At 41.6% G+C, this 57,671-nt stretch carries 49 protein-coding genes (2 of these 49 running past the window's edge); 43 read left to right on the top strand and 6 right to left on the bottom strand.

Translation table 11 applies throughout. From position 1 onward, the window contains the following. The 11 genes from F0361_RS03330 to F0361_RS03380 all read left to right on the top strand — a co-directional run. Nucleotides 1–323: the final stretch of an ABC transporter permease gene (locus F0361_RS03330; RefSeq protein WP_154917216.1), read on the top strand. The gene continues 1,084 nt to the left of window position 1, outside the view; only the last 323 of its 1,407 coding nucleotides appear in the window; the start codon falls outside the window, past its left edge; its stop codon occupies nt 321–323. 2 nt (nt 324–325) lie between these two features. Beyond that, nucleotides 326–1,747, top strand: a complete 1,422-nt coding sequence (locus F0361_RS03335) for a DUF3526 domain-containing protein (RefSeq protein WP_154917217.1) — start codon at nt 326–328, stop codon at nt 1,745–1,747. Between the two features lie 254 nt (nt 1,748–2,001). Further along, nucleotides 2,002–3,207, top strand: coding sequence for a GTP-binding protein (locus F0361_RS03340; protein WP_154917218.1), 1,206 nt, complete (start codon nt 2,002–2,004; stop codon nt 3,205–3,207). Nucleotides 3,208–3,213: 6 nt separating this feature from the next. Beyond that, on the top strand, nt 3,214–3,843 hold the full coding sequence (locus F0361_RS03345) for an ABC transporter ATP-binding protein (RefSeq protein ID WP_154917219.1): 630 nt from the start codon (nt 3,214–3,216) through the stop codon (nt 3,841–3,843). Next, complete coding sequence (locus F0361_RS03350; protein WP_154917220.1) at nt 3,840–5,105, top strand: ABC transporter permease; 1,266 nt, start codon at nt 3,840–3,842, stop codon at nt 5,103–5,105. The genes F0361_RS03345 and F0361_RS03350 overlap by 4 nt, the downstream gene beginning before the upstream one ends. Next, nucleotides 5,095–5,532: a hypothetical protein gene (locus F0361_RS03355; protein ID WP_154917221.1), complete on the top strand. Its 438-nt coding sequence runs from the start codon at nt 5,095–5,097 to the stop codon at nt 5,530–5,532. The genes F0361_RS03350 and F0361_RS03355 overlap by 11 nt, the downstream gene beginning before the upstream one ends. A 21-nt stretch (nt 5,533–5,553) precedes the next feature. Beyond that, nucleotides 5,554–6,966 (top strand): alkaline phosphatase, encoded by a 1,413-nt coding sequence (locus F0361_RS03360; RefSeq protein ID WP_154917222.1) that lies wholly within the window; start codon nt 5,554–5,556, stop codon nt 6,964–6,966. Nucleotide 6,967: 1 nt separating this feature from the next. Next, a complete protein-coding gene (locus F0361_RS03365) occupies nt 6,968–9,196 on the top strand; it encodes a DUF5916 domain-containing protein (protein ID WP_154917223.1) in 2,229 nt (742 codons plus the stop codon). Continuing rightward, on the top strand, nt 9,196–10,149 hold the full coding sequence (locus F0361_RS03370) for a DUF5829 family protein (RefSeq protein ID WP_154917224.1): 954 nt from the start codon (nt 9,196–9,198) through the stop codon (nt 10,147–10,149). The genes F0361_RS03365 and F0361_RS03370 overlap by 1 nt, the downstream gene beginning before the upstream one ends. Nucleotides 10,150–10,184: 35 nt before the next feature. Next, nucleotides 10,185–11,003, top strand: a complete 819-nt coding sequence (locus F0361_RS03375; protein ID WP_246160797.1) for a hypothetical protein — start codon at nt 10,185–10,187, stop codon at nt 11,001–11,003. 222 nt (nt 11,004–11,225) lie between these two features. Further along, complete coding sequence (locus F0361_RS03380) at nt 11,226–11,879, top strand: hypothetical protein (RefSeq protein WP_154917225.1); 654 nt, start codon at nt 11,226–11,228, stop codon at nt 11,877–11,879. Nucleotides 11,880–11,953: 74 nt separating this feature from the next. Here the strand turns inward: F0361_RS03380 and F0361_RS03385 are convergent, their stop codons facing one another. Beyond that, the gene (locus tag F0361_RS03385) at nt 11,954–12,328 is read right to left on the bottom strand and encodes a Fur family transcriptional regulator (protein WP_154917226.1); all 375 of its coding nucleotides are present in this window, start codon (nt 12,326–12,328) and stop codon (nt 11,954–11,956) included. A gap of 80 nt (nt 12,329–12,408) precedes the next feature. Between F0361_RS03385 and F0361_RS03390 the strand changes: the two genes are divergently transcribed. Together F0361_RS03390 and F0361_RS03395 are read left to right on the top strand one after the other, a co-directional pair. Further along, entirely contained in the window at nt 12,409–12,747 is a 339-nt protein-coding gene (locus F0361_RS03390) for a MerC domain-containing protein (RefSeq protein ID WP_154917227.1), read from the top strand. Nucleotides 12,748–12,752: 5 nt separating this feature from the next. Beyond that, nucleotides 12,753–13,661, top strand: coding sequence for an NAD(P)/FAD-dependent oxidoreductase (locus F0361_RS03395; RefSeq protein ID WP_154917228.1), 909 nt, complete (start codon nt 12,753–12,755; stop codon nt 13,659–13,661). Between the two features lie 335 nt (nt 13,662–13,996). Here the strand turns inward: F0361_RS03395 and F0361_RS03400 are convergent, their stop codons facing one another. The 4 genes from F0361_RS03400 to F0361_RS18955 form a co-directional block, all read right to left on the bottom strand. Beyond that, complete coding sequence (locus tag F0361_RS03400) at nt 13,997–14,332, bottom strand: hypothetical protein (protein ID WP_154917229.1); 336 nt, start codon at nt 14,330–14,332, stop codon at nt 13,997–13,999. Between the two features lie 326 nt (nt 14,333–14,658). Beyond that, nucleotides 14,659–15,699 carry a succinylglutamate desuccinylase/aspartoacylase family protein gene (locus F0361_RS03405; RefSeq protein ID WP_154917230.1) on the bottom strand — a complete coding sequence of 347 codons (1,041 nt, stop codon included), beginning with the start codon at nt 15,697–15,699 and terminating at the stop codon, nt 14,659–14,661. Between the two features lie 304 nt (nt 15,700–16,003). Next, entirely contained in the window at nt 16,004–18,181 is a 2,178-nt protein-coding gene (locus F0361_RS03410) for a TonB-dependent receptor (RefSeq protein WP_154917231.1), read from the bottom strand. A 66-nt stretch (nt 18,182–18,247) separates the two neighbouring features. Continuing rightward, nucleotides 18,248–18,577: a DUF6660 family protein gene (locus F0361_RS18955; RefSeq protein WP_394349865.1), complete on the bottom strand. Its 330-nt coding sequence runs from the start codon at nt 18,575–18,577 to the stop codon at nt 18,248–18,250. Between the two features lie 789 nt (nt 18,578–19,366). On the opposite strand from F0361_RS18955, the gene F0361_RS03415 reads away from it, so the two are divergent. The 30 genes from F0361_RS03415 (at nt 19,367) to F0361_RS03560 (ending at nt 57,058) form a co-directional block, all read left to right on the top strand. Further along, nucleotides 19,367–20,056, top strand: coding sequence for an ABC transporter ATP-binding protein (locus tag F0361_RS03415; protein ID WP_154917232.1), 690 nt, complete (start codon nt 19,367–19,369; stop codon nt 20,054–20,056). A gap of 15 nt (nt 20,057–20,071) precedes the next feature. Beyond that, complete coding sequence (locus F0361_RS03420) at nt 20,072–22,561, top strand: TonB-dependent receptor (RefSeq protein ID WP_154917233.1); 2,490 nt, start codon at nt 20,072–20,074, stop codon at nt 22,559–22,561. Nucleotides 22,562–22,564: 3 nt separating this feature from the next. Then, nucleotides 22,565–24,004: an ABC transporter permease gene (locus F0361_RS03425; RefSeq protein WP_154917234.1), complete on the top strand. Its 1,440-nt coding sequence runs from the start codon at nt 22,565–22,567 to the stop codon at nt 24,002–24,004. Further along, on the top strand, nt 24,005–25,345 hold the full coding sequence (locus F0361_RS03430) for a DUF3526 domain-containing protein (protein ID WP_154917235.1): 1,341 nt from the start codon (nt 24,005–24,007) through the stop codon (nt 25,343–25,345). 1,020 nt (nt 25,346–26,365) lie between these two features. Further along, complete coding sequence (locus F0361_RS03435) at nt 26,366–27,583, top strand: site-specific integrase (protein WP_149304615.1); 1,218 nt, start codon at nt 26,366–26,368, stop codon at nt 27,581–27,583. A 106-nt stretch (nt 27,584–27,689) separates the two neighbouring features. Further along, complete coding sequence (locus F0361_RS03440) at nt 27,690–28,061, top strand: ArsR/SmtB family transcription factor (RefSeq protein WP_149304614.1); 372 nt, start codon at nt 27,690–27,692, stop codon at nt 28,059–28,061. Nucleotide 28,062: 1 nt separating this feature from the next. Continuing rightward, nucleotides 28,063–28,686 (top strand): mercuric transport protein MerTP, encoded by a 624-nt coding sequence (gene merTP / locus F0361_RS03445; RefSeq protein WP_149304613.1) that lies wholly within the window; start codon nt 28,063–28,065, stop codon nt 28,684–28,686. 1 nt (nt 28,687) lies between these two features. Further along, nucleotides 28,688–28,885 (top strand): GDCCVxC domain-containing (seleno)protein, encoded by a 198-nt coding sequence (locus F0361_RS18870; RefSeq protein WP_149304612.1) that lies wholly within the window; start codon nt 28,688–28,690, stop codon nt 28,883–28,885. Between the two features lie 74 nt (nt 28,886–28,959). Continuing rightward, complete coding sequence (locus tag F0361_RS03455) at nt 28,960–29,379, top strand: HYC_CC_PP family protein (RefSeq protein ID WP_138257795.1); 420 nt, start codon at nt 28,960–28,962, stop codon at nt 29,377–29,379. A gap of 142 nt (nt 29,380–29,521) precedes the next feature. Beyond that, nucleotides 29,522–33,319: an efflux RND transporter permease subunit gene (locus F0361_RS03460; protein ID WP_154917236.1), complete on the top strand. Its 3,798-nt coding sequence runs from the start codon at nt 29,522–29,524 to the stop codon at nt 33,317–33,319. Continuing rightward, nucleotides 33,316–34,533, top strand: coding sequence for a TolC family protein (locus tag F0361_RS03465; RefSeq protein ID WP_119638282.1), 1,218 nt, complete (start codon nt 33,316–33,318; stop codon nt 34,531–34,533). The genes F0361_RS03460 and F0361_RS03465 overlap by 4 nt, the downstream gene beginning before the upstream one ends. A 2-nt stretch (nt 34,534–34,535) precedes the next feature. Further along, a complete protein-coding gene (locus F0361_RS03470) occupies nt 34,536–36,938 on the top strand; it encodes a multicopper oxidase domain-containing protein (RefSeq protein WP_154917237.1) in 2,403 nt (800 codons plus the stop codon). Nucleotides 36,939–36,966: 28 nt separating this feature from the next. Further along, nucleotides 36,967–37,563, top strand: a complete 597-nt coding sequence (locus tag F0361_RS03475; protein WP_138257798.1) for a DUF3347 domain-containing protein — start codon at nt 36,967–36,969, stop codon at nt 37,561–37,563. Beyond that, complete coding sequence (locus F0361_RS03480) at nt 37,564–38,019, top strand: heme-binding domain-containing protein (RefSeq protein ID WP_138257799.1); 456 nt, start codon at nt 37,564–37,566, stop codon at nt 38,017–38,019. It abuts the gene before it with no gap. Between the two features lie 73 nt (nt 38,020–38,092). Then, complete coding sequence (locus tag F0361_RS03485) at nt 38,093–40,636, top strand: heavy metal translocating P-type ATPase (protein WP_138257800.1); 2,544 nt, start codon at nt 38,093–38,095, stop codon at nt 40,634–40,636. A gap of 5 nt (nt 40,637–40,641) precedes the next feature. Then, entirely contained in the window at nt 40,642–41,349 is a 708-nt protein-coding gene (locus F0361_RS03490; protein WP_138257801.1) for a PepSY domain-containing protein, read from the top strand. A gap of 19 nt (nt 41,350–41,368) precedes the next feature. Further along, the gene (locus F0361_RS03495) at nt 41,369–41,848 is read left to right on the top strand and encodes a DUF305 domain-containing protein (protein ID WP_045802073.1); all 480 of its coding nucleotides are present in this window, start codon (nt 41,369–41,371) and stop codon (nt 41,846–41,848) included. A 6-nt stretch (nt 41,849–41,854) separates the two neighbouring features. Beyond that, nucleotides 41,855–43,564, top strand: coding sequence for an efflux RND transporter periplasmic adaptor subunit (locus F0361_RS03500; protein WP_154917238.1), 1,710 nt, complete (start codon nt 41,855–41,857; stop codon nt 43,562–43,564). 44 nt (nt 43,565–43,608) lie between these two features. Next, nucleotides 43,609–43,917 carry a DUF6660 family protein gene (locus F0361_RS03505; protein ID WP_045802071.1) on the top strand — a complete coding sequence of 103 codons (309 nt, stop codon included), beginning with the start codon at nt 43,609–43,611 and terminating at the stop codon, nt 43,915–43,917. 145 nt (nt 43,918–44,062) lie between these two features. Continuing rightward, a complete protein-coding gene (locus tag F0361_RS03510) occupies nt 44,063–48,403 on the top strand; it encodes a CusA/CzcA family heavy metal efflux RND transporter (RefSeq protein ID WP_154917239.1) in 4,341 nt (1,446 codons plus the stop codon). 4 nt (nt 48,404–48,407) lie between these two features. Beyond that, complete coding sequence (locus F0361_RS03515; protein WP_149304610.1) at nt 48,408–49,610, top strand: efflux RND transporter periplasmic adaptor subunit; 1,203 nt, start codon at nt 48,408–48,410, stop codon at nt 49,608–49,610. Nucleotides 49,611–49,626: 16 nt separating this feature from the next. Beyond that, complete coding sequence (locus F0361_RS03520) at nt 49,627–50,043, top strand: Fur family transcriptional regulator (RefSeq protein ID WP_154917240.1); 417 nt, start codon at nt 49,627–49,629, stop codon at nt 50,041–50,043. 59 nt (nt 50,044–50,102) lie between these two features. Continuing rightward, a complete protein-coding gene (locus F0361_RS03525) occupies nt 50,103–50,477 on the top strand; it encodes a DUF3703 domain-containing protein (protein WP_138257808.1) in 375 nt (124 codons plus the stop codon). Further along, the gene (locus F0361_RS03530; RefSeq protein ID WP_154917241.1) at nt 50,474–52,441 is read left to right on the top strand and encodes a heavy metal translocating P-type ATPase; all 1,968 of its coding nucleotides are present in this window, start codon (nt 50,474–50,476) and stop codon (nt 52,439–52,441) included. Before F0361_RS03525 ends, F0361_RS03530 begins: the two co-directional genes overlap by 4 nt. An 87-nt stretch (nt 52,442–52,528) precedes the next feature. Continuing rightward, nucleotides 52,529–53,017, top strand: coding sequence for an asparaginase domain-containing protein (locus F0361_RS03535; RefSeq protein WP_154917242.1), 489 nt, complete (start codon nt 52,529–52,531; stop codon nt 53,015–53,017). Between the two features lie 5 nt (nt 53,018–53,022). Then, nucleotides 53,023–53,937, top strand: a complete 915-nt coding sequence (locus F0361_RS03540) for a helix-turn-helix domain-containing protein (protein ID WP_154917243.1) — start codon at nt 53,023–53,025, stop codon at nt 53,935–53,937. Nucleotides 53,938–54,212: 275 nt separating this feature from the next. Continuing rightward, the gene (locus tag F0361_RS03545) at nt 54,213–55,049 is read left to right on the top strand and encodes an RteC domain-containing protein (protein WP_154917244.1); all 837 of its coding nucleotides are present in this window, start codon (nt 54,213–54,215) and stop codon (nt 55,047–55,049) included. A 321-nt stretch (nt 55,050–55,370) separates the two neighbouring features. Next, on the top strand, nt 55,371–55,655 hold the full coding sequence (locus tag F0361_RS03550) for a helix-turn-helix domain-containing protein (RefSeq protein ID WP_045802062.1): 285 nt from the start codon (nt 55,371–55,373) through the stop codon (nt 55,653–55,655). Nucleotides 55,656–55,659: 4 nt separating this feature from the next. Continuing rightward, complete coding sequence (locus F0361_RS03555; protein WP_154917245.1) at nt 55,660–56,412, top strand: hypothetical protein; 753 nt, start codon at nt 55,660–55,662, stop codon at nt 56,410–56,412. Further along, nucleotides 56,396–57,058 (top strand): ATPase, encoded by a 663-nt coding sequence (locus tag F0361_RS03560; RefSeq protein ID WP_154917246.1) that lies wholly within the window; start codon nt 56,396–56,398, stop codon nt 57,056–57,058. The genes F0361_RS03555 and F0361_RS03560 overlap by 17 nt, the downstream gene beginning before the upstream one ends. A gap of 9 nt (nt 57,059–57,067) precedes the next feature. Here F0361_RS03560 and F0361_RS03565 read toward each other — a convergent pair whose 3' ends face one another. Then, nucleotides 57,068–57,671 carry the 3' end of a nucleotidyltransferase domain-containing protein gene (locus tag F0361_RS03565; RefSeq protein WP_154917247.1) on the bottom strand. Its footprint extends 1,028 nt past the window's final position, so 604 of the gene's 1,632 nt are visible here — the last part of the coding sequence; the start codon falls outside the window, past its right edge; its stop codon occupies nt 57,068–57,070.

Below are 57,671 nucleotides of genomic sequence, written 5' to 3' on the forward strand. Positions count from 1 at the left end.
TTTCTCCTTTTCTCCCTACCCGGTTCCTAAGCATGTCCATTGCCCATACGGACTACGGAACCCATTGGGATTTTAACGACGCTGCGGAAAAATATCGTATTGCTACCCAAAAATTCCTGAACGATCATTTTGCCGAAAACTCGGAATATGGGGACTGGGATTGGCAGGCCGATCCTGATTTTTGGAAACAATTACCCCCATTTGAATACGAGCCTCCCGGTCTGGAGCAAACACTATCACAAAACGGAACTAACCTTACGTTGCTTGGGGGGTGGTTTGCATTGTCTTTTGGAATATTATTTTTCATCGTTAAAATAAACTAGCCATGTTTAAATTCAATTTTAAATACGAATTAAGGCAATTACTGCGCAGTAGATGGATACAGTTATTGAGTTTGCTGCTGCTGCTATTGGTTGGATTTGCTACTTACAATGGTTTGCAAAAAGTTGAGGAACGGAATGAAACCATTGCCAAAGCTTTTGACGAAACTCGGAAAAATGACGAGAGAATGCTAATGCTATTGGACAGTTTGGAAAATGGACAAGAAGTATCCGTTCCTACTTGGAGATATCCAACTAACCCCATGGAGATCGGAAACAACTATCCGCGAGTTGCTGCCATGCCTGCTGAAGATTTTACTTTTATTGCAACCGGACAGAGTGATATGTTCACGCATTTCAAGAAACCGGAAGTGTACGGATTTTCCTTTATCGAAGACTTTACGGAAATGACCAGTCCGGTGCAATTATTATTTGGCAGTTTCGACCTCGCATTTGTCATCGTTTATTTACTACCATTACTGATTATTGCATTTAGCTATAATGTCCTTTCCGCAGAACGGGAAAGCGGTTCGTTACGACTTTTGGCGTCGCAACCCATTCGCATGGAAACCTGGGTGTTGCAAAAGTTGGGATTGCGATTCTTTTGGCTTTCGATTATGGTCATTGCTGCTATGCTCGTTACATTTTTGGCCCTAGGAGTTAATCCATTTTCCCAAATGAATACGTTCTTAAATCTCATAGTATTGACTTTGGCCTATATGCTATTTTGGTTCGCCCTCGTCTTTGTGGTCAACCTTTTCATTGGAAGCTCGGCAAAAAACGCTGTGTCACTTTTAGGGCTTTGGATTGTTTTTGTACTTCTTGTTCCCTCTATACTCAATCAAATGGGTAGTACCTTGTATCCTATGCCATCTAGGGCACTCATGATCAATGAGATGCGCAGTACACAGGCAGACGTGCTTAAACGTGTGGACGACATATTGGACAATTTTCTAAGGGATCACCCAGAGTATGCGGTAAACGACACTACCCTGCAACGCACCTATTGGCATAATTTCATGGTTGCACAAAAAGTGATTCGCGAAGAACTACAGCCCATTTTTGATAATTATGACGCGCAATTAGGTAAACAGCAAGGATGGGTAGGTACGTTTAAATGGCTTTCTCCCGCAGTGGTTACACAAGAAGCCTTGAACCAAATCGCTGGTACGTCGTCCCAAGACTATCTCAATTATCGAGTACAGGTTCTCGATTTTTCACACAAATGGCGAGCGCATTTTATGCCATTTGTTTACAACAACACCAGTTTTAAAAAAGCTGACGTTGCCAATTTGCCCCAGTTTGATTATCAACCACGCGACAAATCATCGTTTGCTTCGGTAATAATTTTAATAATAGCTATAGGGGTGTTTGGTTTGGCGTCACTCATCGCCAGTAAACGGAGAATTACCTATTTAGCTCATTAAATCAATATGAAAAAAACACAATCTGGTTTTTATGTATTTCGTCTCCGGAGCTACCATATGAAAGGACACGGAACTGATGATTTACCTCACTTGGATTCATATGGAACAATTAAGATCTCCAAAAATGGTAACGCAATGACCGCAAGACCCTTGGTTTTGAGACCATCCAGGACGGTATCGCAAGGAGCCTTGCCGAATTACATATGATGATAAATCCGCATAAAATTTAAAAGAGGAACAAGATGACAATGAATATGAAAAAATTACCGGTAACCGTTTTAAGCGGATTTTTAGGAGCAGGAAAAACCACCTTGCTCAACCATATTTTGCACAACAAAGAGGGCATGAAGGTGGCGGTAATCGTAAACGATATGAGCGAGGTCAATATTGACGCCCAATTGGTAGAAAATGAAAACACGCTTTCACGTACCGAAGAAAAATTAGTGGAGATGTCCAACGGTTGTATTTGCTGTACCCTTCGTGAGGACCTTATGGTTGAAGTTGAAAAATTGGCCAAAGATCAAAAATTTGATTATTTGATAATAGAAAGTACGGGTATATCGGAGCCCATTCCTGTGGCGCAGACCTTCAGTTTCGAAAGTGCCGATGGCCAAATTGACCTGAGCCGGTTCAGTTATATAGACACTATGGTCACCGTGGTGGATGCCTTCAATTTCCTAAAGGATTTCTCGAGTTCGGATTATCTTGCCACTCGCGAACTCACGGACATAGAAGGAGATAACCGGACCATTGTCAACTTGCTGACCGATCAGGTGGAATTTGCCAATATCATTATCCTGAACAAGGTGGATTTGGTTACGGAGGAACAACTCAAGGAGCTTTATGCGATTCTCCAAAAGTTAAATGCCGAAGCTCGAATTATTCCTACCAAGGAGAGCAAGGTACCGCTCATTGAGGTCATACACACCGGTTTGTTTGATTATGAAAAGGCGGAGGCCTCTGCAGGATGGATCAAAGAATTGGAAAACGAACATGTACCGGAAACCGAGGAGTACGGTATTGGTTCCATTACATTTAGAAGCAGAAGGCCGTTTCATGCCGAACGATTTCTGGATTTTGTAAACAAAAAGTTTCCTCAAAATATAATCCGCAGCAAAGGATTGTTTTGGTTGGCCTCAAGGCCGGACCAGGCATTGGTGTGGAGTTCGGCCGGGGGATCTTGCAAGGTAGATGCGGCAGGTGTTTGGTGGGCATCCATGTCCTTTGGGGAACGTATCGGAAATCCCACTTTTCTTCAAAATCAGGAACACATTGAATCAGATTGGGATACCGCTTTTGGGGATAGAAAAAATGAGCTGGTTTTTATTGGGCAGTATTTGGAAAAGGAAAAATTGAGAGAAGAGCTCAAAAAATGTCTTCTAACGGACGTGGAAGTGGAATTATGGAAAAACCGCCTGCTGATTCAAGATGATCAATGGCCGATACCCGTTTATAATTAAAGTGCAATGATAAGAACCCAAGGTCTCACCTTCACATATGATACTGATGATGCGGTCTTCAACTTTCCCGATATAAGTTTGCCTGAAAACGAGCATCTTTTGATTTTAGGCAAGTCAGGCATTGGAAAAACTACTTTCTTACACTTATTGGCAGGTTTGCTATCACCAATACAAGGGGAAATACAAATCGGTAAGGTAAAAGTACATCAACTCTCAACAAGGCAAACCAACAAGTTTAGGGGAAAGAACATTGGGCTTGTTTTTCAAAAAAACCATGCCATACAATCACTTAATGTTATAGAAAACTTAGAGGCCAGGCTATTCTTTGCGAAACAAACGCTTAATCAAGAAACCATGACCGAGGTGTTGAAACAACTGGATATCGCTGATTGCAAAAACAAAAAGGTTCAAGAGCTGAGCGAAGGACAACTGCAGCGATTGGGAATTGCGATGGCTTTGGTGCATCAACCAAAGGTAATTCTGGCGGATGAACCCACCTCAAGCTTGGATGATGAAAATTGCAATAAGGTCATGAACTTGCTCATTCAACAAGCAAAGGCCCACCATGCAAATTTAATAGTCATCACCCACGACAACAGGATCAAACCCATGTTCAAAAACCACATGGCATTATGAATATTGGCAAAATCAGCATAAAGAACTTTAGGTACAAGCCGCTGTATACATTTTTGGGTGTATTAATGCTTTCGGTCAGTATCGCCTTATTGTTGGGCATACAAAAACTGGATAGGTCGCTCAAAAACCAAATGGAAAATAATTTGGGCAACATTGATATGGTCGTTGGCGCCAAAGGCAGCCCGCTACAACTAGTGCTTGCATCGGTACTTCATATCGACAACCCCACGGGCAACATTTCTTGTACCGAGGCGAAAACCCTTGCCAAGAATCCGATGGTAGAGAAAGCCGTACCCATTTCCTACGGGGACAACTATCAAGGATATAGAATCGTGGGTACTACTAAGGATTTTGCTTTCTTATATGGCGCAACCTTGGATAAAGGGAAAAACATAGAAAGGTCTATGGAAGTGATTCTTGGTGCAACCTTGGCAGAAAGGACAAATCTGAAAATTGGCGATACCTTTCAAAGTTCACACGGATTGGCAGTGTTAGGGAGTCATGAACATGATGATCTGTTGACCGTAGTGGGTATTTACAGACCAACAGGCAAAGTAATTGATAGATTGCTGGTAACACCGCTGGAGACGATTTGGGATGTGCACCATCACGAAGAAAATGGAAAGGAAGTCGGTCACCAGGATGAACATGTGAATCCGGACCATGATTCAGAAGAAGGTCATCATGATGAGGATAACGTATTGGAAGAGGAAAATAAAGAGATTACATCCTTGTTAGTGTCCTTCAGAAATCCAATGGCACTTTTGAACCTCCCCAGGGCCATAAATGAAAACACCAATATGCAGGCCGCCCTTCCAAAATTTGAACTGGACCGATTGTACCAATTTACAGGGGTTGGAATCAAGGTCATTACAGGCATAGCCTATGCCATTTTAGCCATTTCCTGCATCACCATTTTTGTCAGCCTGTACCGCATGGTTCGGGACCGCGCCTTTGATTTGGCATTGATGCGTACGTACGGTGCATCCAATTTTCAATTGATAAAAATGGTCGCTTATGAAGGGTTATTGGTTGCGGCAATCTCGTTCCTTATTGGGACTTTGCTATCCTATTTGGGAATCTATTTAATTTTTAAAATGATTGCGGACCAATACAAACAGCAAATGCCTATTGAGTTTGGCTACCAAGAGTTTTTACCAACAGGTTTCTTGGTCCTGACCATGGTATTATTTGCAATTGTCTTTGCCATATATCCCATCGTTAAAATGAACATTTCTAAAATATTAAGTCATGAAAAATAAATTTTTTACACTACTAATTTTGACAATTTCCAATGTGGCGATAGGACAGGTAAACCTTACTTGGGAGGACTTGGCCCAAATCAACTACACCGAAAAATATTTCCCCTCTTACGATTCCAACTTTTTATATCCGGACTTTAGCAAGCACATACTTGCGCTACAAGGGAAAGAAGTTTCCTTAACTGGATACTTTTTGGACATCGACCCAAACGGGAAACTTTTTATCCTTTCAAAAAACCCCATGGCCTCCTGTTTTTTCTGTGGAATGGGAGGACCTGAAACGGCGGTCGAAATACAGTTTAAATCGAAACATAATTTTAAAACGGACGATGTAGTAACCATAACCGGAAAATTGAAATTGAACAAAGATGACGTAATGCATTTTAACTACATCCTTACGGAAAGTAGTGGGTTTCATTTGGAATAATAAAGAAATAATCAATCAAAAATGAATAGAAGAAGATTTTTTAGGAATACCTCTTTAGGGATGTTGGGAACATCCCTTTTCGCTCCTTTTGAGCCATTAAAGGCAGCGGAAACGGCGGAAGTATTTAAAAATAGAAAGGCAAAGAACATCATATTTTTAGTCAGTGACGGCATGAGTACAGGCACCCTAAATATGGCCGATTTATACCTAAATCGAAAAAATGGTACTGGAAGTACTTGGCTGCAGTTATATAGGGACAACAAAATCACCCGAGCACTAATGGATACTGCATCCGCAAGTTCTATAGTGACAGATTCCGCCGCAGCTAGTTCTTCCTGGGGCGGTGGTAACAGGGTACCCAACGGAAGATTGAATATTGGTGCCAACGGAGAGGAGTACAAACCTATCTGGCAGAAATTTCACGATGCTGGGAAAAAAGTAGGCTGTGTTACTACAGTACCTATTACACATGCCACTCCGGCAGGGTTTTGCATCAATCAAAAGTTCAGAAACGATCAGGAATCGATTGCCGAAAAGTATTTGGAACAGGGTTTTGATGTAATGATGGGTGGTGGTAATGAATATTTTGACAAGAACAGGAGAAAGGATGGAAAGGATATGTATGCCGCTTTTGAATCAAAAGGGTATCAAGTCATCAAGAACCGAAAACAAATGGTTACTTCCCTAGATGACAAGCCCATTTTAGGGGTATATACGGATGATGGACTTCCTTACACAAAGGATAGGGAAAGCAATAAGCAACTGTTTGATGCCATTCCCAGTCTGGCCGAAATGACTAAAAAGGCTATAGGCTACCTTAAAAATGATGCGGAGGGATTTGTGCTTCAGGTGGAGGCCGGTAAGGTAGATTGGGCAGCCCATGCCAATGACATTGCCGGATTATTGTATGATCAGATAGCATTTGACGAAGCCGTTAAAACAGTCATGGATTTTGCGGAACAGGATGGGGAGACCTTGGTCATAATTACCACAGATCATGGTAATGCAAATCCTGGAATTATATATGGGAGTGAGGCGAATCAAAACTTCGATACCATTCAGCACTATAAACATACCAATAATTGGATATTGAACGGATTGGGTAGGGAATCTTCAGTTAATACGGTCAAGGAAAGGATCGAATATGCCAATGGTATCGTTTTAAAAGACGATGAAGCCAAAATGTTGCTTACGTATTATGACAAATTGGAGGCGGAGGCAGGACTATATAATCCCAAGAGTCTCCCATTCAATGCCCTGGCCCAAATTCAAAAAGAACATAACTCGGTGGGTTGGATCAGTATGCAACACTCTGCGGATTATGTGGAACTGGCCATGTACGGTCCTGGCAGTGAACTCTTAAAACCCTTTGTGAAAAACACGGACCTTCATTATATGATGCTGAAAGCTGCAGAGGTGGATAACAATTTTTGACATGAAGAATAATAATCGGATACATAACTTTATTGTATTATTGACCTTACTGACGCTAGAAATTACCCTGGGTCAAGAAACCGTAACTGGTAATTTCCCTCCGCCCGAAACACCGGTAACCATTACGGCCAATAGGGTAAAAGGTAGTATTACGGTCGATGGCCGACTCAATGAGACCGATTGGGGAATGGCAGAACCCGTTACCGACTTCTTTCGTGTTGAACCCGTGCAAGGAGGTACTATAAAGAACCCTACGGAAGTACGCATTCTATATGACGATAAACATGTATACTTTGGTGTATTTGCCAAGGATTCCCTTGGAAAAAAAGGGGTGCGAATGCAGGATTTAAGTAGGGATTTCAATGGGCAGGAAAACGATGTCTTTGGAATACAAATCGATGCCCAAAACACCAAGCAATATGCCGTTTCCTTTCAAACAACCCCCTATGGAAATCAACAGGATGTTCAGAACTTTAATGATAATAATCGAGATGAGGACTGGAATGCTCTTTGGAGGGTACGTACCCAACGTACCGATGAGGGTTATTTTGCAGAGTTCGCCATTCCTTTCAAATCCATACGTTATGATAGGCCAATATCCGGAGTTCCGGTAGCATGGGGCATTACGTTTTTTCGGTTGGCCAGAAGGGACTATGAAAAGACGGTATTTCCGGCGATACCCCAATCTTTTTCTGAAAATCGTATGACATATGCGGCCAAACTTACGGGTTTGGAGGTACCACCTCCTTCTGCGAATATTCGTGTAGAGCCCTATGCCCTATATCAGTACGATGAAAATAAATCCGGTGATATTTTGACCAATAAACTGAGTGATCCTAAAGTGGGTGGTGATGTAAAATGGGCCATCAATCCCAATGCGGTTTTGGACCTTACCATCAATACGGATTTTGCCCAAGCCGATGTGGACAGGGCCGTAAACAACTTGGAGCGCTTCAACATTTTCTTCCCGGAACGGAGGCAGTTTTTTTTGGAAAACTCTGGTATTTGGGCAGGAAGCAATAGTTCTTTTATTCGCCCCTTTTTTAGTCGTACCATTGGGCTTTCCAATAGTTTCAACGCTTCCCCGGCACCCTTGGATATTGGAGGACGGTATACGGATAGGACAGAAAACAGAACAATCGCAGCTTTGGCGGTACGTCAAAGGGAAACCGATGATAGCCCTGGAGCTACCTTTGGGGTCGCCCGTTACACAAAAAATTATGGACAGGAAAATAATTTTGGGGCTATGCTTACCTATAGAAGGGATGATTCCTTTTCGGAACAAAATTTGAATAGCGCTGATAACACAACAGTGACCATTGATGGTTTGATCCGGCCTAAAAGTGAGCTGTCCATCACCTATATGTTGTCGGCATCAAACGATAGTGGCACTAGCAAAACAGGATATGCGGGGCAATTATTCATTGGTAATACCACGAACAAATCGTACTTAGGCTATTTGAACAGTTTTGTAAGTAAAGAATATACCCCTGATATGGGTTTTGTGAGTCAGAAAGATGTTATGTACCATAGTCCCGGTGGGTATGCCATTATGCGCCCTAAAGGGCTTCCGTTCATTAGGCGTTGGGATCCTGGAGCATTCTTCAACTATTATCATGACTTTGAAGACTTCGGTAATTTTCAGCAATCGAGTTTGTACATCTTTCCTATTTACACCTGGTTCAAGGACAATAGTTTTGTAGAGGCATCATTTACTCCTACGTGGCAGAACATCAATTTTGATTTTGCACCCCTTGGTCTGCAGATCGCTCAGGACGATTACAGATATACCAGATATTTAGTGCGCTACAATACGGACCGCTCAAAAAAATTCTCTGGATCTATCAGTTATGATTTTGGGGATTTCTACAATGGCACACGAAACTCGGTTACTACCGGGCTTCGATATGCACCTTCACCCCATATTGCCATGAACGTGAACTATGAGCACAATAACATTAATAGTTTGGGAATACTTGGTGAAGATCTAAATACGGATTTGTATACAGCTAGCGTGCGTCTGGCATTAAACCCTAGGGTTCAATTATCCACATTTTACCAATACAATAGTTTTGATGAACAAGGCAGATGGAACGTACGCTTTAGTTGGGAATATATGCCCCTATCTTTCATTTATTTGGTGTTCAACGATACACAGACCGATGTTATTGATCCAATTCAGCGCAATACCCAGTTCATAAGTAAGATTACATTTTTAAAACAGTTCTAATGATATTCCGAAAGCTTTTCTTACTCATTGCCATCATATCCATGATTTCTTGCAAGAAGCAAGGGGCTAAACTTAAAAATGACCTAGTGGATCGTGAAAAAATAGATAAGCTTTTTAAAAAAGATGTCTCACAAATATATTTTGACCACCTCTATGTTGTTTTGGACAGCCTATCATATAGCGAATTCACCAATAGCCCCTCATGGTTTAAAAATTATGCCAAAGTCGATTTGGGACTACCAAATTTTGAACCGATTGACGAAAAAGCAACCAGCTGCTACCTTCGCGGACATCGACATTATATCGAAATCTTGGGGCCAAATAATGACTACAATGAGCCAGTAGGAAAAAGTGGAATTGGATTTTCATTGGAGAATGATGGCGGACATTTCCACCTTGGCGTAAAACCCAAGCTCAAGAAAGACTCAAATTCGTTTCTTAGAGCCTGTGATACGGTCAGCATGCCGATTGGCAAAAGCAAATCCGTTTGGTTTAAGGCCTTTTATACTCCTAGTCGTAATACTTCACTGCATACTTGGTACGCATTTTATAATCCTATATTCCTAGATAGTCTTTTCAAAAAAAAACATAAAACCTATACCCGAGAGGCCTATTTGCAAAATGCCTATGACCACAAACGACTTTTTAAAGGCATTAAAGCCATAGAAATGGACTGTACCCCAAAAGACTATAACCGTATCGCCCAAGAAATGAGACACCTAGGATGTGATCTTATAAAAAAGGAGGCCGATAAACTGACAATCGCCAGTGGCGACATATTGATTACCATCGAGCCTTCGACCTCAGTGGCTTTTAGCCGCATCACAAAGTTGCGCTGTCATTTGAACGAGCCCGACAACAGTATCACTCGCTTTGGAAATTTAGCGATAACCAATGAAGGAACGGAGTCCGTCTGGCATTTCGAAACTCCGGCAAGTAACAAATTGAAATGATAAACTTAATATATAATCCTTTAAATAAATAAATCATGAAAATGACAAGAAAAATGATTCTCACAGGTACAATGGTCATTACCCTGACAATCTTAGGCTGTAAGCAGCAAAAAAAGAATGATTCTGATGTTGATGCGGCCGCGCAAACTTCCATGGAGGAAGAGGCCCCTAAAATCACACTCGAAAAGTTGGAGGGTTCTCCGGCTTACGAGGATGCATCCCTTTCCTTGAACGGTCCTAAAACGATACAGGTTGCAGACGCCGGAGAAGTAGATTTTGCCTTCGAGGTAAACAACTATGAACTGGGAGCACAGACCAAAAGTCCCAACGCCGAAAAACTAGCCAATTCCGGCAAGGGGCAGCACATTCATTTCATTGTCGATAACCAACCCTATTCCGCGCACTACGAACCAGTTTTCAAAAAGGAAGTACCGGAAGGTGTGCATCATTTGGTTGCCTTTTTGAGCCGCTCTTACCATGAATCAGTCAAGAACAATAACTCGGTAGTGGTACGAAAACTCGAGGTAGGCAGCAATCCAGAGGACTCTATTGGCCTTGATATGCAAGCTCCTACGTTGATTTACAGTCGTCCAAAAGGCGAGTATTCAGGCACGGATACAGAAAACCTGATGTTAGACTTTTTTGTGCTTAACACTACCCTGTCAGAAGACGGTAATAAGGTAAGGGCAACCATCAACGGTCAGGAATTCCTAGTTACGGAATGGGCTCCCCACATCATCAAAGGACTTCCATCGGGTGAAGTGACCATCCAACTCGAATTAATCAATGCTGAAGGTAATCCTATTCCAGGTCCTTTTAACAATGTAACGCGTACCGTTACATTAAAGAAATAAGAGCCAATTGACCAAGAGAATATGGCAATTTGAAAACTAATTAAAGAAAGATCCAATATCTAGGGTGCAATGTAAAGGACGTTATGTTTGGTTCATTGCTTGGCTACCTCTCTTTTGTTCACAACTAATGAGGTCCGTCCGTCTTGGTGGAATTTTTCGGATTTGCTTTTTTGGTAATTTCATTTTAGCCTTGTTTTAGTAAGTAAAACACACTTCAAGAGAGTGGATGAAATTGGCACTTTGGTTTTTCTGGACGCTAATTACAGCAATTATATGGAATTAGTTAATCTAAAATGGATTAAAAATCTGAAAAGGTTCAACGTCATAGGTGGAGTATTCTTTGTTTTGGCAAATTCGTTGGCCATACTATTTTTTTACCAAGAGTTTGGTGAATTACCAAGTACATTAATAGAGCTAATTATAAAGGATTATCCTTCTGACTGGTTGGTAGGGATCGGGAATATGGTTTTAGGTGTAAGCCTCTACTATGCTAGTCTGACAAAAATGATTAAATTAAAAAAATTCCTTTTACCAGAAATTTTTATTCTCTTATTTTCAATAGCCCTAATCGCGCAGAGTTTTTATAGTCCGGATTTAAAACTTTCTGAAAACGATAATGAAATAATTAAAAAGGGGTATTTATGGGTATGTGCTTTTACCTCCATTTTAACCATAAGCCTCACGCAATTTAGCTTCTGCGTACTACAAATCAAAGCAAAAGGTATTCATTCCCTTTTTTTGATTTTCACGTTTGTTATCCTATTGCTAGGTTATAGTAATAACAATAATATTGTGGACAGTATTATATATTATCCAATAATGTTTGTTCAAATGGTATGGGTGATTTTGTATTACAACCTGGAGGAACCGGAATGACTGAATAGTAATGTATTGAAATACCCAATTATACTATGACTTTAATACACGAAAAGGGATACAAATACGTGCTTTTACCGGGAACAACTTGGACAGATACCAGATACCATAAAGTTGATTTTTTTTATCTCGTATTCCTTTGGTAGGTCAAATTGGGGTTCAACACTTTTAATACATGTAACAGTATTACAATTTTCGCAACTAAAATGGAGGTGTTGGTGAGAATGATTTTTATTACATTTTTTACAATTAGCATATTTGACTACACCATCTATATTCGTTATTTCGTGGATTAGATTCTCTTTAACCAGTCGATCCAAAACACGATAAATGGTTACCCTATTACAAAAACCTTGGGGCAGAATTTGCTGAACTTCCGTTTGTGACAAGGCTGTTTCTGATTTGTACAAGATTTCCAAAATAGCTTGTTTGGCGACAGTATTTCTCATACAAACAAAAATAATGCAACTCAGTTGCGTTTGCAAACGGTTTGATTATTTTTGCAACAAAGTTGCATTAATATTAAGACATGAAGCAAAAGTATTATGATTTAATAGGTATCTATTCGGCAACCTTATGCCTTATGCATTGCCTTTTGGCTCCCTTTCTATTGGTCTTGCCCATTGGTAGATTCCACCACCCTTTAATTGATGGCATATTCTTGACCATAGGAATTCTACCTGTTGTGAAAATTATCAAAAACAAAGTGCCCGTTTTTTTAAAGATATTGGTCCTTTGCTCCTTTTTACTAATAGCATTGGCCATTTTTATTGAAGCGGTCTACCACATAGAAAGTTCACTCATATATTTTGGAGCTACGGGCCTCATTATTTCACATTTTATCAATTACAAATATCATAGGCACTAAGAATCATGAATAAAAAATCAACTTTTGAAGTCGTTATAATTGGAGGAAGCTATGCCGGTCTTTCTGCAGCGATGGCATTGGGCCGTTCATTAAGACATGTGTTGGTAATTGATAGTAATGACCCTTGTAATAAAAGAACCCCAAACTCCCACAACTTTCTTACCCATGATGGAGAGACTCCATTGGCCATAGCACAAAAAGCAAAGAAGAAGTTGCTTGCCTATAGTACTATTGCGTTTTTGGAGGATTTAGCAATCGATGGTAGGTTTTTGGATAACTGCTTTGAAATAGAAACCCTATCCGGACAAACAGTTACAGCTAAAAAGTTAATTTTTGCTTCTGGAATAACGGATATTATGCATGATATCAAGGGGTTCTCGGCCTGTTGGGGAATTTCGGCCATTCATTGCCCGTATTGTCATGGATATGAGTTCAGAAATCAAAAAACAGGAATAATGGCAAATGGCGAAAGAGCCTTTCACCTTGCAGGCTTGGTAAACAACCTGACCGATGACTTGACCATATTCAGCCAAGGAAAAGCAGATTTTAGTCCTGAGGAAAGGCAAAAATTGAAAAGGAACAGAGTTAAAGTCAACGAATCACCAATAATCGAGTTCGAACATAGTAACGGGCATTTGGAACAATTACATTTTGAAAATGGTCAGAGCGAACCTTTCAAGGCAATTTACGCTTCCTTGCCTATTAGGCAAAAATCCGACATTCCTATTGCATTAGGATGTGAAGCGGATGAAATGGGGTTATTAAAAGTGGATTCCTTTCAAAAAACTAATATTCCGGGAATCTTCGCTTGCGGTGATAATTCAAGTAGAATGCGTTCTATAGCTTATAGTGTTGCTACGGGCAACGTTGCTGGCGCCATGGTAAATATGGAATTGGTTCATGAAAAATTTTGAATTTCTAAGAATGTAAGGGATAGAGGACATGAATATTCCAACTAAACTAGTAGTGTCTTAAGTGTTTTAGTCTGAAAATTTCCTTGAATTCCGAAGATTAGCAGTAATAATTACATCAAAAAGCTCGATTTTCTCAAAACTAATCGCTCTATTTTTCGACATATCCATCGTTAAATTGGCTTTATTCTCTGTGATTCCATTAGTCTTCCTTCATTTGAACACTTAATAATTTATTACAATGTAAGATCTAACCATTTCCCATACTTACTACTAAACTAAGAAAGCCGTTGATTCTGTAACGACCAATGGCTTTCATGAATTTTTAAAGTCAATTTTTATTCGGAAGTCTTCGTACTGTCCAATTTGGTCATGATATTATCAAGTTCATTTTCCATCATATCATGCTCCTTTTTCATGGCACTGTGTTCCTCCATAAGCTTTTGATGGGTACTCGTCATTTCCGACAATTGTGCCTCCATTTCGGCAGCGGATTTTTTACCAAAACCTTGTTTAAGTTCATTATGAGCTTCGAATATAGCATCATGTCCTTCAAGCATGGCATCATGCTTTTTTAAGATAGCTTCGTGTTTAGCTATATCCTCTAGAACGCTAGAATCCTTAATTTCCATGCCCTCAAGCTTCATCATGAAGTCCTGATGTTTTTTGCTCATAACACTATGAGTTGATTTGAACTCTGTATGTACTTCGGAGATGCTATTATGTTGATTTTGTAGTTTATCGAATTTTTCCGCTAGGTTTTTCTTCTGATTATCGCATCCGACAACTAAAAAAACACCGCTATAAAACTTACTAATGTTTTCATATATAGTTATTTATATTTATCACTAAAACTAAAAAAAGTATAATATTATCTTTAGCGCATTTCCAAGAATAATTAATAGAAATGCAAAATAGTGTAAACATAGTACCTTGACTATTAGTCATCCAGCTAGTAGGTTATAACCCTTAAAATTGATTATTTACGATTTTCTTTTACCTAATCCAATATTCCTAAACTTACCAAGGTCTCCCCTTTATTTATAGGGGGCGTTCCGACTATATACAAAACAATACCTGAATCATCGGCGATAATTTCCTCTAACTTTTCACCAAAGAAATTGGTAATATATCCTACTTTTTCTCCTTTTGCTATGCGGTCGCCGGCTTTTTTGTCGCTATAAAAGATTCCATCATGGTCACTTGTAATAGTAGCTCGTTTGGAGATAATTGTCGGTTTTTTTTTGATTACTTTTTTCTCGGGCAACATCTTTAAATGAGCCATTAATGAATAGAGAGCCGAAACAATCCTATCCCTCTCATCAATGCCGGGAATTCCCAGACGACCGCATTCGATATCCACTGCAGGTATTTGTCTATGAAAGGCCTCTTGGGAGCAATAAAGACTCGGTTGCAGCACCCGCTCTTCCGAAACATTGAACATAACCGTAAAATCAAAACCCATGGCCATTGCCATTTCACGCCCCATGTTCGAAGTTTCGGGAAAGGCCGGTGAATCATACCATGCGTTGTAGGGCATCAAATCTTCCGGAGAATCACCACCATGGACGTCAACAAAAAAATCAGATTTGGAGATGACTTCTTCAGTAATGGTATATGCCATACGTTCCGTAATGGATCCAGTGGGGCTTCCAGGGAATACGCGATTGAGATTCTTATCGTCCAATGGGTTCAGATTCGGGCTCCGTCCAAAAAAACCTGGCACGTTCGCCGCCTGTACCAAAATCACAGTACCTTTCAAAGTACTGGGGTCAAGATTTTTATTGATTTGTTGCGCTGCCAAAATTGGAGGGTATTCATAACCATGTACTCCTGCGGTAACCCCTAGCACTGGTCCGGACTTTAATCCATGGATTACCGTTACCGGAATGAAGGTACTATCCCTGCCATCGGTAACGGGAATCCTAAAATGTTTCTTCGTACCAGGTGCTATCTTAGTTTTTTGAAATAAAAAACCCTCCTGTCCTCTAGTTGGTCCAACAGCTGTCAAAAGCAATAAGCAGATAGTGAATAAGCGCATGTTTTTTTTACTAAAAATATCGTATTTTATATTGCTAATTATAGTCCTCAAAAATAAACTTTTTTCGTGATGCGCTTGTCCACATTTAGGAAACCTTCTAAAGCCATATTAAGGGGCAACGAGACAATATTTGGGCAATCCACCGACTACGCGACCATTGGCAACAATGTTGGACATCAAAACGTCCTTTTTTGACAGAAACGAAACTCAAAGGGCTGATAGCACTAAAATACCAGAAACAAATGCCTTGGTATTTAAAAGTCAAACAAAATTGGACTCGCCTGTCTTAGCAACAGGGTTTAGATTACATGATAATCTTGAAGCCTCCATTGATCACAAAACCGTCTACGGGAGCATAGATATCCAAAAACTGGGGATTTCCTATATTGCCCGTAAAAATTGTGCCGAATCTTGTCTGTCGGGTGTCCAAGAAGTTCTCAAAGTTAAGAAAAACAGAAAAATTTTCGCCTAGTTTCTTTTCGCTCATGAGTCCCATGATCCAGTACGATTGCCCAATTTCCCCATTGCTCAATTTCTGTGGACTGTAATAATATGCCTCCAGACCAACCCATAGGTTTTCTTCCTTTTCATACATCAAAACATTGTTCAGGCGATGTTTTGCTACCAAGGGAAAATCCATAACTATCCCATTTATTTTTTGTTTTACACTGGCATGCGTATATCCTGTAAACAGTTTAAAATCCCCGTATTTGGCCTTAAGATTGATTTCCGCTCCCCGGGTGTCCACGTAACCATCGGGCTGGTCAAAAACATAAAGCCCGTTCCCGTCCGCAACCAAAAGCAATGGGTCGCCAATTTTGGTATAAAAGAGTAGGGTATTGATTGACATGGTCATACCCGCCAATGGAACCCACTTGTAATTGATATCAAAATTTCCTCCCGAGGAGCGTTCCAAATCGGTTTCGTTCGTATTGATCGGCAACACATTTCTAAACTGCAACCGTTCGGCATCTTCAATGAATACCGTGGGGGTCTTGTATCCCATCCCGCCACCAAGCCTAAAGGTCAATGAATTGGCCGGTTCATAGAGAACGGATAACCTGGGCAATGCCAAGGCACCGTAATCTGAATGAAAATCGACCCTAAGCCCGGTCTCGACGGATAGCTTGTCGTCTATGGGCCATACGTTCTGTGCGAACAATCCATAAATCTGATAGGATTGATCCAGGGCCAAACTTTGATCTTCTCGGGTATCATTGAAATACTCCGTCCAAAGATTGCTCCCAAAGACCCATTCCAGGCCCTCCTCGGAATCCGTTGAAAAATTAAGTTCACTGAACGAAGATCTTTGATATCCCGAAAAAGTGAAATCAGGAATTTGAATGCTACGGTCGTAAAAACTGAAACTGTTCTTTACTTCGAACCGGTTTCTTTCATCAATGGAGTGGTTGAAGCTCAATTGGGTAGAGAATCGCTCGGTTTCATTGGATTCAAAGTATGGGTCCGCCACACTTTCCCCCTTTATAAAATCCAGATTTCCTCCAAGACGGTTTTCCCAGATGGCATTAAGGCCAAGCATCAATTCCGTATCTGTACCGAGATATGCATAAATTTTGGGATTTAATGTAAAGCGATCGAACTCTGGAATGGCGGTCAGGCCAATATCGGAGGGATCGTATGGGGTACCAAGATTATAAGAAGCAAAAATCGTTGTTCCCACCTTATTGAATTTTTCAGAATAGTATCCGCTCAAGTCTAAACCTAACGCGGAAGTCCCATTGGCCATAAAACTAAGTTCCGCTTCCTCACCCGGGGTCTTGGAGATAAGGTTTACCAATCCGGCTATGGCGCCGCCGCCATACAATGTTGAACTGGAACCTTTAATGACCTCGACCTGCTTTAGGTCCAATGGGGCAATCTGCATAAGGCTCAATCCGCTGGCAAATCCCGAGTAAAGGGGGAGCCCATCCCTTAAAAGTTGGGTATATTTACCGTCAAGGCCTTGAATGCGTATACTGGAGTTATAACTTGTTGCCGAAGTCTGCTGGGTCCTGATACCGGTACTTTCGTTCAGCAGCATTCGAATGTCCCCTGGTTTCATGTTTCCCTTTTCGGAAAGTTCCTCTCCGGCAATCACTTCAACACGTGTGGGTATATCATCGATTGTACGGGTGCTTCTGGTGGATACCAATGTAATTTCCTCGATTTCCTCCGTTTGGGGTACTAGGTAAATGGTCTTACCCTGTATATCCGTATTAAGTGGGAAGGATAGATTTAGTTCTTTTCGTGCATAACCTAGGTAGCTCAATCTAAGAAGATAATTGCCATCGGGAATTTCTTCCATAGATATCTTACCGTTATAGTCGGATATAGCGCCTTTTTCAATGGATTTGATTTGGGCAGTGACGCCCAATAAAGGTTCTCCGGTGAGGGAGTCCTTTACCTTAAGTTCAAGTTTGTTCTGTGCAAACGTTGATACCATCCCGAAAAGGGAGAGTACCAAAAATAATCGTGGATTCATTTTTTGGATTTTTTTGAAATATTTAAAAGGGATTTTGGTCGGGGGAGTTCGACCATGTAGTTTTATTTATATTTCAAAATATCTCGGAGGCTTAAGGGCTATGAAAAGTGCTTCTTTGGGCTGAAATCGAAGATAAGGGACAAAACCCTTTTTCAGAACATGTTCAATAGGAACCAAAACAATCTCATTGAAAGTCAAGGTAAACCCTACGCAACGGCCACAATTATAGAATGGGGAGCAGGGGCCTTCACTTTCATGGGGTTCTTCGTTTTGGGAACTTTCCCCACTGTTATCCTCGATCGTTAATATTTCCGCACATGAGTCTTCATCCTGGCAACATGGGTATGAAGACAGGAAAACTGTAAACAACGACAAAATAACTGCAAGCATTTTCATAGTTCAAAAGTAAAGAATATCGATAAGTAAATTATGCCACGGGATAAGTCAAAATGAATGGTATCAATAGAACTACGTGTTATTTACCGAATTTTGCGAGTAGTCTATGTTGATTTTCAAGTGTTTAATTTTCAAATCCCTTTATTCTAATCCACCTTTGGCATTAAAATTTTGATGGTTTTTCGGCTTTTAATTAGAACTTTTACCAAATATAAAAATCTACATATTGCGTAAAAGACCACTCTTTCATTAAAGTAATTGATATTTCTTTCTTAATAAGAAAAAAATGGAATAGTTTTGAAATCCATTATGAAGTTTAGGAATAACATATTTTTAGTCATTTTTATTGCCTTTTTCCTTTCAACAAAGGTGACTAGTTTACACGTGTTGGAGCATAATGATGATACGTCTTCCAGTAAGTGTGAACTTTGTGTTATAACCACTGCAGTTGGTTTCACCCCTTTATTCCATGTTAGTTCAGGAGTAGTTTTCCCAAGCAATATTTTTGTAGAATATGCAAAAGAAGGTTTTACTGTTAATCCACTAGCGGCTTATAATAAGGGTTTTTCCCATCTTCATGTAACAAGGCCTCCACCCCACCGGTCTTAATTCATTTAGAAATCTACATTTGCCGGAGAAGAATACATGTACCTTATTTAGGAGTTCGTATTCCCTCAATTCAAGTGTATCGTATAAATGAATACTTCTAGTACATCCTCCTGGTAAGGTTAAATGTACCTAAACAAAGCCTTAGAGAGGCTTTATAGCTATCAATTTAAATAATATCACATGCTAAAAGCAATAAATGTGACCAAATCCTATAATGGAAAGGTCGCCTTAAAAGACGTATCCTTTGAAGTTGGCAAAGGGGAAATATTTTGTCTTCTAGGACAAAACGGTGCCGGTAAAACTACTACCATCAACATTTTTCTTGGTTTTATAAAAAAAGACGGAGGACAGGCCTTTGTTGGTGAAAAAGAAGTTGGTAAGGACAATACCAACGCACTTACTGCCTATATTCCGGAAACGGTACAACTCTATGGCAATCTGACCGGCATCGAAAACTTGGATTTTTTTAGTCGTTTGGCAGGTTTCAATTACACTACGGACGAATTAGAGGCAATTTTAACTAAAACCGATTTACAATCTGAAGACCATCATCAAAGGTTGTCTTCCTACTCCAAAGGGATGCGACAAAAAGTAGGCATAGCCGTAGCCCTAGCAAAAAATGCAGAAGTCATTTTTATGGACGAACCAACCTCTGGCCTTGATCCAAAGGCTACCTCAGAATTTACCAAAATCTGTAAGGAACTGGCGGCAATGGGAAAGGTAATCTTTATGGCAACGCATGACATTTTTAACGCAGTGGAATTGGGGACAACCATAGGCATCATGAAAGAAGGTGTTTTGGCCCAGCAACTCAAGGCAGATGAAATCGATGCCGGTAAATTGAATCAATTATATCTTGAAACTATTTAACCACAACTAAATAAAATGAAAAAATATTTATTATGTATAAGCTTGTTGATCACCGCGCTATCTTTTGGGCAAACCATAACAGGCAAAGTGGTGGATTCGCAGTCCAATCCTGTATTAGGGGCCACAGTATCATATTCAAGTATAAATGGCAACAATGGTGGAGCAGTTACCGATGTGGATGGAAATTTCACATTGTCGCTCCCTCAGGAAGGTCAGTATAACCTGACCATTGCGTTCATTGGTTTTCGTTCCCTAAAATTGGACCGGGAATTCAATCAAAACCAATCCTACGATTTGGGTAGGCTTGAACTACAGGAGAGTGTTGAACAATTACAATCCGTTGAGGTTGTGGGCAGGGAAAGGCAAGACTACAATAGCGATTATTCCTTTTCTGCCACCAAAGTGGCCATTGCCAATAAAGAATTGCCACAGGCCATAACTACGGTAACCAAGGAATTATTGGCGGACAGACAAGCCTTTCAATTAGTGGAAGCGGTAAAAACAGTGAGCAACGTTGCACCAACCGGACTATACAACCATTATAATATTCGTGGTATTACCCAAGCAGATGATGGTCAAGTGTTGAACGGAATGCGAACAAGACAATATTATTTCCTTCAGCCCATTACCTCGCATTTGGAAAGGGTAGAAGTTATTAAAGGCCCCTCTTCAGTAACCTTTTCAAGTGCAGACCCTGGGGGTACGGTAAATATGGTGACCAAAAAACCCTTGCTCGAAAAACGTAACGAAGTTTCCATAGCCACGGGAAGTTTTGGAACCTTGCGGGCAACTGCGGATTTTACAGGACCTTTAAATGACTCCAAGACATTATTATACCGCTTTAATGCCGCATTCCAAGAGGCGGACTCCTTTAGGGACGTTGTAAACAATAATGCTTTATTGATAGCTCCTTCCTTTAGTTACATCCCAAATGAATACACCTCCTTGAATGTGGAAATGATTTATAATGATGCCAAGGGTAACCTGGATAGGGGCCAGCCTATTTTTGGTGCCATCAATGGGGAATTTGATATAAATAGCACTCCAATTACCAGAAATGTAGGTGCTTCAAACGACCATTACAAGAACAAGGAGTTTATTTTCATGACCAATTTCAGTAAAAAATTTACCAAAAACTTTGGCTTTAACGCGCAATACATGAAGCAGACATGGGACGAGGATTTGGCCGAACACAGAGTTGACGGTACTGCTGTAGACATCGATGGAAACGTGATTCCCACCTTGGCCAGAATGCGTTATGATAGTAGACAACAATACTGGGAAACCGATAATTTCAGCGGATTTTTTAATTACGACATTAAAACCGAAAAGATTACCAATAAAATTTTAGTAGGTTATGATGCCACCCGTTGGGAACGTAAAAATGGTGCTGGTTTTCTTCGTGCCAGAAGATATTTGACAGTGGGTGGAGGACAGGCCAATTATGACCCTAGTAATCCGGATAACTTTCAACAAATGACGGTTGATGGTGTTACCATGCCGGTTCCCGCAGTTCCTCACTTTAATTTGGAAGACCCCTTTAATGGCGCTAGAAATACCAATGCCTATAACCTTTCGGAACTGACAATTCCTGCAAATCTTAACACTAGTGATGGTATTTATATTCAGAACCAGTTCAAAATTGGAAAATTCTCCGCATTGTTAAACTTAAGGTATGAATGGTTTAATGATATATTTGATTATGAGGGAGATGAACAGGAATTTAAGGCAAATGCATTGGTTCCAAGAATAGGTTTGACATATGAGGTAACTGATAAAATAAGTGCCTATGCTACCTATTTGGAAGGTTTTCAGCCACATACCAATACAGTATCCTTATCACCAACTGCGGAAGGATTCTTCTGGGCAGCGTCCCCTGGAAGGTTTGATCCCTTGGAAAGTAGTTTAAAAGAAGTTGGTTTTAAAGGGGAATTCTTGAACGGAAAGGTATTTGCAAACCTGGCCGTTTTTGATATCAACCAAAAGAATATTTTACTTGGGGACACCTACGATTTAGACAACTTGACTACAAGAGGTGAGCAACGGAGTAGAGGTTTTGAGATGGATATTTCCGGTTATGTATCTCCCAACTTTCAATTGATAGCATCCTATGGTTATAACAATGCAGAAATTGTAGAGGATGCCATTGAAGAATTTATTGGTGAACGTATTGGGGGTGCCCCAAGGCACAATGCGAACTTTTGGGGACGTTACGATTTCACAAATGAAACCTTAAAAGGAATCGGACTTGGTTTGGGCGCACAGTATATGGATGAAAGGTTTACGTGGTATAATCCCACATATGCAACGGACAGGGTATTATTGCCAGACTACACCGTATTTGATGCCGCCATTTACTATAGACCAAATAACACGGGAATGCAGTTGACATTAAAAATTAACAATTTGTTCGATGTAACATATTGGTTGGGAGGATTGAATCCGGCCAGATTAGGACCTGGTGCTCCACGTAACATGCTTTTAAATGCTACTTATAAATTTTAGAAAATGCGTAAAAATGTTATTGTTTTATTGGCAAAGCAATTTTGGAAAGATGCCTTTAGGTCCAGGGTGATGGCCATTGCTTTGGGCCTAATGGTAGTACTATTAGTATTTTCGACCTATACGGGTTATGAAAATTATCATGAACAAAATGTTACAAGAAATGTAATACAAGATGAGGTTCAAGAGAGTTGGGAAAGTAATCCTGATAAACATCCCCATCGAATGGCCCATTATGGTTCTTTTGCCCTGAGAGTGAAACACGTTTTGAGTGTTTTTGATATGGGTATGGAGAATTTTGTGGGAAACGCGGTATTTCTTGAAGCCCATAAACAGAATACCGTTAATTTTTCCGAAGCTAGCATGTCAACTGGATTGCTACGTTTTGGCGAAGTGAGTTTGGCGATGTTGCTTAAAATTATTGTCCCATTACTTATTTTCTATTTGGGCTTTGCTACCATCGCCAGGGAGCGGGAAAACGGAACCTTAAAACTTTTGATAGGACAAGGTATAAAACGTAAGGAAATTGTGTTTGGAAAGTGGTTGGGACTTTGGAGCTTATCCCTGTTGTTTCTTGGTTCGGTTTTTATGGTGGTCTTGTTCTTTGTTTTGACGGAAGACCATGATGTGTTTTTCGCCGATAGCTTAGGCAGATATGGGGTATTGTTGATTTCATATTTGCTATTCTTTGGTGTTTTAAGTGCCATTACCCTATTGATTTCGGCATTTAGTGAAACAGCCAAAGGCGCCCTGGTAAAACTTTTGGGTATTTGGTTGTTGTTCGTAATTATCGTACCCAAATCGTTACAGGCAGTAGGCTATTATTTGTATCCCACTCCATCCAAAATCGAAATGGAAACGGCCGTGGAACACGATTTAAAACAATTGGGGGATAGTCACAATCCCAATGATCCACACTTTAAGGCAATGAAAGACTCTGTTTTACTTGCCTACAATGTTTCGGACGTGAACGATTTGCCTTTCAACTATAGCGGATTTGTAATGTCCCAGGGCGAAAAATTGAGTTCACAGGTGTATTTAAGCCATCAAAATGATCTTTACAAAGTATACGGGCTGCAGAACAATTTGGAAAGGTTCTCCGCTTTTATAAATCCGTATTCTGCCATTAAAAATCTTTCCATGGCATTTTCAGGAACCGATTTTGAATCTTTCCTTCATTTTAAGGACAAGGCAGAAACTTACCGATATCATTTAGCACAGGAAATGAACCGCTTGCAAATGGAATTAATTCCGAATAGCGGCCAAGAAGGTCCTAACCAGATTTCTAGCGATTATTGGAAAAAGTTTCCCCCTTTCAAATATTCATTTTTAAATATATCCCAAGTGTTTCGCAACGAATGGGTTTCCATAGCTGCTCTTTTATCATGGAGTATACTATCGGTTATGGGGTTATTAAGATTATCAATCAATCTAAAGGCATTGTAGATGTATAAATTGTTGTTTAAGTCCTTTTTTAGGACCAAGATATTTTTAGTGAGCCTGGTCTTACTTTTAGTTGTTGGTGTCATCAGTATTTTTATTGGGAAGCAGTACTTGGTCAAACAAGAAAAAGCTATTGTCGCAGCAGAGCATTTTCAAGAGCAAAGCATTAAAAACAATGTGGAATACCATATGGATGATTTAGGCCTTGTATTGTATTATTTGCGTTTTACGTTAATGAAAAAGCCAGTGAATATGAGTGCCATTTCCATTGGCCAGAGCGATGTAAACCCCTTGATGCAGGCCGTAACCATTCGCAATCTTGAAGGGCAGAAGCATGACACGGATTTTGAGAACCCTTCTTTGTTAATGTCGGGAAATCTTGATTTAGGATTTGTCATCATATATCTTTTTCCATTGGTATTGATTGCCATGACCTTTAACCTGTATTCTGAAGAAAAGGAATTGGGTACCTGGCGAATTTTATCGGCGCAAACCGCCGGTAAAATGGGATTTTTATTAAAAAAGATGGGGATAAGAATAGGTTTTGTTTTTGCCATTTTATTTCTTCTCTTGGCTTTGGCAGCTATCATCCTACAAATACCCTTAGATGCTAATTTTTGGGCGTTGGGCTTCCAGAGTTTATTATATGTATTGTTTTGGAGTGCACTCTGTTTGTTTGTGGTTAGTTTTCAAAGAAGTTCCAGTGTTAATGCGCTATCCTTGATTTCAATTTGGGTCGTACTTACCGTTCTATTGCCAGCTATGGTCAATAATTACGTCTTAAACAAATATCAGGTACCAGAAGCTTTAGAAGCCATGATAGAGCAGCGGGATGGTTATCACGAAAAATGGGATTTGGAGAAGGATATTACTATGGATCCTTTTTTTAAGGTATACCCACAGTATAGTAATTATTCAGTTCCGGATGACAAGTTTAGTTGGATTTGGTACTATGGTATGCAGCACATGGGTGATATGGAATCGCATGAATCCAGTCAAGAAATGAGGGAAAAAATACTTTTGCGAAACAAGGTGAGTGAAACCGTTGCGCTTTTTGTTCCCACCATGCACGCCCAACTTAGCTTTAATAAACTGGCAGGTACGGATATGGTGAGTCATCAAGAATTTTTAGACGCCCTTACCCAATTCCATGAAAAGCTCAGAGTTGGTTTTTATACCGATATTTTTGATGAAAAGTCTGCCAATACTATAGACTGGACTAAATATGAAGCCAAGTTCTATGAACTAAACCGAAGTTTTAGCTGGTTAAGGGTATTGTTACCAACCTTGGTCATCACCTTCCTCGTAGGAATTATTGGAATTATAAAATTGAAGCAATTATAATAAAAGACGAATTTCAACTTTACCAACAATCCATTTATGATATACCATCAATAGAATTTAACTGTGCCTAGAACAATAGAAAATTGCTTTGATTTTAATACGCAAGCCAGTGTCAATGGAGAAACTATCTTTGAGGGTAATTACAAAACCATCCATCGGACATTTTCTCAAATGATAGAAAGAGCATCTGATAATGTCACTTTGATGCCCAGTAATATCTTAGGAAGTAGCCTCTTAAGTTGGGATAGTCTTAAAAAAATAATTCTACGGTAAAGAGCACCCTCGAACTTGGTATTGTAGAATGGTTGGGCATTGAAATAATCTGAAATTTGAGGAATACCTGTACAAATAATAACCTTAGCCAAATCAAGTACAAAAATTTGATTTCATTAATTACAGTGTGTTTTGTCGAATTTTAATTTTGGTTCTAATCCGAGTTCCATGAGAACCTTAAATAAAAAACTTAATAAGAATGGGGCTTAAAAGAGTACAGAAGGTTGATAGTTAACCGAATAGGTCTCGCGGACACCTGATTTTAAGGTGTTTTTGGTATATTTATAAAATATAAAAACCCGATAATCAAGGCTTAATATAGTTTCAGTCGGGGTGCCAGGATTAGAACCTATGACCTAATTTTCCAAAAAAAGTATTAAGGACAATAGCTACACCAAGGTAGAGCAAAAAAAATTAAAATACTGTACCTATGTTGTACCCAAAATAAAAAAAGCCGACTCCTAAAAGTCGGCTTTCCCTTTGTACAGGCGGAGAGACTCGAACTCTCACACCTTGCGGCACTAGATCCTAAGTCTGGTATATATTGCACCAATAAAACATAAATTAATTCATTTTCAATGACTTATGTTTTTGCTCATTTTATTTAAAGTCAATTAATATCAGTTAATATCAACATTTGTTGTACCTATGTTGTACCCAAAATTCCTAATAAAGACGTATCTTTAGAATGAATTTTTGACAAGATGTTGTACCTGATTTGGCTTTCGTCTCTAAACCAGGTTCAAAATGTCAACAAGTGCAAAAATAATTCTTCGCAAAAAGCCTAACGCAACAGGGCTGTATCCGCTTGCAATTAGGATAACCAAAGACCGTCGTTCAACTTACAAACACATAGGCCATTACATTGAATTAGAGGATTGGGACTCTAAAAACCTAAAGGTAAAAAAATCGCATTCTGAAGCTGAAAGCCTGAACAATTTGATAGCTTCCAAACTATCCGAAGCCAGAAAAGGGCTTATTGCATTACAGACGGATAATAAAGCTGCTACTGCTCGACAAATCAAAAAAGAAATATATAAGCCAACTTCGAGCTTAACTTTTTTTGATTTTGCTGACGAGCATCTTGAAGCCTTAGAAGCTGAAAAGAAAATCAATCGCCATTCTACAGATTCAGCTTGGGTGAGTTATATAGAAAAATACTGCTCTGGCCGACATTTGACTTTCCAAGAAATCGATGAGCGCTTTCTCAAAAAATTCAAGATTTATTTAAAAGGTTCTTGTTCATTAACTGAAACTACTGCAATGAATGTAATGGTCTTGATAAGGCTACTGTTTAATAGAGCCATTCGGGATAAAGTTGTTAGCAAGGAAATATACCCCTTTGGCAAGGGTAAGTTTAAAATCAAATTTCCCGAAACCACAAAAACAGGGCTTACAGGTAAAGAAATAAAAGCCCTTGAAAGTGTTGCTGAACTAACTAATATGGAAAGACATTCATTGAACGTTTGGTTGTTCAGTTTCTATTTTGCTGGAATGCGTGTTTCGGATGTGTTGTTTATAAGATGGTCCCAGATTTATGATGGGCGATTGCATTATAGAATGGGAAAAAATTCAAAGTTACTGTCCCTTAAAATTCCAGCTAAGGTTGAAAAAATCTTGCTACAGTACATTGAGGACAGAGTAAATGATGATGACTTTGTTTTCCCAGAAATGAAAAAAGCCGACTTATCTGATGCGAAAGACATATATCGAAAGAAAAAAGTAGCAAACAAAAAATTCAATGACCACCTCAAAAAGATTGCAAAAAGAGCAGGCATCCAGAAAAAAGTTACGATGCACATTGCTCGACATTCTTTTGGCAATATTGCAGGCGACAACATTCATCCACTAATGCTTCAAAAATTATATCGCCATACGGATTTGAAAACCACCATTAACTATCAAGCTAATTTTATTCATAAAGATGCTGACGATGCTTTGGACAGTGTGGTAAATTTTTTATAATAACATATTTTCTTAAAAACTCTAACCTATTAGAAAAACAAAATAAATATATTTAAGCATTTGCTTAAATAATTATATAATTGTAGCTTTACTCAAAATTGTAATTATGTCTCTTGAATTAAGTTGCACCCGTGCCGAGGCAGACCAGAAGCAATTGATGCGCTGTCGTGAGACGTTGAAAACAAGTTCAGAATCAATCAACAGTATTGGCAAGGTACTCGCCCTGACAGGTAATGAGACCAGACTGAAGATACTTTTCCTCTTGAACGAGGAAGGTGAACTTTGTCCTTGTGATTTCTCGGATATACTGGAAATGAGCGTACCCGCAATTTCGCAGCATATCCGTAAAATGAAGGATGCAGGATTGATAACTTCGAGACGTGATGGCCAAACGTTGTACTACTCCTTGGTCAAGGATTCAAGCAATGTGTTGGAAGGGATATTCGGCAAGCTTAAAGAAAACAAAAAAGTAGCATAGAATGAACACATCCAAATCATCAAATACAGCAGCGTACACCGGAATTTTCACAGCGGTCGCTGCCTCAGTCTGTTGCATCACACCAGTGCTTGCACTATTGGCAGGAACAAGCGGGATTGCATTTACCTTTTCTTGGGTAGAGCCTTTTAGACCCTATCTCATAGGCCTGACCTTATTGGTAATTGCATTTGCTTGGTACCAGAAGCTAAAGCCAAAATCACAGCACGAAATTGATTGTGCCTGTGAAGATGATGACCTGCCTGTCGGCAAGGCAGGGAAACCTTCCTTTCTACAATCAAAAACATTTCTGCTTATTGTGACCCTCTTTGCTGGACTGATGTTGGCATTTCCCTATTATTCCGGAATTTTTTATGCCCAACCAACCAAGGAAATTGTATATGTGCAATATGATAATATTGTTGAAAAAACCTTTACCGTCGAAAGAATGACCTGTACGGGTTGCGAAAACCACATTGAGAGAGAGGTCAACAAGTTGGACGGTATAATTTCCGTGGAGGCCAGCTATGAAGAGGGCAATACAAGCGTCAAATACGACCGCACCAAAGTAACTGAGGAACAAATTATAAAGGCTATCAACAGTACAGGTTATAAAGTTTCTGAATAATATGAAAAATACTATAATAAAATCCACCATTACTTGTCCCAAGTGTGGGCATCAAGAAGAAGAACAAATGCCTACCGATGCTTGTCAGTTTTTTTATGAGTGTAAAAACTGTAAGGAAGTAATTCGACCAAAGGAAGGCGATTGTTGTGTGTATTGTTCATATGGCACTAAGGCTTGTCCACCCGTTCAAATGATGTAAAATGTTGTGAATGAGTCAAATTAAAATTTCGTTAAACCCATTAAAAACTGTTAAAATTTTGTAATTTTGCATCGATGAAAAAGGTTTTCCATAAAATATTATCTGTTTTAATGGCATTTGTAGTGATGTTCACTACGATGTCATTCACGGTTGATATACACTACTGCGGGGACTCTTTGGTCGATTTTAGTTTCTTCACAAAGGCAGAAACCTGCGGAATGGAAAAGGCACAACCAACCACGGGTTGTGAAAATCCTTCAATGAGCAATAAATCGTGTTGCTCAGACCAAAAAATCGTGAAGGAAGGTAGCGACGACCTTAAAACATCATTCAACAAACTTACTTTTGAGCAACAAACCTTCGTTGCCACATTTTTCTACACCTATATCAATCTTTTCGAGGGACTTGATGAAAATATCGTTCCCTTCAAGGATTACTCGCCCCCCTTTATTGAACGGGACGTTCAGATACTCTACGAGACTTATTTAATTTGATTTTTAGACAGTAGCCCGATTCCGATACCCATCGGAACGGCACTAAGCCCAACGGTTATCCCGTTCTGGGCACGTTTTGTTGTATTCAACTTTTAGAATTGCAACAAGCCACAATTGTATAACTGTCTAATTATCATTTTATATGCTGAACAAAGGCATAAAATTCCTTATAGAAAATAAGCTCGTTGCGGTACTGATGCTAGCCCTTTTCGTGGGTTGGGGTATCGTGAACGGACCCTTTAATTGGGACACCGGAATATTGCCCAATGACCCTGTGGCCGTGGATGCCATACCCGATATTGGCGAAAACCAACAGATTGTTTTCACCAAGTGGCAAGGGCGCTCTCCTCAGGATATCGAGGACCAGATTACCTACCCGCTCACCACTTCCCTTCTCGGAATACCTGGCGTCAAGACCATTCGTAGTTCTTCGATGTTCGGGTTTTCCAGTATCTACATCATTTTTGAAGAGGACATCGAATTCTACTGGTCGCGTAGCCGCATCCTCGAAAAGCTCAATTCGCTACCCAGCGGTCTGTTGCCCGATGGTGTCAATCCCGCCTTGGGCCCGGATGCCACGGGATTGGGACAGATTTTTTGGTACACTCTGGAAGGTCGTGACAAAGAGGGAAACGTTACAGGTGGATGGGATTTACAGGAACTACGAAGCATACAGGATTACTACGTAAAATATGCGCTCTCTTCTGCAAGCGGTGTAAGTGAAGTGGCATCCATTGGCGGATACGTTCAGGAATACCAAGTGGATGTTGACCCCGAAAAGATGCGGCAGTACAACATCGGTCTGGCGGATATTGTAAAGGCCGTTAGGGAAAGCAATCAGGACATCGGTGCGCAAACCTTGGAAATGAACAAGGCCGAATACCTGGTGCGCGGTCTGGGGTACGTAAAATCCATAGCCGATATAGAAAATGCGGTAGTCGATTCCGAGAATTTCACTTCCATCAGGATAAAGGATGTAGGCAAGGTACACTTGGGACCAGCTACACGTCGCGGCATTTTGGACAAGGAAGGTGCCGAAGTCGTGGGCGGTGTGGTAGTTGCCCGTTACGGTGCCAATCCGCTGGAAGTCATCAATAATGTCAAAGACCAAATCGACGAGGTAAGCTCGGGGCTTCCTTCAAAAGAACTGGCCGACGGTAGAACCTCCCAAGTCACTATTGTCCCCTTTTACGACCGTACCGAACTCATTCAAGAAACCTTGGGTACGCTCAACGAGGCCCTGACCTTGGAAATCCTGATTACCATTTTGGTCATTATCATAATGGTTTTCAATCTCAGAGCATCCATATTGATTTCTGGATTATTGCCCGTGGCGGTGTTGATGGTCTTTATCACGATGAAGCTCTTTAATGTGGATGCGAACATTGTGGCACTTTCGGGTATCGCCATTGCTATTGGTACGATGGTAGATGTCGGGGTCATCCTTGCCGAAAATATGATTCGACATCTGGAAGATGAAGACTTGCGGGTAAACAAAAACGGTCAACCCTATACAACAAACGAAATCGTTTACAACGCCACATCCGAAGTTTCCGGCGCTATTGTTACTGCTGTAATGACTACAATAATTAGTTTCCTTCCGGTGTTTACGATGATTGGTGCTGAAGGGAAACTCTTTCGACCATTGGCATTTACCAAAACAATGGCATTGGCCGCTGCACTCGTTATTGCCCTATTCCTTATACCGCCATTCGCAGCCACTTTCTTTAGAAAGACCGAAATGCGGGAACGGCTCAAATATGCCATCAATGGGCTTTTAATCCTTTTGGGAATCACCGCAGTGATTTTTGGGTATTGGATAGGATTGGTACTTGTCGCTTTTGGCTTGGTAGCCATTTTATCGATGCGTGTTACGCTTTCGCGAAATCGAGCTGGCGAGATTCACGACCAAAGGGAGAGCGTAGCGGTAAAGCAAAAAAATCTCATCAATACGGCTATTGCCACAATCGCAGTTGTATTCCTATTGGCTGAATACTGGCGACCGCTCGGCTTCGACCGCAGCCTGATTATGAACCTCATTTTTGTAGCGGTAAGCTGTTTTGGTGTTCTGGGCATCTTTTCGCTACTCAGAAAATACTACGATAGCATCTTAAGATGGGCATTGCAAAACAGATTGCTGTTCTTGATAATTCCCACCACATTGCTGGTTCTCGGTTTCTTCATAATGCGCAACACGGGTAAGGAATTTATGCCAGCGCTCAACGAGGGTTCGTTCCTGTTGATGCCTACCTCGCTACCGCACTCAGGTGTAGCCGAAAATAAACGGGTCTTGCAACAATTGGATATGGCGGTGGCCACCATCCCTGAAATCGAGACCGTGGTCGGAAAGGCAGGCCGCACCGAATCCGCGCTTGACCCGGCACCGCTTTCGATGTACGAGAACGTGATTCAGTACAAGTCGGAATATATGCGCAACGCTTCAGGGGAACGGCAACGCTATCGGGTAAACGACGACGGACTTTTTGTATTGAAAAATGATAGGTTCCATATTAATCCGAACAACGAAGTAGAAAACGATGCCAGTTATGAAGCATCCCAATTGCAAACTACCATCACAAGAAACGAATTGATTCCCGATGATGATGGCGAGTACTACCGAAACTGGCGACCTGAAATCCAGAGCCCGGATGATATCTGGAACGAAATCGTCAGGGTCACTAAACTGCCCGGTATTACTTCCGCCCCTAAGTTACAGCCTATCGAAACCCGATTGGTGATGCTGCAAACGGGTATGCGCGCGCCAATGGGCATTAAGGTCAAGGGGCAGGACTTACGGGAAATCGAAGCTTTCGGCTTGGAACTCGAAGAAATATTGAAACAGGCCGAAGGTGTAAAAGAACAGGCCGTATTTGCCGACCGTATCGTGGGCAAACCCTATCTGTTGGTGGATATCAAACGGGAACAGTTGGCGCGTTACGGGGTTTCGATTATGGACGTACAGGAAATCCTGCAAGTGGCCGTAGGTGGGATGCCCCTGACCCAAACAGTCGAAGGTAGGGAACGCTACGCCGTTAGGGTACGCTACCCACGAGAGCTGCGTGATAATCCGACCGACCTAAAGAATATCTACGTTCCCGTGGAAAAAGGAAGCCCCGTTCCCCTTGGCGAACTCGTGGACATCCGGTATGAGCAAGGTCCGCAGGTCATCAAAAGTGAGGACACCTTCTTGGTCGGCTATGTTTTATTTGACAAGCTGGACGGCTTTGCCGAAGTGGATGTGGTGGAAAATGCCCAGGCCTTGATTCAAGAAAAGATAGACAGCGGCGAACTGACCGTACCCAAAGGCATCAGCTACAAGTTTACGGGCACCTATGAAAACCAGTTGCGTGCAGAGAAAACCCTGTCCATCGTGGTTCCGCTATGCTTGATTATCATATTTCTCATTCTATACTTTCAGTTTAAATCGGTCACCACCTCATTGATGGTATTTACCGCCATTGCCGTAGCATTTGCAGGTGGCTTTGTGATGATTTGGCTCTATGGACAAGACTGGTTTCTCAATTTCAATTTGTTCGGTGAGAACCTTCGCGAGTTGTTCAATATCAAAACTATCAACCTGAGCGTTGCGGTCTGGGTCGGATTCATCGCACTCTTTGGTATTGCTACCGATGACGGTGTGGTGATGGCAACCTATCTCGACCAATCTTTCGATAAGGAAAAACCGAATGACAAACCGGGCATTCGTCAAGCTACCCGTGAAGCGGCAGGCAAGCGTATCCGTCCCTGTTTGATGACGACCGTAACGACCGTTCTTGCCTTGTTGCCAGTGCTAACATCCACCGGAAAGGGAAGCGATATAATGATTCCAATGGCCATTCCCATTGTGGGTGGGATGCTCGTTGATGTAACCTCATATTTCCTGTTGCCCGTACTATATAGCTGGCGGGAAGAAAATCAACTTAAACGAGCGAGCAAATGAAAAATGTAAAAATCATCATCGGATTATTGCTTGTTTCTTTTTACGCGGAAGCGCAAGAGCTTCAATCTTATATACAGGAAGCAGAAGCGAACAATCCAGATATTCAGGCTTACGAGCTGCGGTACAATATCGCCGAAGAAAAAGTGAACGAAGTCAATACGCTACCTAATACTGTGGTAAGCGCAGGATACTTTGTAAGCGAACCCGAAACCCGAACGGGTGCGCAACGGGCACGATTTTCGATTTCGCAGATGTTGCCGTGGTTCGGTACGATAACGGCACGGGAAAACTATGCCAGCTCAATGGCGGAAACCGAGTTTGTTGAAATTGCCATTGCCAAACGAAAACTGGCACTTTCGGTCGCCCAATCCTACTATCAACTATATGCCATCAATGCGAAACAGGATGTACTGGACGAAAACATCCAACTACTACAAACTTACGAACGGTTGGCATTGACCTCTGTGGAAGTGGGCAAGGCTTCCGCAGTTGATGTTCTACGGTTGCAGATTCGCCAGAACGAACTGCAACAACAAAAAGAGGTCTTGCAGGAGGAGTATTTGGCGGAACAGGTCAGCTTCAACAATCTTTTGAACCGAAAGGAAAGCATTGCCGTTGAAATCGTCCCAGAAATGACCATCCCAACGGAAGACCCGATATACAGCGATGAAGGATTGGCGCTTAATCCCGAACTGCTCAAATATGATAGACTTTACGAGTCCATTGAACAATCCGAATTGCTGAACCAAAAGGAAAGTGCCCCGAACATCGGTTTTGGATTGGACTATGTACCCGTTTCCGAACGTCCCGATATGACCTTTAGCGACAACGGCAAGGATATCGTGATGCCAATGGTATCGCTGTCCATACCTATTTTCAACAACCGCTATTCATCGGTTTCCAAACAGAACGAACTGAGACAACTGGAAATCGAATCACAAAAAACAGAGCGTTTGAATGTACTTGAAACCGCTTTCGCGAAAGCAAAATCACAGCGCAATCAAGCCCGTATTCAGTTCAATACCCAAGAAAAGAGTTTAATGCAGGCTAACGATGCCGAGGAAATATTAATAAAGAATTATGAAACGGGAACCATCGATTTTAACGATGTGCTGGACATTCAGGAATTGCAACTGAAATTTCAGATGAACCAAATCGAATCCATAAAGATGTATTACGTGCAATCAGCACTTTTAAACTATTTAATAAATTAAAAATGAAAATATTACAAATCACCACCCTATTGCTGTTTTCTTCTACTGTATTTGCCCAAGTAGGCACAAACGGTGCGGACAGAAATGAAGAAGCTAGACCTGTCAAGGAGTATAACTTAACCATTGAAGAAAATGAAATGACGCTCGCTGGTGTAACAGCAAAAGGAATGACCATCAATGGTAGTATTCCTGGACCAGTCTTGGAATTCACCGAGGGCGACCTCGCCATTATCAATGTTACCAATAAAATGGATGTGGAAACCTCTGTACATTGGCACGGGTTGATATTACCCAATTTTTACGATGGCGTTCCCTATTTGACCACGCCACCTATTAAACCAGGAACAACTTTTCAATACAGAATCCCAATCAACCAATCAGGCACCTACTGGTACCATTCCCACACGATGCTACAGGAGCAAAGCGGTGTTTATGGGTCTATTATTATTCACCCAAAAGAAAAAACTCTGGAATATGACAAGGATTTGGTTGTGGTACTCTCTGATTGGACCAACGAAAATCCTATGAATGTTTTGAGAAACCTTAAAAGAGGTAACGAGTGGTATCAGGTCAAAAAAGGTACGGCGGTTCCTTTGGGCAGGGTTATCAAGGAAGGCGCATTTGGTGCACAACTGAAATTTTGGAGAGACCGTATGGAAGGAGCAGATATAGCCGACATCTATTATCCGGCATTTCTGACCAATGGAAAATCATTGGCCGAGTATCCCGAATTCAAAACAGGCGAAAAAGTACGGCTTCGCTTTATCAATGCATCCGCCTCTACCTATTACTGGATGGATTTTGGCGGTGGCAACCCTATGGTCGTTGCGGGCGATGGTATTGATGTGGAACCTGTACCTAAAAGCCGTTTCCTTTTTGGTATTGCCGAAACCTATGATGTTATCGTAACCATCCCTGAAGGTACTTTGGAAGTTACCGCCACCGCTCAAGACGGTTCTGGTAGCACCTCGTTGCGCTTGGGACAGGGAAGCCTGTATCCAGCAAAAAGAATTGAGAGACCGGACAAGGTTGCAATGATGAAACAAATGGCCAAAATGGATATGAAGATGGGCGCCCCTGCAATGGTGGGTAACAAAAAGAAAAAAACACCCGAGTTTTTGAAGGAAAATTACGGGATGAAAATGGATATGAAAGATGGCCAGATGAATATGGGAATGCAAGACAAAATGTCAATGAATAAAGGCGAAATGGGCGACAATATGAAGATGGACGACCATAAGCAAATGAAGATGGATAAAAAGATGGACGGTATGGCAGGAATGAAAAAAGATTCAATGCCAATGAAATCTACCGAACCTTCGCATATGATGGGAGGCCATATGGGGCACGATATGCCTATGATGCAAAAAGACACTTCCTCTTTTGATTACGATACCCGTAAAACCTATTTCAACTATGATTTCTTAAAAGCGAAGGAAAATACCACCTACAAGGCTGATTTGCCCGTAAACGACATTCTATTAAACCTGACCGGAAATATGCAACGCTATGTGTGGAGTATTAACGGTGTGCCACTTTCAGAAACGGATAAGATTAAAATCAGGGGTGGTGAAGTAACCCGCATTACCCTTAACAACCTAACGATGATGCACCACCCGATGCACCTTCACGGGCATTATTTTAGGGTAATCAATGAAAATGGTGAGCGCTCGCCGTTGAAACACACCGTCAATGTGCCACCGATGCAGAAAGTGGTTATCGAGTTCTATAACGAGGAGTATGGCGATTGGTTCTTTCACTGCCACATCCTGTACCATATGATGGGCGGTATGGCTCGCGTATTCAGCTATGATACCCCAAGGGATGAAAGGATGAAAAACTTTCCCGTTCAAAAACTGATTGACGAAACAGACCATTACTATTCTTGGGGATTGTTGCGTGCAGGCTCAAACTTTAATGAACTATTTCTGATGTCAAGCAATATTCGGAATGAATTTGGTTTAAGAGCAGAGTTCGATTATAACAAAAACCTTGAAGCCGAAGTAAACTATAATAGGTATCTCAATGATTGGGTGCGCCTCTATGTAGGAGTAAATACCGAAACTTCTACACCCAACTCGTATGACACCTTTAATACAGTAGGTCTAATTGGTGTAAAATACTTTACGCCTTACCGATTTAATGTAGATGTGAGTGTAGACCATCAACTGCGCCCAAGGATACGTCTCGATAGGGAACTGTTGCTTTTTCCACGCTTTTTCCTTGAAGGGGAATACGAATACCGGGCAGACTTTGGTTGGGTGAACGATATAGGCGATACATCCTATCAGGGCGAAACGCAATGGTTGGTGGGAACCTCTTATATCCTATCCCGAAATTTTTCAATACAAGCAAATTACAATAACCGATATGGCTGGGGTGGCGGTCTTTTAGCCCGATTTTAACAAAGTAACAATTTAAAACAAACACAAAATGAAAACAGTAAAGAGAACGATAGGTACAATGGCACTTGCTACCGTAGTGATGGTAACAGTTTCCTGCAAGGACGGAAATAAGAACGAACCCGCCAAGCCAATGAGCAATGAAATACATCAAGAAAAGATGGATGATAAGGAAGATATGGCTATGGATAACAGCCAAGATGCCAAGGCAGAAGCGATATTGAAGGACTATTTCAACTTGAAGGACGCTTTGGTCAACGATGACAATTCCAAAGCAAAGGAACTGGGCAACACCTTGGCACAATCGCTCAAATCCTTTGATGCATCGAGCTACTCGGACAGCGAGCAGAACGAACTAAACGATATCATTGAGGATGCCACCGAACACGCCGAGCATATTGGCGAGAGCGATATAGCCCACCAACGCGAGCATTTTAAAACGCTTAGCAAGGATATGACCGATATGGTGGCGATAACGGGAACTTCAATGACCATTTATGAGCAGTACTGCCCAATGTACGATAACAATAAAGGCGGTGCTTGGCTAAGTATGAATGAAGAAATCAGAAACCCCTATTTCGGTGCCCAAATGCTAAAATGTGGTAAGGTGCAACGTGAAATCAACTAAGTGAAAATAGTAAAAATCATAGCGTGGATAGCATTGGTTGCCTTTGTGGTCATCCAGTTTTTTCCTGTGGACTATAACCAGAGTGAAACCGTACCACAAACCGATTTTATGCTCGTGAACAATGTACCTGCAACGGTAGAACAATCGTTGCAGGTTTCCTGCTATGATTGCCATAGCAATAATACCGATTATCCTTGGTACAGCAAGGTACAACCCTCTTCTTGGTACTTGGAACATCATATCAAAGAAGGAAAGGCAGAGCTGAATTTCAACGAATGGGGCAACCTTTCCGACCGAAGGAAAAATAGCAAATTACGGTCTATCATAAACCAGATTGAGGATGGGGAAATGCCTTTGGATAGTTACACGCTAATTCATCGGGATGCAATTTTTTCTGAGGCGAACAAAACAGCAGTAATTGACTATATGAATAAACTAAAAGATAGCTTGGAATAAAGTCCTGCTGCGGGAAGGGTAGTATGATGGTTCGTAGTAACCCTTTCCGTAACAGACACAAATTAGTAAAGTAATGAAACACACCTATCACATACACGGAATGACCTGTAACGGTTGCAGAACCCACGTCGAGAAAACGCTCTCTAAAGTGGACGGTGTAATTGATGTATTGGTCGATTTGGAAAAATCTGAAGCGGTCATTGAAATGGAATCGCATATTCCTATCGAATCATTTCAGGAAGCTCTAAAGCAAGATGGTGGTTCGTATAGCATTCACAAATCTGGCAAACATCATCACAAGGATGATTCGGCTAAAGTTAATACTGAGCATAGTCGAAGTACGAAAGCGAAAAAGCAAAAACCAAAAGGCAAGGGAACCGGAACGTTCTACTGCCCGATGCACTGTGAAGGCGATAATACTTATGACAAGCCAGGCGATTGCCCTGTCTGTGGAATGGATTTGGTGGAAGAGCAAAGCTTTTCCGCCAGTTCCCGCAGCGAACAATGGACGTGCCCAATGCATCCTGAAATTGTAAAGGATGAACCGGGAAGCTGCCCCATTTGTGGGATGGACTTGGTACCGATGAAGCCAGATTTGTCCGCAGAGGAAAAAACCTATAAAAAACTGCTCAAAAAGTTCTGGATAGCCACGGCCTTTACACTGCCTATTTTCATCATTGCGATGTCCGAAATGGTCAGCAACAATCCGCTATACGATATTTTGGAACTGAAATACTGGAACTGGATTCAGTTTGCACTTTCCCTACCCGTGGTGTTCTATGCCACTTGGATGTTCTTCGAGCGTGCTTATCGAAGCATAAAAACGTGGAACCTCAATATGTTCACGCTCATTGGCATCGGTGCTGGTGTAGCTTGGTTGTTTAGTGTATTCGGGATGCTGATGCCGGACTTTTTCCCAGACCAGTTCAAGACCGAAGCGGGCACCGTACACGTGTATTTTGAAGCGGCCACGGTCATTCTCACGTTAGTTTTACTTGGCCAACTATTGGAAGCCCGAGCCCATAGCAAGACAAATTCCGCGGTCAAGGAACTTTTAAAACTGGCGCCAAATAAGGCAGTTAAAGTCGTGGATGGTGAGGAACAGGAAGTGGCCATCGACCAAATTGAATTGGGCGATATTCTTCGGGTAAAACCGGGCGATAAAATTCCCGTTGATGGTGTTATCACCGAAGGCGAAACATCCATCGATGAATCGATGATAACGGGCGAACCCATTCCAGTCAACAAGTCAACCGATGATAAAGTCAGTAGCGGAACTATCAACGGCAACCAGTCTTTCCTTATGAAAGCGGAAAAGGTAGGTTCCGACACTTTGCTTTCACAAATCATCCAAATGGTCAATGATGCCAGTCGTAGCCGTGCGCCTATCCAAAAACTGGCCGATACCGTTTCAGGTTACTTTGTGCCCATCGTGGTCATCATCGCCGTAATCACTTTTGGGATTTGGGCAATTTGGGGACCAGAACCAGCTTATGTGTATGCCTTGGTCAATGCCATTGCCGTTTTGATTATCGCCTGTCCCTGTGCATTGGGATTGGCAACACCGATGTCCGTGATGGTCGGTGTGGGTAAGGGTGCACAAAATGGGGTGCTCATCAAGAATGCAGAGGCACTTGAAAAAATGGATAAGGTAGATACCCTTATCGTGGATAAAACGGGAACGATTACCGAAGGAAAACCCACGGTGGAAAAAATGGGGTCTTTTGATAACGGTTTCAGCGATAGCGAAGTACTGCAATACATTGTTTCCCTGAATAATCAAAGTGAGCATCCCCTTGCGGAAGCCACCATCAAATACGGCAAAGAACAAAAAGCTGATTTCTTAAAAGCCGACGGGTTCAATGCCGTAACCGGTAAAGGTGTTGAAGGTAATGTAAACGGTAAAAAGGTGGCTTTAGGAAATGCCAAAATGATGGAATATGCAAAGGCGACGCTTTCCAAAGAAATGGAAGAAAAAGCCCAATTCTTCCAAAAGCAGGGCAAAACCGTTTCCTATCTCGCGATTGATGGAAACCTTGTCGGTTATGTAGTAATTGGTGATAAAATTAAGAAAACGAGTGCCAAGGCCATCAAGGAATTACAGGACAAGGGAATCGATGTGATTATGCTCACGGGCGACAACCACGATACAGCTCAGGCAGTGGCCAACGAACTCAATCTTGCAGATTTTCAAGCGGGAATGCTTCCCGAAAACAAATTGCAGGAAGTTGAAAAACTACAAGAAAATGGAAAAGTCGTGGCGATGGCAGGTGACGGTATCAATGATGCACCTGCTTTGGCAAAAAGCGATGTAGGCATCGCAATGGGAACGGGTACTGATGTGGCCATAGAAAGTGCTGCCATTACTTTGGTCAAAGGCGACCTACACGGTATTGTCAAGGCAAGAAATTTAAGCGATGTGGTAATGCGAAACATTAAGCAGAATCTGTTTTTTGCGATGATATACAACACCTTGGGAATACCCATTGCTGCGGGATTGCTCTATCCATTTTTTGGGATTTTACTATCACCAATGATAGCTGCTTTGGCGATGAGTTTCAGTTCGGTTTCGGTCATAGCCAATTCGCTTAGGCTTAAAGGTTCAAACATTGATTAAGTTATATGGTAAAAAGAAAAACAGCGATAAAAATTAGAAAGGTACACCGCTATTTGGGCATCTTCTTGGGCATCCAGTTCTTGATGTGGACGATAAGTGGGATGTATTTTAGTTGGACAGACATTGACGAAATACACGGTGACCAATTTCGGCAAGACCCAGTAAAGGCATCTGCTTTTACAAGTTTGATAAGTCCATCCGAAGTGAATCTTGAAGAAGCAATAGTCTCGGTAGAACTTCGGGAAATCGGTGGTAAACCCTTTTACTGGATTAATGACAAACAGCTCTTTGATGCCAAGACAGGCAAAGTAAAGAAAGTAATCTCAGAAAGTGAAGCTCTGAAAATCGCTGAACGGAATATGTTGCCGGAACTTCAAGTAAAAGGAATCGAGCGCATCGAGCAAGTAGGCAGCCATAGCGAGTATCGTGGCAGACCGCTTCCGGCCTATGTCATCAGCTATGAAACACCTAAAAACATCAAGGCCTACGTTTCCGAAAAAGATGGCGCATTCCAAACGCTACGTCATCGGGATTGGCGTTGGTTCGACTTTCTATGGATGACCCATACGATGGATTATGAAGGTCGCGACGATTTCAATACAACCGTACTACGTGCCTTTTCCCTACTTGGATTGATTACCGTATTGAGCGGGTTTTTGTTATGGTATATCAGTTCACCAACAATCAGAAAAATAAAAAAGAGAAACAAATAACACCAAAAATTCAAAAACTATGGAACATTCAAAACACGCAAACAAAGGAAAATACAGAACATTTTTTATGATGCTGGCTTGCTCATTTGTAGCAATGTACATCACAATGTATCTCAACACCTATGAACTCGACCACGTATGGTTCAGCCTAACGCGCTTCTATATGGTCTGTCTGGGCATAGCAGCAATGGCAGTCATTATGTGGTTTTTTATGCGGAAGATGTACACCGACAAGAAAAAGAATATTGCCATTCTTTTAGGTAGTTTGGTCTTGTTTTTTGGGGCATTGTTTTTGGTTCGCGACCAAAAATCCACAGTAGGTGACGTACTATGGATGAAAGCAATGATACCGCATCATTCCATCGCTATATTGACCAGTGAACGAGCGGACATCAAAGACCCAGAGGTGAAGAAACTGGCAGAAGAAATCATCAAGGCACAGCGCAGGGAAATTGCCGAAATGAAAGAAATGATTGAACGATTACAGAACGAAAAATAAATAGCTATGAACAAGAATTTCATATATATCGCTATTGCAGTCGTTGTCGGACTGCTTGGTGGTTGGCTCATTTTCGGTGGCTCATCGGAAGAATCTATGACAGATAAGCACGACCATTCCACAGAAGCGGAAGGTCAAATGTGGACCTGCTCGATGCACCCCCAGATTATGCAACCCGAACCAGGTGATTGTCCCATTTGCGGAATGGATTTAATTCCTGCGGAATCAGGTGCTTATGGACTTGCAATGAACGAAATAAAGATGACCAAAAATGCGATGGCATTGGCGGACATCCAAACATCCATCGTGGGAAATGCTTCTGTAGATGATGAGAATATGATTTCCCTTTCGGGAAAAATCAAGATGAACGAGGAAGAAAATGCGGTGCAGGCCAGTTATTTCGATGGTAGAATTGAACGGCTCAACGTCAATTTTGAAGGTCAGGAAGTACAAAAAGGGCAATTGTTGGCAACCATTTATGCACCTAATCTGATAGCTGCTCAGCAAGAATTGATTACTGCGGCTTCGCTAAAAGAATCGCAACCCTCACTATACAAGGCGGTACGCAACAAACTGAAACTTTGGAAACTCTCGGAAGCCCAAATCAATAGCATAGAGGAATCCGGCAAGGTCAAAGAGAACTTTCCGATTTATGCGACCGTATCCGGAACGGTTTCAGAAAAAATGGCTGCCGAAGGCGACTATGTAAAACAGGGACAGCCCATTGTAAAGGTGAGTAACCTAAACTCTGTATGGGCGGAATTTGATGCCTACGAAAACCAGATTTCAGAGTTTAAAAAAGGGCAGAAAATTTCAGTAACGACAAATGCTTATCCAAATAAGGAATTTGATGCAACGGTCTCATTTATAGACCCTGTTCTGAATACCCAAACCCGCACCGTAACCGTTCGGGCCAATCTCAAAAATAGCGATGGAATGCTAAAACCCGGAATGTTCGTAACTGGCAAAGTAGAAGGAACAACGGTAAATACGGAATCAAACCTGACCATACCTGCAAGTGCTGTGATGTGGACGGGTGAACGGTCTTTGGTGTACATCAAAACCAACGCCAACGAACCTGTTTTTGAAATGCGGGAAGTTACTCTTGGCAATCGCAATGGCGATATGTTTACGGTTACATCCGGTTTAAAAAATGGCGATGAGATTGTGACCAATGGCACTTTTACCGTAGATGCAGCTGCGCAATTGCAGGGGAAGAAATCGATGATGAATCAAAGTACTGAAGAAGAGAAAGAAATGATGGCGATGGAAATGTCACTTTCAACTTCTTTTCAAGAACAGTTTGTGAAGGCTTTGCCGTCATACCTTGAACTCAAAGATGCTTTGGTAGCGAGTAATGCAGAAAAAGTTTCCGATTTTGCGAAAGTATCTTCCGAAAAAATGAAGGTGATATCACAAAAAGATTTGGACAAAATGCTCAAAACCCATCTATCCAAAAGTATTGAAATGCTGGATGCCATTGCAAGTAATTCTAATTTAGAAAACCAACGTAGTCATTTCGTCATTCTCAATGAAAATTTGGTTGCAATAGCAATGAATCTCGAAAGCATTGACAACCCCCTATACGTTCAAAAATGCCCAATGGCAAACAACAATAAAGGTGCGGTTTGGTTGAGCACCGAAGAAGAAATCCGTAATCCTTATTATGGTGATGCGATGTTAACGTGCGGTAGTGTGATTGATTCGTTGAAATAGGACTTTGCAACCCTGTTGCACCGAAATTCTGTTATCTTTGCATCGTGAAAGTTTTGGCAATCATATTATCGATTTACTTCTTGGCGCTCAATGTGGTGCCTTGTAGCGATGTTGGTGATGTCGCCGACGATTCCCAAACCGTTTCAGTAGTTGATTTTGATGGTGACCACGGTGACGATTGCGAACTTTGCTCACCGTTCTGCCAGTGCCACTGCTGTCACGTTCACACGATACACTTTGGTATTGCTAACTTCGAACCGCTTCAAGCGACCATTCCACAGGATAACTTTGCCCACTTCGACAGTATCGGTAAGGATATTACTTTCTCTCTCTTTCAGCCCCCGCAGGTTTAATTCAGTTTTACAGGATTACTATATCCAGTTTTGAAGTTTTCAGCTTTAGGAAACTTCAAATGGTGTATTTGCCTTGCGCGCCTGTCCAAAGCGCAGTCGAAGGGAAAGCACAATTTCATTTTTAACTGAATTAACACCTAAATCTATGATTAACAGAATCATTGATTTTTCAATCAATAACAAATTTATTATCGGTCTGCTTACACTGGCACTCATCGGTGCCGGTATCTACAGTATGACCCAAGTTCCCATAGATGCTGTGCCGGATATAACCAACAACCAGGTACAGGTCATCACGCAATCGCCCAATCTGGGTACAGAGGATATCGAACAGTTCGTAACCTATCCCGTGGAAGTGGCGATGAGCAACCTTCCCGATGTCAAGGAAATCCGTTCGATTTCCCGATTCGGGCTATCGGTGGTAACGGTAGTTTTTGACGATGATATGGGAACCTTTTTGCCACGCCAGCTCGTTTCCGAAAAACTGACTGAGGTACGCGATCAAATTCCAGAGGAATTGGGCCAGCCATCGATGGGACCTATTACAACTGGTTTGGGCGAAGTGTACCAATACACCTTAAAGGTCAAGCCTGAGTTTCAGGACGAGTATTCCCTTGCCGACTTGCGCACGATGCAGGATTGGATTGTACAACGACAAATGGCGATGGTGCCTGGCGTCGTTGAAATCAATGCGATAGGTGGAAAGATTAAACAATATGAAGTGGCCGTTGACCCCAACGAATTGAAGGCTATCGGGCTTACCATTACCGATGTATTTAAAGCTTTGGAAGCAAACAATAGGAATACGGGTGGTGCCTACATCGAAAAGAACCACCAGGCCAACTTCATTCGGGGTGAAGGTTTGGTACGCAACCTCAATGACATCAAGAAAATCGTTATTAAAAATGAAAATGGTGTGCCCATCACCGTAAACGATGTGGCCGATGTACGCTTCAGTTCCGCCGTTCGCTATGGGGCATTAACGCAGGATGGCGAAGGCGAGGTCGTCGGTGGACTGGTGATGATGCTCAAAGGCGCAAACTCAAACGAGGTCATTGTCCGCGTTAAGGATAGGATGGCGGAAATCCAGAAATCACTTCCCGAAGGCGTGGTCATCGAACCATTGTTGGATAGAAGTAAACTCATAAGTGAGACAACGGGCACGGTACGCAACAATCTTCTGGAAGGCGCGCTCATCGTGATTTTTGTACTCGTCTTTCTTTTGGGGAACTGGCGTGGCGGACTGATTGTGGCATCGACCATTCCCCTATCCCTATTGTTTGCCTTTATCCTAATGAATGTTTTTGACGTATGGGCGAACCTGATGAGCTTGGGTGCAATCGACTTTGGTATTATCGTAGATGGGGCGGTCATTATCGTGGAAGCGAGTGTATTTCTTATGGCCAGTTATGTGCTTAAAAAGAAATCTTTGGATAAGAAAGACCGTGACGAAATTGCAGCCGATGCATCCAAAAAAATGATGAACGCAGCCTTCTTCGGACAGCTGATAATCCTTATCGTTTTCCTACCCATCTTGGCATTGGAAGGTGTCGAGGGCAAGATGTTCCAGCCTATGGCACTTACGTTCATCTTTGCGATGATTGGTGCAATGGTTTTATGTCTGACCTATGTGCCGATGATGTCCGCATTATTCCTGAAACCGCCAAAAAAGGAAAAGAAATCGTGGGGCGACCGTTTTGTACATTGGGTACAACGCAAGTATGAGCCCCTATTGTTAAATGCCTTGGAAAAAGGAAAATGGGTCGTTAGTATTGCGGTGGCCATCTTTGCCGTGGCTATCTTCACGTTCACTAAAATGGGCGGTGAGTTCATACCGCAATTGGACGAGGGCGATATTGCTTTCCACGCTATTTTGAAACCCGGAAGCTCATTGAGCGAGACCATCGAGACCACCACAAAAATAGAACGCATCGTAAAGGCCGAATTTCCCGAAGTGGAAAAAATAGTTAGCCGTATCGGTGTTGCGGAAGTGCCTACCGACCCAATGCCTATGGACTTTGCCGATGTATTCGTAATCCTGAAACCGCAGGACGAATGGGTTTCTGCCGAATCCAAGGATGAACTTATTGACAAGATGAAGGATGCGGTGAGCATTATCCCTGGTGTCAATTATGAATTTACGCAACCCATCGAAATGCGGTTCAATGAACTATTGGAAGGCATCCGTGAGGATATTGCCATTAAGATATACGGTGAGGATATCGATGTACTTGCGTCCAAAGCGGACGAGATTACCAAAATCATCGCAGGTACTGAAGGTATAGGCGATATGCGGGCAGAAGCCACATCGGGCTTACCGCAGATGACGATAAAGTACAATCGAAACAAACTGGCCCAATACGGCGTAAGCATCGACCAACTCAATATGATGGTGCAATCCGCTTTTGCAGGTGGGTACGCAGGGGTCATTTTTGAAGGTGAAAAGCGTTTTGATTTGGTGGTAAGGCTCGATGAGCAGAACCGAAGCGATATCAACGATATCCGTAATCTCTATATCAATCTACCGAACGGTTCACAAATTCCACTTCACGAACTGGCGGCCATCGAATACACACCGGGACCGATGCAGATAAGCAGGGACAATACCAATCGCAGAACCTATGTAGGCGTTAATGTACGTGGTCGCGATGTGGAATCGCTGGTCAATGAGATAAGGGACAAGCTGGATGCAAACCTCGATTTACCCCCAGGTTATTTTATCCGCTATGGTGGTGCCTTTGAAAATCTGGAAAGGGCCAGCGACCGATTGCAGACCGTGGTTCCTATTGCGCTATTACTCATATTCATCCTGATATATTTTGCATTAAAATCCTTTCCGCAGACGTTGATGATTTATCTGGCCATACCGATGGCGACTATTGGTGGCGTGTTCGCTCTCTGGCTTAGGGATATGCCCTTTAGTATTTCCGCAGGGGTTGGCTTTATCGTGCTTTTTGGGGTTGCCGTACTGAACGGATTGGTAATGATTAGCGGATTCAACGAACTGAAAGAGGAAGGCGTTATAAACCTAAAAGAGCGAATCGTTGAAGGAACAAAAAGAAGGGTACGCCCCATTATGCTCACGGCCTTTACCGATATCCTTGGGTTTCTGCCAATGGCAATTTCCGCATCGGCAGGGGCAGAAGTTCAGCGACCGTTGGCAACGGTCGTTATCGGTGGATTGATTACATCCACCTTGTTGACTCTATTCATTCTTCCCATTTTCTATCAATGGGTAGAAAGACGTTCGGAACGCAAGATAAAGGTCAATCCGAAAATCGTAACCGCTTCTGCGGTGGTCTGTTTCTTTTTTGCTTTCGCGAAAGCGGAAGCGCAACAAGTTCGGCAGAACGATACATTACCTGTTGTTTCATTGGAACAAGCGGTAGAAATATCCAAAGAAAACTATCCGCTATTGAAAACAAAACAACTGGAAATTCAAAAGCAGAACGCCCTAAAAGGTACGGCCTATGATTTAGGGAATACCCAAGTGTTTACCGGTGGTGAGGAAGTTTCTGATGGTCAGGGCATTTATACCCTTGTTGGCGTGGTTCAACAGAATATCAACCTGTTCGGTATCGGTGCGAAGAAGCGGTTGCAAAAACAGCGTATCGCCTTGGCGGAAACCGCACTTGACTTTACCGCATTGCAAGTGGAACAGGAAGTCAAAAAAGCTTGGTCACAGGCCTATCAGCAACGGCAGAAATTTGAACTGTATCGTGAACTGGATTCCATCTACTCGCAATTTGAAAAGGCGATTGAACTGAATTACGAGGTAGAGGCCATTTCACGTTTGGAATATTCATCGGCAACCAATCAGGCATTTCAAATCAACAATAAACTTCAACAGGCCGAAAGTGACTATGCCATTGCCCTACAGAAGCTTAATCTTTGGTTGGTTTCCGACACGTTCTATACTGTTCCCGACACCCTTGATGAAAATGAAATGGCAGTACTGGGAATTCCATCAACCATAGAAACCCATCCAGAACTGGAACTTTCGCGAAAGCGGATTGAGGAAGCCCAATCCAGCTACCAAGCTGAACGTTCCGATTTGTTGCCCAATCTCAACCTTCAGGGCGGATTGCAACGGGTGAATGGCAGTAACGGATTCTACACTTATCAGGCAGGAATATCCCTTCCATTGTTTTCTGGTACAGAACGCAGTCAGGCCAAGGCAGCCAAAATCCAAAGTGAAATTGCAAAAGCCAATGCGGACTTTACCAAACGCCAACTGCAATCGGAATATCGACAAGCTGTACAAGCGTATCAAAAATGGGAAGCATCCTGGCGATTCTATAAGGACAAGGCCTTACCGCTTGCCGAGGAACAGCGACAGGGTGCGTTATTAGCCTATAAGGAAGGTGCCGTGGATTATGCCGCATTCACCCAAATTATTAGGGATGCCATACAGACGGAAATGGATGCGCTGGACGCGCTCGACAATTATCTAAAATCAGTTTTTGCACTACAATATTTCAAATAATAAAATGAAGAATCTATCAAAATACACAGCTATTGGTTTGTTGGCGATGCTTTTGGCGTTGACCGCTTGTGGCGATTCCAACAAAGAAACCGCAGGGAATAAAAATGCCAATCTGGAAATGGAAAAAGAACATTCCGAGGGTGAAGCCGAGGAAGTAATGCTCACAGCTAAACAGTTCGATGCACTACAAATGGAAATCGACACCCTGCAAATGCGGAATATGAGCGGTTATGTGCAAGCCAACGGGCAGTTGGAAGTCCCACCTCAGAACGAGGCCACCATCACAACGGTAGTAGGTGCCAACGTGGTATCCATCGAAGTTATCGAGGGTGATAAGGTTAATAAGGGGCAAACGGTCGCCTATCTGTCCCACCCCAATATCATCGAGAAACAAACGGATTACCTCAATGCTTTCAGTAATAGTCAATTTCTTAAAAAGGAATATGAGCGGCAAAAAACCCTGTACGATGCAGGTGTCGGCAGCGGTGCCAATTTTCAAAAGGCAGAAGCCGAATACCAGGCATCCCGAAGTATGGTAAAAGGTCTTGAGGCGCAACTGCAACAGTTGAGTATCAGCGCACCAGGCGTAAGAAACGGTACAATTTATCAGCGTGTATCTCTTAGAAGCCCCATTGAAGGATTCGTCCAAAAAGTAGAAATTAAGACTGGGCAGTACGTAGAACCACAGACCGACCTTATGGAAATTGTGGACACCCATCACGTACACGCAGATTTGATGGTTTTCGAAAAGGATGTCCATAAGGTGAAAGAAGGGCAAAAAGTGGTTTTCAATGTACAGTCCATTCCCGGAAAGGAACTGACTGCCGAAATCTATTCCGTAGGAAAGACCTTTGAACAAAATCCGAAGGCTATTCACGTACACGCTGAAATCGAGAACAAGGAAGGCAACCTGATTCCCGGGATGTACATTCAGGGGCGCATCCAAACGGAAAATACACAAACTAAGGCGATGCCCGAAGCTGCCATAGCAGCCGATGGCGAGAGATTCTTTGTATTCTCGGCAGAAAAGGAAGGTGACGATTGGTCATTCAAACCCATTGAAATCACCAAAGGCACCCACGATGGCGATTGGATTGCCATTGATTTTTTGAGCGAACAAGAACCGAACACACAATACGCCTATAACAACGCCTACTACCTAATGGCGGAACTAAAAAAGGGCGAAGCGGAAGAACACGGACATTAATACAGACAATTATAAAATGAAAAAAATAGAACAAAGACTCACTGAAAATGGCGTTCGCCCGACGGCGATGCGGTTATTGATTTATAAATATTTGGCAGAAAAGGAAGTAGCCATATCATTGACAGATATTGAAGCCGCTTTCGCGAAAGCAGAGCGTACGACTTTATATAGAACGTTGCGCACCTTTGAAGAAAAGAAAATTGTGCACCAAATAGATGATGGTACAGGCATACAAAAATATGCACTTTGTGAGCCTGGTTGCGATTGTAACCTTGAACAAGATTTGCACCTGCATTTCCTTTGTAACAATTGCGATGAGACCGTTTGCCTGACCGAACATAAGATTCCACATATCAATCTGCCAGAAGGCTTTGTGGCAGAGGATGCCAATTTGGTACTGAAGGGTATTTGTGACAAATGCAGCGGACAATAATGCACTTCCGTTGCATAGGTCAGATACATACCTTGCACTTTAAAAATGAATAATAAATAATGAAATTTAATACCACCATACCAATAGGCCTTAGAGCATTTTATTTAGATGAACTGAACCTATATCGTTCTTCATTACATAGTGGAAATTCATCCCAAGCTTGGCATCACCTTGAACGTTCCCATATTCTCGGTCAATCCTACCCGTTGGAACATACCTATACCCATTGGTCAATGTTAAAATTCGGGTTACGTCAGCGAAACACAAAAGAAGTTCTGGGTCAGGTGTTGCGACTTTTGGTTGGTGGTTGGAAATCATTTATCGACCACGTACCCATTGGAAATACCGGTGGAAGCGATGTGCCACCATTGAAAAGAATGGAAATGCCCGAAGACATAGCCAAAATTTTAAATAAATACCGAAAAACGCAATGAAAAAGAAAAAAGTAAACTTACGGGATTTAGACCCGAAAGAACATCAAGGTGAGCACAGTCACGATGACGGACATAACCATAGCAGTGCCGCAGAGGTATCCAATTTTAAGACCTACTTGCCCGCCATTTTCAGCTTTTTAATGCTGATTACGGGCATTGCCATAGATTATTTCGATACGTTCCCATTCTTCAGGGGCTGGGTGCGGATTATTTGGTACACTGTAGCTTACATTCCCGTTGGGTTTCCTGTAATTAAAGAAGGCTGGAACAGTATCAGGAACGGTGATTTCTTTACGGAATTTTTCTTGATGTCCATTGCCACCTTGGGGGCATTTGCCATAGGCGAATATCCCGAGGGTGTGGCCGTAATGCTATTTTATGCCGTGGGCGAACTCTTCCAGAACGCTGCGGTAAATAGGGCGAAGGGAAATATAAAGGCACTTTTGGATGCGCGACCCGATGAAGCATTGGTTTATAGAAATGAGGATTTTGTTTCGGTCAATCCCGAAACGGTCGAGATTGGTGAAAGAATTCAGGTTCGCGTAGGCGAAAAAATTCCTTTGGACGGCATTTTACTTTCAGAAAAAGCATCGCTGAACACGGCTGCCATTACCGGTGAAAGCAAACCCGATACCATTGCCAAGAGCGAAAAAATCTATGCAGGAAGCATCAACTTGGATGGGGTCATTGAAGTAAAGACTACCAAAGAATTTAAGGACAGTTCCATCGCCCGAATCTTGGATATGGTTCAGAACGCTACCGCCCGAAAATCTAAAACGGAGCTGTTCATTAGAAAATTCGCCAGAATTTATACACCCATCGTGGTTTTCCTTGCCATCGGACTGACGTTTTTGCCCTATTTCTTCGTGGACGATTATGTGTTTAGGGATTGGCTCTACCGCGCTCTGATTTTCTTGGTAATTTCCTGTCCCTGTGCCTTGGTCATATCCATTCCCTTGGGCTATTTTGGCGGATTAGGTGCGGCATCCCGCAACGGGATTTTGTTCAAAGGTGCGTCCTTTCTCGATGCGATTACCAAGGTAAATACCGTGGTAATGGACAAAACGGGTACAGTTACCAAAGGGGTCTTCAAGATTAAGGAAGTGGTCAATAAATCCAATTTTGCAGAAGCGGAATTTATGCAATACCTGATGGCGATGGAAAAACAATCCACCCATCCCATTGCAAAAGCGATACTGGAATATAAGGCCGATGGTGCCGATTTTGAAGCAACCGAAGTTTCCGAAGTTGCTGGAAAGGGACTGAAAGGTACGGTCAATGGAAAGCAGGTATTAGTGGGCAATAAAGCTTTGATGGTTTCTAATAGCATCGAAGTTCCCTCTGAGACCGATACTATAGTCGAATCCATAGTAATGGTAGCCATCGACGGAAAGTTTGCCGGATATGTAACCATTGCCGATGAACTGAAGGAAGATGCACACCAAGCCATCAATCAGATACGAGAAGCGGGTATCTCTAAAATCATAATGCTCTCGGGCGACAAGGATTCCATTACCCAACAGGTGTCTGAAGAATTGAATATCGATTGGGCGAAAGGTGGTCTGCTACCGGAAGATAAACTGAACGAAGTCGAGAAACTCAAAAAACAACCTTATACGACTGTAGCCTTTATGGGCGATGGCATCAATGATGCGCCCGTACTTGCTGCAAGCGATGTAGGTATCGCAATGGGCGGTTTGGGAAGCGATGTCGCCATCGAAACCGCAGATGTCATCATTCAGACCGACCAACCGAGCAAGATTGCCAGGGCGGTCAAAATCGGTCGTTCCACCCGTAGGATTGTCTGGCAGAATATCGGTCTGGCCTTTGGGGTAAAGGTTGTCGTCCTTATCCTTGGTGCAGGTGGTTTGGCCACGATGTGGGAAGCGGTTTTTGCCGATGTTGGGGTAGCATTATTGGCAATCTTTAATGCTGTGCGGTTGCAGAAAAAGAGGTGGGAATGATATTCTTTCCAAGTCTTTAATGCGATGTTATTTAATATTTACCGTTAAAAATCTGCTATCTTTATAGGTCACAACAAGTCCTATTTTATGATACATATTCTTACAACAGGCGGCACCATCGAAGGACTGGATTATGTGGACGGAAAAGGTGTAACCCAATCAAATGTCACGATTCAAGGTTTTCTTGAGAAAGCCAATGTTGATTTTGATTACACCATCGAAAGTGTGTTCAAAAAGGATAGCAGGGTCGTCACAGATGAGGACAGAGCGCAGTTGGTTTGCAAGATTAAGGAATCTGCTGCGACAAAGATTTTGATAACTCACGGTACTTTCACAATGGAAGATACCGCAAAATATATCGGAAAACTCAACCTGAATAAAACCATCGTACTGGTTGGGTCTTTCATTTTAGGTTCATCTGCAGAGACAGATGCACCGTTTAATTTAGGCTATGCACTAAGCTCATTACAGCTTCTAAAACCGGATGTTTATATTGCTATGAACGGACAGATTTTCAATTGGAACAACGTTTCAAAGAATTTAGAAACCAACAAATTTGAGCGCAATGACCAGTAAAGTAAATGTTCGGCACGTCAATACATTGGACAACTTTCTTTTATCTTTTAATAGATACGGTCATTGTATTGCTCACTTTTTACTTTTCAAGAAGGAATACACGAAGTAGCCTTCGACGGTTTTTATATCTCGGCATACTTTTCATTACGTACAATGCCACGGGTGGATTTTTACCCATCTATAACTTTCCGGGACCATTCATCCTTCAATATATAATTACGTATGGTGTGGCCATTGCATTATGCGTTTACATTGTTTACTACCTCTATAAAGAATATGACATCGTCGTATTGAAATTCAACTCATCTATTAAAAATCTCGCATTTTTAGCGAGTGGCAGCTATGTTGTTCTTTTTTTGATGCCCTATTTTTTGACAGACTCTTTGGATGCGGCTCGCTTTCTTTTTACTATTCCAATATCCTTAATAGCATTTATATTTCTCATCATCTTTTACAGGCGTATTTCGAATCCGAGCAATCCGAATGCCTTTATTTTAAGGCGAAACAAATTGTCTATGGTGAGCGTAGCGAGTATAGCCCTGTTGCCCATTTGCACCGTGATAGGCGATTATCAATGGATAACTTTTACCGTAATGAATTTGGCCTTCTTTGCCATTACAGCGATTGAGGTAGATAGGTATCTATACTTTTTGGAAAACAATACCCGAATGTATGAAGTGTTTGCCCTTAAGAAAAAACAGCGCGAGGAATCCGTAGAGCGCAAAATTATATATGAGGATTTGACACGGCGGGAAATTGAAGTTGCGCTATCCATTCTTAGCAATCTTAGTTATAAGAAAATTGCCGAGGAACTTTTCATAGCCGAAAGCACGGTATCAAAACACGCCTCAAACATCTTCAAGAAAACGGGTGTGAAGAACCGTCGTGAATTCTTAAAGCGATTTCGCAAAAAAAGATAATTAAATTTCCTCTCTAAAGACCTAAGCATATTCAGTGTCTCACAGGGTTTCCGTAGAAAAATACGGCTCGTTCCGTAATTAAATACGGTAAGTTTTCCTTGTACGTTTACGAAGTAAAATTATTTTAGTGAGAGTTCCATAAAATACACCAATGAACCACAAATTAAATGACCTGTGGCATTCATTTATATCATTTTGCAGGACTATGATATCATCTAACCAACCGCATCAACTAAATCCCATTTCTATGGTTTCATATCAAAATACACCTGCTTATGGACTTTCAATTATTAACACAGCGACTAAAAAAAGAACTTGATGATATAAAACTTCAAAACGAGAGCATCCGTGAAAGGGCACACCGTTCCATTGGGCTCTGCCGTGATTCATTAAGCACACTTAAAAAAGAGGTCCTGTCGCAAGGCTTCAAATCCATTCAAGACGAAATCCATTTTTTTAAAGTAACCAAACAAGTCCCTCTCGTTGAGTTAATCTACTATTCCGAAATCCATTCGTTTGAAATCCAGTTCCCGAAAATCGACTTAAAAAGTCAGCTTAAATCCATCAAAAAGAAAAGCAACAAACTCAATCGATTCTTTCTCTATAATTTGGACTACGGAAGATACATTGAATCAGGGCAGACGCATTTTGATAAAGAATATTATACTCGTGATTATCTCAATGGGTATCATATCACACTTTCCAAATTCTATTTTCAAGACCCGGAATTTTGCACAGCACGAGATATGTTGCTCGGCAAATACAATGCCTACAAGTCCCTGACCAAATATTTAGTGGACAAGCAGAACAGATTGAAGAACGGGCTGAACAGAAATGAGATTTCCTTATCTCACACCGAAAAAATGCATTGGCCGTTTAGCAATACAGACTATGTGGAACTCATTTATGCGCTTCACGCAAAAGGGCTTGGCGCTAAAAACAATCTGAGCATTGTTAAAATTTCAGATTATTTAAGCCAGATTTTCGATGTTGAGCCGAAAGACATCTATAAAACCTATCAAGACATTAAATACAGGAAAAAAAGCCGAACCCTTTTCCTCGATGAGCTGTCCACTTCCCTTCTTTCTGAAATGGATAAAAGCGAGAAATAATCACTTATAGCAACGGTTTATCCATCAAATCAAAATGTTAAAAAAGACCGTAGTGCGGTTGACCTACGGTGTTTTGGTTTTCAGCGTATTGCTCATTTAATGTTAATCATTTTATAGATAGAATTTCGAAGTCACACTCTCAAATACCTTCAAAACACCCCAAATTTCAAGATGTTAAATTTTCACCGTAGTACGGTCGTACTGGGGAAGAAAATCCAGTAATCCACAGCAAATTTGTAGAACGAAAGTCAAATCGGGTTAAGGGCTATCATTAAAAATTTTAAACCTATGATAGTCCTTTTCTTTTAAAATCGTTCTATTATGCCGACAAGTATTATCACCACAGACGACCTTCGGGAATTCAAAATGGAATTGCTCGATGACATCAAAAATTTATTGTCCAAACAGGCTTCTGGAAAAATCAAGAAATATCTTAAATCTTCCGAAGTAATGGATTTGCTTCAAGTGAGTCCGGGAACACTTCAGAACCTTCGCATCAATGGCACCTTGCCATACACTAAGGTAGGCGGAATCATCTATTATGATGCCGAGGAAATTCAAAAGGTAATGGATGCCAACCGTGTGCACCACGGGTTAAATTCCTGAAACTATGAACTACATAAAGCTACTCAACGCGGCTTTTGAAACGTTCTATTTTGATGACCGCCTAAATCCTACCCATATCAGTCTGTATATGGCGCTGTTCCAGGAATGGAACAGTTGCCGCTTTATGGACGAATTCTATGTAAACCGCAGGGAATTGATGCGCGTGGCCAAAATTGGATCAAAATCTACCTACCATCGTTGCATAACAGAGCTTCACTCGTGGGAATACCTATCCTACTTTCCATCCAATAATCCGTATAAGGGCAGTAAAATCAAGATGTCCATTATCGGTACAAGTGATGAACCAGCTACGGGACAGTACAATCCCATTTTGGAACAGCTTGCGGAACAGTACTATCCCAGAGGTGTACCGCTTGAGGGACACCACCATCCCAAAAATGGACAGGAAGTGTACCAACGCCGTCCCATAGGTGGACAAGCATTGGTATCTAATACAAACAATATCAAACAAGAAAACTACATAAAACAGCCAAAGGACTGTCTGGCTGTCGTTGATTTTTTTGAAGAAAAGAATTTTGATAAAGCTGAAGCTGAAAAGTTTTACCAGCACTACGCTGAACGAGATTGGCAAACAGGCGATGGCGAACCGATTCGCTATTGGCGAGCTGTGGCCATCAATTGGATGGACAGAACCGAATTATTTGAGTCAGAAAACAAGCCAAAGAAAAAACAACCGTCCCAAATCAAGGACAACTTGCGAACCACTAAAACAAAAGACTATGGGCAACCCCTCTAAAATCACCGAAGGCGGCGTGGAATATTCGCTGGGCAAGTTTGATGGAAAGAGTGTTCTCTATGACTTCCCGAAAATCTTAATCTACCTGAATGCCAAGGGCAAATTGTTGTTTGGTAAAAAGTTTAGGATTTATGATGAGGACAAGGGCATTCTGTTGAAGCTCTGTTCCTATTTCATCAAGGACAAGGAAAACTGCGAAAAATATGAAATTGATGTCGAGAAGGGTATTCTACTTTCCGGACCTGTTGGTTGTGGAAAAACCAGTTTGATGAAATTGTTGCGCCATATTGTGCCTTTACAACGCCCTTATGAAATGATTCCCTGCCGGAATGTAACCTTTAGTTTCAACCACTTGGGCTTTAAAACGGTTGAGGAATACGGCAATACAAAATTCTACTGCTTTGATGATTTGGGCGTTGAGCCATTTGGTCGTTTCTACGGAAAGGATCTCAATGTGATGGGCGAAGTGCTACTCTCACGATATGAACTATACCTTGATACCAAACGGAAAATAAAGACCCACGCCACCACAAACCTCAATGCAGAAGAACTGGAAGAACGATACGGCAACCGCGTTCGTAGCCGGATGCGGGAACTCTTTAACTTGATTGCTTTTGAAAAAGGGGCTGTGGATAAGAGGAAATGAGCGGACAATCTAGTGCTTGACTTCATCTGCTAACCACACACCATATTTTTTCCAAAGTTCATACATTATAAGCCATTCTGATATCCAAGGCATAACATCCACAAAATTCAAGTCCAAATGTGGTGATAAATCTTTGGGATAGTAAAGGCACAAACTATTTCCAGGATATAGATGTGGTGTTTTACCAAACTTGATTTGACTATCATTTAGCACATAAACCCTTTCTTTTCGCCCTTGCCTATTGATATCATACTCGACAAGAATCTCATATTCTTTTTTGCATCCATTGGGTTTGATTTTTCCTTTTCCCAACAATTTTCCATCGGTGATGACAGTTTTAAGCCAAGGAAAATGTTTATTTAAATAGTCTTTTTGGATATATGCTGCAACATAGTTCCTCTGTATATCCTTTTTACCCGAATTCAAATTTAATTCTACACCACCATAGTTTCTATTAGGCTTGCTCGGGTAGCCTGAATCTCTAGAAATTCTTCCTCGGTCGTCAACATAACTTTTACCAGACAATAAAGTAAGACCTGCTTTTTCTAATTCATTTTTACCATTTCCAGATAAGTTGTCTAGTTGAGACTTTAAAATGGTTTTAGTTGTTGTA

Origin of the sequence: Maribacter flavus, assembly GCF_008386635.1 — a bacterium.
GTDB lineage: Bacteria > Bacteroidota > Bacteroidia > Flavobacteriales > Flavobacteriaceae > Maribacter > Maribacter flavus.

Bases quoted from the DNA above. Each gene is read 5' to 3' on its own strand.
- F0361_RS03335 (WP_154917217.1), top strand. From the start codon at position 326: ATGTTTAAATTCAATTTTAAATACGAATTAAGGCAATTACTGCGCAGT.
- F0361_RS03340 (WP_154917218.1), top strand. From the start codon at position 2,002: ATGAAAAAATTACCGGTAACCGTTTTAAGCGGATTTTTAGGAGCAGGA.
- F0361_RS03345 (WP_154917219.1), top strand. From the start codon at position 3,214: ATGATAAGAACCCAAGGTCTCACCTTCACATATGATACTGATGATGCG.
- F0361_RS03350 (WP_154917220.1), top strand. From the start codon at position 3,840: ATGAATATTGGCAAAATCAGCATAAAGAACTTTAGGTACAAGCCGCTG.
- F0361_RS03355 (WP_154917221.1), top strand. From the start codon at position 5,095: ATGAAAAATAAATTTTTTACACTACTAATTTTGACAATTTCCAATGTG.
- F0361_RS03360 (WP_154917222.1), top strand. From the start codon at position 5,554: ATGAATAGAAGAAGATTTTTTAGGAATACCTCTTTAGGGATGTTGGGA.
- F0361_RS03365 (WP_154917223.1), top strand. From the start codon at position 6,968: ATGAAGAATAATAATCGGATACATAACTTTATTGTATTATTGACCTTA.
- F0361_RS03370 (WP_154917224.1), top strand. From the start codon at position 9,196: ATGATATTCCGAAAGCTTTTCTTACTCATTGCCATCATATCCATGATT.
- F0361_RS03375 (WP_246160797.1), top strand. From the start codon at position 10,185: ATGAAAATGACAAGAAAAATGATTCTCACAGGTACAATGGTCATTACC.
- F0361_RS03385 (WP_154917226.1), bottom strand. From the start codon at position 12,328: ATGAGAAATACTGTCGCCAAACAAGCTATTTTGGAAATCTTGTACAAA.
- F0361_RS03390 (WP_154917227.1), top strand. From the start codon at position 12,409: ATGAAGCAAAAGTATTATGATTTAATAGGTATCTATTCGGCAACCTTA.
- F0361_RS03395 (WP_154917228.1), top strand. From the start codon at position 12,753: ATGAATAAAAAATCAACTTTTGAAGTCGTTATAATTGGAGGAAGCTAT.
- F0361_RS03400 (WP_154917229.1), bottom strand. From the start codon at position 14,332: ATGAGCAAAAAACATCAGGACTTCATGATGAAGCTTGAGGGCATGGAA.
- F0361_RS03405 (WP_154917230.1), bottom strand. From the start codon at position 15,699: ATGCGCTTATTCACTATCTGCTTATTGCTTTTGACAGCTGTTGGACCA.
- F0361_RS03410 (WP_154917231.1), bottom strand. From the start codon at position 18,181: ATGAATCCACGATTATTTTTGGTACTCTCCCTTTTCGGGATGGTATCA.
- F0361_RS18955 (WP_394349865.1), bottom strand. From the start codon at position 18,577: ATGAAAATGCTTGCAGTTATTTTGTCGTTGTTTACAGTTTTCCTGTCT.
- F0361_RS03415 (WP_154917232.1), top strand. From the start codon at position 19,367: ATGCTAAAAGCAATAAATGTGACCAAATCCTATAATGGAAAGGTCGCC.
- F0361_RS03420 (WP_154917233.1), top strand. From the start codon at position 20,072: ATGAAAAAATATTTATTATGTATAAGCTTGTTGATCACCGCGCTATCT.
- F0361_RS03425 (WP_154917234.1), top strand. From the start codon at position 22,565: ATGCGTAAAAATGTTATTGTTTTATTGGCAAAGCAATTTTGGAAAGAT.
- F0361_RS03430 (WP_154917235.1), top strand. From the start codon at position 24,005: ATGTATAAATTGTTGTTTAAGTCCTTTTTTAGGACCAAGATATTTTTA.
- F0361_RS03435 (WP_149304615.1), top strand. From the start codon at position 26,366: ATGTCAACAAGTGCAAAAATAATTCTTCGCAAAAAGCCTAACGCAACA.
- F0361_RS03440 (WP_149304614.1), top strand. From the start codon at position 27,690: ATGTCTCTTGAATTAAGTTGCACCCGTGCCGAGGCAGACCAGAAGCAA.
- merTP (WP_149304613.1), top strand. From the start codon at position 28,063: ATGAACACATCCAAATCATCAAATACAGCAGCGTACACCGGAATTTTC.
- F0361_RS18870 (WP_149304612.1), top strand. From the start codon at position 28,688: ATGAAAAATACTATAATAAAATCCACCATTACTTGTCCCAAGTGTGGG.
- F0361_RS03455 (WP_138257795.1), top strand. From the start codon at position 28,960: ATGAAAAAGGTTTTCCATAAAATATTATCTGTTTTAATGGCATTTGTA.
- F0361_RS03460 (WP_154917236.1), top strand. From the start codon at position 29,522: ATGCTGAACAAAGGCATAAAATTCCTTATAGAAAATAAGCTCGTTGCG.
- F0361_RS03465 (WP_119638282.1), top strand. From the start codon at position 33,316: ATGAAAAATGTAAAAATCATCATCGGATTATTGCTTGTTTCTTTTTAC.
- F0361_RS03470 (WP_154917237.1), top strand. From the start codon at position 34,536: ATGAAAATATTACAAATCACCACCCTATTGCTGTTTTCTTCTACTGTA.
- F0361_RS03475 (WP_138257798.1), top strand. From the start codon at position 36,967: ATGAAAACAGTAAAGAGAACGATAGGTACAATGGCACTTGCTACCGTA.
- F0361_RS03485 (WP_138257800.1), top strand. From the start codon at position 38,093: ATGAAACACACCTATCACATACACGGAATGACCTGTAACGGTTGCAGA.
- F0361_RS03490 (WP_138257801.1), top strand. From the start codon at position 40,642: ATGGTAAAAAGAAAAACAGCGATAAAAATTAGAAAGGTACACCGCTAT.
- F0361_RS03495 (WP_045802073.1), top strand. From the start codon at position 41,369: ATGGAACATTCAAAACACGCAAACAAAGGAAAATACAGAACATTTTTT.
- F0361_RS03500 (WP_154917238.1), top strand. From the start codon at position 41,855: ATGAACAAGAATTTCATATATATCGCTATTGCAGTCGTTGTCGGACTG.
- F0361_RS03510 (WP_154917239.1), top strand. From the start codon at position 44,063: ATGATTAACAGAATCATTGATTTTTCAATCAATAACAAATTTATTATC.
- F0361_RS03515 (WP_149304610.1), top strand. From the start codon at position 48,408: ATGAAGAATCTATCAAAATACACAGCTATTGGTTTGTTGGCGATGCTT.
- F0361_RS03520 (WP_154917240.1), top strand. From the start codon at position 49,627: ATGAAAAAAATAGAACAAAGACTCACTGAAAATGGCGTTCGCCCGACG.
- F0361_RS03525 (WP_138257808.1), top strand. From the start codon at position 50,103: ATGAAATTTAATACCACCATACCAATAGGCCTTAGAGCATTTTATTTA.
- F0361_RS03530 (WP_154917241.1), top strand. From the start codon at position 50,474: ATGAAAAAGAAAAAAGTAAACTTACGGGATTTAGACCCGAAAGAACAT.
- F0361_RS03535 (WP_154917242.1), top strand. From the start codon at position 52,529: ATGATACATATTCTTACAACAGGCGGCACCATCGAAGGACTGGATTAT.
- F0361_RS03540 (WP_154917243.1), top strand. From the start codon at position 53,023: ATGTTCGGCACGTCAATACATTGGACAACTTTCTTTTATCTTTTAATA.
- F0361_RS03545 (WP_154917244.1), top strand. From the start codon at position 54,213: ATGGACTTTCAATTATTAACACAGCGACTAAAAAAAGAACTTGATGAT.
- F0361_RS03550 (WP_045802062.1), top strand. From the start codon at position 55,371: ATGCCGACAAGTATTATCACCACAGACGACCTTCGGGAATTCAAAATG.
- F0361_RS03555 (WP_154917245.1), top strand. From the start codon at position 55,660: ATGAACTACATAAAGCTACTCAACGCGGCTTTTGAAACGTTCTATTTT.
- F0361_RS03560 (WP_154917246.1), top strand. From the start codon at position 56,396: ATGGGCAACCCCTCTAAAATCACCGAAGGCGGCGTGGAATATTCGCTG.